This window comes from Streptomyces sp. A18 (assembly GCF_059026065.1).
On the sequence record NZ_JBWLKL010000007.1, the window covers coordinates 285775 to 341699 of the forward strand.

At 71.0% G+C, this 55925-nt stretch carries 52 protein-coding genes (2 of these 52 only partly in view); 25 read left to right on the forward strand and 27 right to left on the reverse strand.

What is annotated here, in order from left to right:
- Positions 1-189, forward strand: the 3' end of a protein-coding gene (locus tag AC5P1C_RS15000; protein WP_493866289.1) for a GMC family oxidoreductase. 1374 nt of this gene lie to the left of the window's left edge; 189 of the gene's 1563 nt are visible here — the last part of the coding sequence; its start codon lies off the left edge, out of view; its stop codon occupies positions 187-189.
- A 26-nt stretch (positions 190-215) separates the two neighbouring features.
- Here AC5P1C_RS15000 and AC5P1C_RS15005 read toward each other — a convergent pair whose 3' ends face one another.
- A complete protein-coding gene (locus tag AC5P1C_RS15005; RefSeq protein ID WP_493866290.1) occupies positions 216-689 on the reverse strand; it encodes an NUDIX hydrolase in 474 nt (157 codons plus the stop codon).
- Between the two features lie 10 nt (positions 690-699).
- The gene (gene lnt / locus AC5P1C_RS15010; protein WP_493866291.1) at positions 700-2316 is read right to left on the reverse strand and encodes an apolipoprotein N-acyltransferase; all 1617 of its coding nucleotides are present in this window, start codon (positions 2314-2316) and stop codon (positions 700-702) included.
- A gap of 221 nt (positions 2317-2537) precedes the next feature.
- On the opposite strand from lnt, the gene AC5P1C_RS15015 reads away from it, so the two are divergent.
- Entirely contained in the window at positions 2538-3605 is a 1068-nt protein-coding gene (locus tag AC5P1C_RS15015; RefSeq protein WP_493866292.1) for an O-antigen ligase family protein, read from the forward strand.
- Here AC5P1C_RS15015 and AC5P1C_RS15020 read toward each other — a convergent pair.
- Together AC5P1C_RS15020 and AC5P1C_RS15025 are read right to left on the reverse strand one after the other, a co-directional pair.
- The gene (locus tag AC5P1C_RS15020) at positions 3562-4116 is read right to left on the reverse strand and encodes a hypothetical protein (RefSeq protein ID WP_493866293.1); all 555 of its coding nucleotides are present in this window, start codon (positions 4114-4116) and stop codon (positions 3562-3564) included. The two genes, AC5P1C_RS15015 and AC5P1C_RS15020, sit on opposite strands and share 44 nt — an antisense overlap.
- A 91-nt stretch (positions 4117-4207) precedes the next feature.
- The gene (locus tag AC5P1C_RS15025; RefSeq protein WP_493866294.1) at positions 4208-4993 is read right to left on the reverse strand and encodes a glutamate racemase; all 786 of its coding nucleotides are present in this window, start codon (positions 4991-4993) and stop codon (positions 4208-4210) included.
- Between the two features lie 58 nt (positions 4994-5051).
- Here AC5P1C_RS15025 and AC5P1C_RS15030 point away from each other — a divergent pair, with 58 nt between their 5' ends.
- Positions 5052-6227, forward strand: a complete 1176-nt coding sequence (locus AC5P1C_RS15030; RefSeq protein WP_493866295.1) for a glycosyltransferase — start codon at positions 5052-5054, stop codon at positions 6225-6227.
- Positions 6228-6245: 18 nt separating this feature from the next.
- Here the strand turns inward: AC5P1C_RS15030 and AC5P1C_RS15035 are convergent, their stop codons facing one another.
- Complete coding sequence (locus tag AC5P1C_RS15035; protein ID WP_493866296.1) at positions 6246-7544, reverse strand: TerD family protein; 1299 nt, start codon at positions 7542-7544, stop codon at positions 6246-6248.
- A gap of 293 nt (positions 7545-7837) precedes the next feature.
- On the opposite strand from AC5P1C_RS15035, the gene AC5P1C_RS15040 reads away from it, so the two are divergent.
- From AC5P1C_RS15040 to AC5P1C_RS15055, 4 genes are all read left to right on the forward strand, one after another.
- Positions 7838-8263, forward strand: coding sequence for a DUF6643 family protein (locus AC5P1C_RS15040; RefSeq protein ID WP_493866297.1), 426 nt, complete (start codon positions 7838-7840; stop codon positions 8261-8263).
- A 46-nt stretch (positions 8264-8309) separates the two neighbouring features.
- Positions 8310-9134, forward strand: a complete 825-nt coding sequence (locus AC5P1C_RS15045; protein ID WP_493866298.1) for an MOSC domain-containing protein — start codon at positions 8310-8312, stop codon at positions 9132-9134.
- A gap of 151 nt (positions 9135-9285) precedes the next feature.
- On the forward strand, positions 9286-9891 hold the full coding sequence (locus AC5P1C_RS15050) for an Rv1733c family protein (RefSeq protein WP_493866299.1): 606 nt from the start codon (positions 9286-9288) through the stop codon (positions 9889-9891).
- A gap of 176 nt (positions 9892-10067) precedes the next feature.
- A complete protein-coding gene (locus tag AC5P1C_RS15055) occupies positions 10068-12491 on the forward strand; it encodes a right-handed parallel beta-helix repeat-containing protein (RefSeq protein ID WP_493866300.1) in 2424 nt (807 codons plus the stop codon).
- Here the strand turns inward: AC5P1C_RS15055 and AC5P1C_RS15060 are convergent.
- On the reverse strand, positions 12451-14826 hold the full coding sequence (locus AC5P1C_RS15060; RefSeq protein ID WP_493866301.1) for a hypothetical protein: 2376 nt from the start codon (positions 14824-14826) through the stop codon (positions 12451-12453). The two genes, AC5P1C_RS15055 and AC5P1C_RS15060, sit on opposite strands and share 41 nt — an antisense overlap.
- Positions 14827-15044: 218 nt before the next feature.
- On the opposite strand from AC5P1C_RS15060, the gene AC5P1C_RS15065 reads away from it, so the two are divergent.
- Entirely contained in the window at positions 15045-15938 is an 894-nt protein-coding gene (locus AC5P1C_RS15065) for a DeoR/GlpR family DNA-binding transcription regulator (protein WP_493866302.1), read from the forward strand.
- A 64-nt stretch (positions 15939-16002) separates the two neighbouring features.
- Positions 16003-16491, forward strand: a complete 489-nt coding sequence (locus AC5P1C_RS15070) for an SRPBCC family protein (protein ID WP_493866303.1) — start codon at positions 16003-16005, stop codon at positions 16489-16491.
- Positions 16492-16515: 24 nt separating this feature from the next.
- On the opposite strand, the gene cds1 is transcribed toward AC5P1C_RS15070, so the two are convergent.
- Positions 16516-17610 (reverse strand): L-cysteine desulfhydrase Cds1, encoded by a 1095-nt coding sequence (gene cds1 / locus AC5P1C_RS15075; RefSeq protein WP_493866352.1) that lies wholly within the window; start codon positions 17608-17610, stop codon positions 16516-16518.
- Between the two features lie 331 nt (positions 17611-17941).
- On the opposite strand from cds1, the gene AC5P1C_RS15080 reads away from it, so the two are divergent.
- Entirely contained in the window at positions 17942-18271 is a 330-nt protein-coding gene (locus AC5P1C_RS15080; protein WP_361048401.1) for a hypothetical protein, read from the forward strand.
- Between the two features lie 203 nt (positions 18272-18474).
- On the forward strand, positions 18475-19014 hold the full coding sequence (locus AC5P1C_RS15085; protein WP_493866304.1) for an ATP-binding protein: 540 nt from the start codon (positions 18475-18477) through the stop codon (positions 19012-19014).
- Between the two features lie 38 nt (positions 19015-19052).
- On the opposite strand, the gene AC5P1C_RS15090 is transcribed toward AC5P1C_RS15085, so the two are convergent.
- The 3 genes from AC5P1C_RS15090 to AC5P1C_RS15100 are packed head-to-tail and all read right to left on the reverse strand — an operon-like array spanning position 19053 to position 22701.
- Complete coding sequence (locus AC5P1C_RS15090) at positions 19053-21623, reverse strand: ABC transporter permease (RefSeq protein ID WP_493866305.1); 2571 nt, start codon at positions 21621-21623, stop codon at positions 19053-19055.
- Positions 21620-22405 (reverse strand): ABC transporter ATP-binding protein, encoded by a 786-nt coding sequence (locus tag AC5P1C_RS15095; RefSeq protein WP_493866306.1) that lies wholly within the window; start codon positions 22403-22405, stop codon positions 21620-21622. The genes AC5P1C_RS15090 and AC5P1C_RS15095 overlap by 4 nt, the downstream gene beginning before the upstream one ends.
- The gene (locus AC5P1C_RS15100) at positions 22402-22701 is read right to left on the reverse strand and encodes an SHOCT domain-containing protein (RefSeq protein ID WP_344523883.1); all 300 of its coding nucleotides are present in this window, start codon (positions 22699-22701) and stop codon (positions 22402-22404) included. The genes AC5P1C_RS15095 and AC5P1C_RS15100 overlap by 4 nt, the downstream gene beginning before the upstream one ends.
- Before the next feature lie 201 nt (positions 22702-22902).
- On the opposite strand from AC5P1C_RS15100, the gene AC5P1C_RS15105 reads away from it, so the two are divergent.
- The 3 genes from AC5P1C_RS15105 (at position 22903) to AC5P1C_RS15115 (ending at position 25208) form a co-directional block, all read left to right on the forward strand.
- A complete protein-coding gene (locus AC5P1C_RS15105; RefSeq protein WP_493866307.1) occupies positions 22903-23478 on the forward strand; it encodes a TetR/AcrR family transcriptional regulator in 576 nt (191 codons plus the stop codon).
- A gap of 108 nt (positions 23479-23586) precedes the next feature.
- Positions 23587-24171 (forward strand): DUF4865 family protein, encoded by a 585-nt coding sequence (locus tag AC5P1C_RS15110; protein ID WP_493866308.1) that lies wholly within the window; start codon positions 23587-23589, stop codon positions 24169-24171.
- A complete protein-coding gene (locus AC5P1C_RS15115; RefSeq protein WP_493866309.1) occupies positions 24168-25208 on the forward strand; it encodes a phosphotriesterase family protein in 1041 nt (346 codons plus the stop codon). The genes AC5P1C_RS15110 and AC5P1C_RS15115 overlap by 4 nt, the downstream gene beginning before the upstream one ends.
- Here AC5P1C_RS15115 and AC5P1C_RS15120 read toward each other — a convergent pair.
- Entirely contained in the window at positions 25170-26027 is an 858-nt protein-coding gene (locus tag AC5P1C_RS15120; protein ID WP_493866353.1) for an alpha/beta fold hydrolase, read from the reverse strand. The two genes, AC5P1C_RS15115 and AC5P1C_RS15120, sit on opposite strands and share 39 nt — an antisense overlap.
- Positions 26028-26188: 161 nt before the next feature.
- On the opposite strand from AC5P1C_RS15120, the gene AC5P1C_RS15125 reads away from it, so the two are divergent.
- Together AC5P1C_RS15125 and AC5P1C_RS15130 are read left to right on the forward strand one after the other, a co-directional pair.
- Positions 26189-26785 carry a TetR/AcrR family transcriptional regulator gene (locus AC5P1C_RS15125; protein WP_493866310.1) on the forward strand — a complete coding sequence of 199 codons (597 nt, stop codon included), beginning with the start codon at positions 26189-26191 and terminating at the stop codon, positions 26783-26785.
- Between the two features lie 212 nt (positions 26786-26997).
- On the forward strand, positions 26998-28212 hold the full coding sequence (locus AC5P1C_RS15130; RefSeq protein ID WP_493866311.1) for an MFS transporter: 1215 nt from the start codon (positions 26998-27000) through the stop codon (positions 28210-28212).
- Here the strand turns inward: AC5P1C_RS15130 and AC5P1C_RS15135 are convergent.
- The gene (locus tag AC5P1C_RS15135) at positions 28209-29441 is read right to left on the reverse strand and encodes an ROK family protein (protein ID WP_493866312.1); all 1233 of its coding nucleotides are present in this window, start codon (positions 29439-29441) and stop codon (positions 28209-28211) included. The two genes, AC5P1C_RS15130 and AC5P1C_RS15135, sit on opposite strands and share 4 nt — an antisense overlap.
- A gap of 174 nt (positions 29442-29615) precedes the next feature.
- Between AC5P1C_RS15135 and AC5P1C_RS15140 the strand changes: the two genes are divergently transcribed.
- Positions 29616-30806, forward strand: coding sequence for an MFS transporter (locus AC5P1C_RS15140; RefSeq protein ID WP_493866313.1), 1191 nt, complete (start codon positions 29616-29618; stop codon positions 30804-30806).
- A gap of 149 nt (positions 30807-30955) precedes the next feature.
- Here the strand turns inward: AC5P1C_RS15140 and AC5P1C_RS15145 are convergent, their stop codons facing one another.
- Positions 30956-33745, reverse strand: coding sequence for a glycosyl hydrolase (locus AC5P1C_RS15145; protein WP_493866314.1), 2790 nt, complete (start codon positions 33743-33745; stop codon positions 30956-30958).
- A 380-nt stretch (positions 33746-34125) separates the two neighbouring features.
- Here AC5P1C_RS15145 and AC5P1C_RS15150 point away from each other — a divergent pair, with 380 nt between their 5' ends.
- Positions 34126-34860, forward strand: a complete 735-nt coding sequence (locus tag AC5P1C_RS15150; RefSeq protein WP_493866315.1) for a maleylpyruvate isomerase family mycothiol-dependent enzyme — start codon at positions 34126-34128, stop codon at positions 34858-34860.
- A 19-nt stretch (positions 34861-34879) separates the two neighbouring features.
- Here the strand turns inward: AC5P1C_RS15150 and AC5P1C_RS15155 are convergent, their stop codons facing one another.
- Complete coding sequence (locus AC5P1C_RS15155; RefSeq protein ID WP_493866316.1) at positions 34880-35284, reverse strand: MarR family winged helix-turn-helix transcriptional regulator; 405 nt, start codon at positions 35282-35284, stop codon at positions 34880-34882.
- An 89-nt stretch (positions 35285-35373) separates the two neighbouring features.
- Here AC5P1C_RS15155 and AC5P1C_RS15160 point away from each other — a divergent pair, with 89 nt between their 5' ends.
- Both AC5P1C_RS15160 and AC5P1C_RS15165 read left to right on the forward strand, forming a co-directional pair.
- Complete coding sequence (locus AC5P1C_RS15160; protein ID WP_493866317.1) at positions 35374-36861, forward strand: MFS transporter; 1488 nt, start codon at positions 35374-35376, stop codon at positions 36859-36861.
- 75 nt (positions 36862-36936) lie between these two features.
- Positions 36937-37209, forward strand: coding sequence for a DUF6332 family protein (locus AC5P1C_RS15165; RefSeq protein ID WP_493866318.1), 273 nt, complete (start codon positions 36937-36939; stop codon positions 37207-37209).
- On the opposite strand, the gene AC5P1C_RS15170 is transcribed toward AC5P1C_RS15165, so the two are convergent.
- The 4 genes from AC5P1C_RS15170 to AC5P1C_RS15185 form a co-directional block, all read right to left on the reverse strand.
- Positions 37170-37835, reverse strand: a complete 666-nt coding sequence (locus AC5P1C_RS15170) for a response regulator (protein ID WP_493866319.1) — start codon at positions 37833-37835, stop codon at positions 37170-37172. The genes AC5P1C_RS15165 and AC5P1C_RS15170 overlap by 40 nt on opposite strands.
- The gene (locus AC5P1C_RS15175) at positions 37832-39088 is read right to left on the reverse strand and encodes a sensor histidine kinase (RefSeq protein ID WP_493866320.1); all 1257 of its coding nucleotides are present in this window, start codon (positions 39086-39088) and stop codon (positions 37832-37834) included. Before AC5P1C_RS15175 ends, AC5P1C_RS15170 begins: the two co-directional genes overlap by 4 nt.
- Before the next feature lie 136 nt (positions 39089-39224).
- Positions 39225-39431: a hypothetical protein gene (locus AC5P1C_RS15180; protein WP_493866321.1), complete on the reverse strand. Its 207-nt coding sequence runs from the start codon at positions 39429-39431 to the stop codon at positions 39225-39227.
- A 257-nt stretch (positions 39432-39688) separates the two neighbouring features.
- Positions 39689-40387, reverse strand: a complete 699-nt coding sequence (locus AC5P1C_RS15185) for a TetR/AcrR family transcriptional regulator (RefSeq protein WP_493866322.1) — start codon at positions 40385-40387, stop codon at positions 39689-39691.
- Positions 40388-40561: 174 nt separating this feature from the next.
- On the opposite strand from AC5P1C_RS15185, the gene AC5P1C_RS15190 reads away from it, so the two are divergent.
- A complete protein-coding gene (locus AC5P1C_RS15190; RefSeq protein ID WP_493866323.1) occupies positions 40562-41038 on the forward strand; it encodes a nitroreductase/quinone reductase family protein in 477 nt (158 codons plus the stop codon).
- A gap of 49 nt (positions 41039-41087) precedes the next feature.
- On the opposite strand, the gene AC5P1C_RS15195 is transcribed toward AC5P1C_RS15190, so the two are convergent.
- Positions 41088-42314 (reverse strand): geranylgeranyl reductase family protein, encoded by a 1227-nt coding sequence (locus tag AC5P1C_RS15195; protein WP_493866324.1) that lies wholly within the window; start codon positions 42312-42314, stop codon positions 41088-41090.
- A gap of 135 nt (positions 42315-42449) precedes the next feature.
- Here AC5P1C_RS15195 and AC5P1C_RS15200 point away from each other — a divergent pair, with 135 nt between their 5' ends.
- Positions 42450-43805 carry a dipeptidase gene (locus tag AC5P1C_RS15200; RefSeq protein WP_493866325.1) on the forward strand — a complete coding sequence of 452 codons (1356 nt, stop codon included), beginning with the start codon at positions 42450-42452 and terminating at the stop codon, positions 43803-43805.
- Between the two features lie 49 nt (positions 43806-43854).
- On the opposite strand, the gene AC5P1C_RS15205 is transcribed toward AC5P1C_RS15200, so the two are convergent.
- Positions 43855-44898, reverse strand: coding sequence for an NUDIX hydrolase (locus AC5P1C_RS15205; protein ID WP_493866326.1), 1044 nt, complete (start codon positions 44896-44898; stop codon positions 43855-43857).
- Between the two features lie 297 nt (positions 44899-45195).
- On the opposite strand from AC5P1C_RS15205, the gene AC5P1C_RS15210 reads away from it, so the two are divergent.
- Positions 45196-45573 (forward strand): STAS domain-containing protein, encoded by a 378-nt coding sequence (locus AC5P1C_RS15210; protein WP_493866327.1) that lies wholly within the window; start codon positions 45196-45198, stop codon positions 45571-45573.
- A gap of 30 nt (positions 45574-45603) precedes the next feature.
- Here AC5P1C_RS15210 and AC5P1C_RS15215 read toward each other — a convergent pair whose 3' ends face one another.
- From AC5P1C_RS15215 to AC5P1C_RS15230, 4 genes are all read right to left on the reverse strand, one after another.
- On the reverse strand, positions 45604-45780 hold the full coding sequence (locus tag AC5P1C_RS15215; protein WP_493866328.1) for a hypothetical protein: 177 nt from the start codon (positions 45778-45780) through the stop codon (positions 45604-45606).
- 177 nt (positions 45781-45957) lie between these two features.
- Positions 45958-46884 carry a carbohydrate ABC transporter permease gene (locus AC5P1C_RS15220; RefSeq protein WP_493866329.1) on the reverse strand — a complete coding sequence of 309 codons (927 nt, stop codon included), beginning with the start codon at positions 46882-46884 and terminating at the stop codon, positions 45958-45960.
- The gene (locus tag AC5P1C_RS15225) at positions 46881-47795 is read right to left on the reverse strand and encodes a carbohydrate ABC transporter permease (protein WP_493866330.1); all 915 of its coding nucleotides are present in this window, start codon (positions 47793-47795) and stop codon (positions 46881-46883) included. The genes AC5P1C_RS15220 and AC5P1C_RS15225 overlap by 4 nt, the downstream gene beginning before the upstream one ends.
- A gap of 20 nt (positions 47796-47815) precedes the next feature.
- Complete coding sequence (locus AC5P1C_RS15230; protein ID WP_493866331.1) at positions 47816-49084, reverse strand: ABC transporter substrate-binding protein; 1269 nt, start codon at positions 49082-49084, stop codon at positions 47816-47818.
- Between the two features lie 264 nt (positions 49085-49348).
- Between AC5P1C_RS15230 and AC5P1C_RS15235 the strand changes: the two genes are divergently transcribed.
- Positions 49349-51457, forward strand: coding sequence for an NPCBM/NEW2 domain-containing protein (locus tag AC5P1C_RS15235; RefSeq protein WP_493866332.1), 2109 nt, complete (start codon positions 49349-49351; stop codon positions 51455-51457).
- A gap of 153 nt (positions 51458-51610) precedes the next feature.
- Here the strand turns inward: AC5P1C_RS15235 and AC5P1C_RS15240 are convergent, their stop codons facing one another.
- Entirely contained in the window at positions 51611-52576 is a 966-nt protein-coding gene (locus AC5P1C_RS15240; protein WP_493866333.1) for an ROK family protein, read from the reverse strand.
- Between the two features lie 235 nt (positions 52577-52811).
- On the opposite strand from AC5P1C_RS15240, the gene AC5P1C_RS15245 reads away from it, so the two are divergent.
- Positions 52812-53798: a LacI family DNA-binding transcriptional regulator gene (locus AC5P1C_RS15245; protein ID WP_493866354.1), complete on the forward strand. Its 987-nt coding sequence runs from the start codon at positions 52812-52814 to the stop codon at positions 53796-53798.
- A 65-nt stretch (positions 53799-53863) separates the two neighbouring features.
- Here the strand turns inward: AC5P1C_RS15245 and AC5P1C_RS15250 are convergent, their stop codons facing one another.
- Together AC5P1C_RS15250 and AC5P1C_RS15255 are read right to left on the reverse strand one after the other, a co-directional pair.
- Positions 53864-55579 (reverse strand): serine/threonine-protein kinase, encoded by a 1716-nt coding sequence (locus AC5P1C_RS15250; RefSeq protein ID WP_493866334.1) that lies wholly within the window; start codon positions 55577-55579, stop codon positions 53864-53866.
- A 75-nt stretch (positions 55580-55654) separates the two neighbouring features.
- Positions 55655-55925, reverse strand: partial view of a DUF6986 family protein gene (locus tag AC5P1C_RS15255; RefSeq protein ID WP_493866335.1) — the 3' portion only. Its footprint extends 1022 nt past the window's final position; only the last 271 of its 1293 coding nucleotides appear in the window; the start codon falls outside the window, past its right edge — the gene reads right to left on this strand; it ends in the stop codon at positions 55655-55657.

Genomic DNA, 55925 nt, shown 5'->3' on the forward strand with positions numbered 1-55925 from the left:
GCGGGCACCGTGCGGATGGGCGCGAGCGACGACGCGGACTCGCCGCTCGACGCCGAGCTGCGGGTCAAGGGCGTCACCGGCCTGCGCGTCGCCGACGCGTCGGTCATGCCGTTCCTGCCCGCGGTCAACCCGTGCATCACCACGATGATGATCGGCGAGAAGTGCGCGGACATGATCAAGGCGAGCTGAGTACCGGCCGAGGGCCGGCGGAGGGTTCAGGAGCGGTCGAACCAGGTGGGCTGTTCCTCCGCCATGGCCTGCTTGATCCGGAAGACCCCGAACTCGTGCAGGTCGGGCAGCTGGTCCACGGCGAACCAGCCCACTTCGAGCGACTCGTCGTCGTTGACGCGGGCCTCTCCGCCGACGGCGCGGCAGCGCAGGGTGATGTCCATGAACTGGCAGGTGTCGCCGTTCGGGTACGTCACCGGCTCCAGGGCCTCGACCAGCACCACGCGCTCGGGCACGCAGTGCACCGCGGTCTCCTCGAACACCTCGCGCACGGCGCACGCTGCGGGCTGCTCCCCCGGATCCGGGATGCCGCCGATGACCGACCACTTGCCGTTGTCGGAGCGCCGCCCGAGGAGCACTCTGCCCTCGTCGTCGAAGACGATGGCGGTGACTCCGGGGAGCCACAACAGCTGGTGGCCCGCGTCGGCCCGGATCGTGCGGATGAAGTCAGGAGTTGCCATGCCGTCGACCCTAACGGGACTGGCGGGCGCGCCTGGCCCGTACGGCGCCCGTCACCGCCCAGCCGAGACCACCGGCGGCGATCAGCACGAGGATGACCTCGGGCAGGACGCCGGACCGGGTGGCCGGGGTCTGTGAGGAGCGCAGCGGCACCTCCTCGACGAGCGAGTCGGCGGTGAACCACGTCGTCTTCTGGGAGACCCGGCCGTCCGGCATGATGATCGCGCTGACACCGCTGGTCACCGGGACGGTGACGGTGCGGCTGTGCTCGACGGCGCGGATCCGCGACATCGCCAGCTGCTGGTAGGTCATCTCGCTGCGGTCGAACGTCGCGTTGTTGCTGGGCACCGAGATCAGCTGCGCCCCGTTGGTGACGGTGTCGCGCACCGCCCAGTCGAAGGCCGCTTCGTAGCAGGTGGCCAGGCCCACCTTCGTGCCCGCCATGGTGAAGACGCCGGGCTCCGTGCCGCGGCTGAAGTCCTGGCGCACCATGCCGACGTCGCTGCTGAAGAAGCCGACGAGATCGCGCAGCGGGATGTACTCGCCGAAGGGCTGGATCTGCCGCTTGTCGTAGGTGTCCGTGGGGCCCTTCTTCGGGTCCCACAGGATCTGCTCGTTGAAGAGCTTGCCGTCCTTGGTCCCGACGACCCCGCCGACCGAGATGGGGGCGCCGATCGCCTTGACCGCGCGCTCGATCGCCTCGCGGGCGTCCGGGTTGGTGAACGGGTCGATGTCGGAGGAATTCTCCGGCCACAGGACGAAGTCCGGCTGCTTCGCCTCGCCCGCCTTCACCCGGTCCGCGAGCCGCTCGGTCTCGCGCACATGGTGGTCGAGCACGGCGCGGCGCTGGGCGTTGAACTCCAGGCCCGCCTGCGGGACGTTGCCCTGGATGGCCGCGACGGTCGCGGTGCCGTCCTCGGCGTCGTCGCTGACGAGCGGACGCGCGGCGAAGGCACCGGCGACCGGGACGAGCACGCTGAGCAGGGCCGCTGCCGCCGCACCACGGCGTACGACACGGGTGCCGCGCAAGGCGATGGCCTGACGGACGATCTCGTACAGGCCGAACCCGCACAGGACGACCGCGAACCCGAGCACCGGGGTGCCGCCCAGCGCGGCCAACGGCAGGAAGACGCCGTCCGCCTGCCCGAAGGCGATCTTCCCCCAGGGAAATCCGCTGAAGGGCACGCGCGCGCGTGCCGCCTCACCGGCGATCCAGAGGGCCGCCGCCCAGAGCGGATAGCCGGGCAGCCGGGAGACGGCAGCGATGCCGGCGCCGACGAGAGCGACGAACATCGCCTCGATGGCGGCCAGCGCCAGCCAGGGTCCCGGACCGACCTCGACGCCGGTCCACACCAGGAGCGGCAGCAAGAAGCCGAGGCCGAAGAGGTAGCCGAGCCCGAGGCCCGCCTTCCAGCTGCGGCCGTGCAGACACCAGGCGAAGACCGCGAAGGCCGGCAGCGCCAGCCACCACAGGGTGCGTGGCGGGAAACTGACGTACAGCAGCACTCCGGAGAGTGCCGCCGCGGCGGCCGGGACGAGCGCTCTCAGGAAGCGGGCCTTGCGCGACGCGGGCGCGGGCTGCGGTCCGAGCTGCTCCGACTCGTCTACGGAGGTGGTGGTGGCGGTCACTCCGGGAGTGTACGGCGCGTCACCTGGCCACGGACAGGACGGTCGAGCCCCGGCCGGCGCGGGCACGTACGCGCGATCGCCGTATCGTTCCTGCGCAAGACGTCCACATCCAACGGTCCCAGCGGCTACGGTGTGCCCGAGTCCCTGACCTGCGGCCGGATCAAGCCACAGCGTTCGGGGCCCGTCACACGGCGGGGGGCGACGGGGTGGGGACAACGGGGATGGCCGCGACGGCCGGGCCACCAGGGGCGTACGAACGGCGCAGCGCGTCCGACGCGACGGGCTGCGCCCTGCTCGGCGTGTGCGCGGCCTGGACCTTGATCAGCGCCGGGGTGCACGGCGGTCAGCCCGAGGGCGTGCTCCTCGCGGTGCTCGCGGTGGCCGCGGGGTACGCGGGCGGGCGGATCTGCGGCGCGCTGCTGCCGGTCGCCGCGCCCTGCGCCGGTGCGCTGGCCGGGATCGGCCTCGCGGCGGCGGCACCGCACCTCACTCCGGGACCCGTCAGCACGGCGCCGCTCGGCCACACCGGCGCAGCCGCCGCTCTCCTGATCCTGGCGTCGGGGGCGGCGTGCAGTGCGGCGTGGGCGGCTCGGCGGCCCTCGACCCGGCTCGCGATGCGGCTGCTCGCCGTGGGCGTCGTGGTGGCCGCCGCCGTGCTCGGCTCGATGGCCGGTCTCGTCGCGTGCATCGGGATCCTGCTCTGTTCGCTGGCGACCGCCCTGATGCGGCGCAGGGTGCTCGGCCTGGCAGGTCTCGCCCTGGCGACGGCGGTGGTGACCGGTCTGACCTGGGCGATCGCCGATGACGCACTCCCGGAGGGGCTGAGCGCGTCCCTGGAGGGACAGCTCGACGGGCACCGGGTCGAGTTGTGGCACGACGCGCTCGCGCTGGCCGGTCAGGAACCGGCGATCGGTGTGGGTCCCGGCAAGTTCGCCGACTCCAGTCCCACGGTGGCCGAGCATCTCCTCACGGACGGCAGGCCCCATTCGGCGCCGTTGCAGCAGGCGGCCGAGCAGGGTCTTGCGGGCGTGGTCCTGCTCGCTGCGGTGTTCTGCTGGCTTCTGTACGCCCTGTACCGCTCACCGCGCTCGACCCAGGTCGTCCTGTCGGCGGGCGCGGCCCTGACGGCGCTCGCCGCCGTGGCCTCGGTCGGCAACGCGCTGAGCGTCACGGCGGTGACGACGGGTGCGGGCTACCTCGCGGGTATCGCCACGGCGCGGCCGCTGGGCGACGAGCCGGGGCCGGTCAGGCCGCCGGGCTCCTCGCCAGGCCGAGCCGGTCGCGGATGATACGTACGGCCGCTTCGGCGTCGTCGACGGTGACCGTGAACTTGTGGCCGTCGCCCAGGCTGAGCACCAGGCCCTCGCCGCGTCTGACGACGACGGCGGTGCCGATGTCGGGCCGCGAGCGGTAGCCCCAGCCGCCCCACTGCCGAGGGCTGACGGCCTGCGCGAAGTCGGCGTCCACCACGTGGGCGAGCAGGATGCGGCGGCGCGGCAGGCCCATGTGCCCGCAGCGCACTTCAAGGGAGTCCTTGTCGACCTTCACGGCGACATGGACGAAGGCGAGGGTGCCGAACAGGATCAGAAGCCCGGCGGCGATGCACCCCACGACGGACATGGCCAGGGCCGCGATCCCGGACGTCCACATGTTGTCGACGGCCAGCTCGATCCCCAGTGCCAGGCAGAGAGCACCGGCCGACGCCAGCAGCCACTGCGCGCGGTTGGTCGCGCTTCCGGTCCAGACTTCCGGCGGGGCGTCGGCTGTGCTGCCCCGCTCGCCGTGGGTGTGGTCCCTCATGCGAACGAGACTACCCAGGTTCCGGAGGGAAGGCACCGCATCGCGGAGCGTTACTGCTCCGGCTGGACGGGACGCGCGGTTCTGTACGGGCTCAGCGCGCGGGGCTGACCGCCGCGAGCAGCCTGCCTTCCGCGTACGTGTGCGCCGCGACGGGCAGCTCGGCGGCGCGGCCGCTGAGGATCACCGTCAGGCCGCCTTCCGCGCCGGTGCCGGCGCCGGGCAGCTCGCCGGTCCTGCGCAGCGCCTGTGCGGCGACCGCTCCGGCGGAGCCGTGCAGGACCAGGGGCGGCAGCTCGGGCTGCTGGAGGGCGGCGCGGATGCGCTCTCCGACCAGCTCGTAATGAGTGCAGCCCAGGACGACGGCCCTTACGTCACGCGGGGTGAGGGCCGCCGCGGCGGCGACCGCCTTGTCGATGGCCGCCTCGTCCGCGTACTGCACGGCGTCCGCGAGGCCGGGGCAGGGCACCTCGGTGACGCCGACGCCGCCGGCGAACTCCTCGATGAGGCCTCGCTGGTAGGGGCTTCCGGTGGTGGCGGGAGTGGCCCAGATGGCGATGGGGCCGCCGCCGGCCGCGGCCGGCTTGATCGCCGGCACGGTGCCGATGATGGGCAGGTGGGGCTCGAACCGGGCGCGCAGTGCGGGCAGGGCGTGCACCGACGAGGTGTTGCAGGCGACGATCAGCGCCTGGGGGTCGTGCGCGGCGGCTGCCTCCGCGATGGCGAGCGAGCGCTCCGTGACGTCCTCGGCCGAGCGCGGTCCCCAGGGCAGTCCGTCGGGGTCCGAGGAGAGGACGAGATCGGCGTCCGGCCGCAGACGGCGGACCGCCGCCGCGGCGGGGAGCAGGCCGATACCGGAGTCGATGAGCGCGATCTTCACCCGGTCACCATAGTCGATCGGCCTCGCGCGTCCGGTGCCGTGGGGCAGACTGCGGCGGATGAGCGTCGTTGTGTGGACCGCCGCCGCATCGCTTGCCGCCTGGCTGTGGCTGCTGTTGGGGCAGGGCTTCTTCTGGCGCACGGACCTGCGTCTGCCGCCCCGCCGCGAACCGGACACCTGGCCCTCGGTCTGCGTCGTCGTTCCCGCGCGTGACGAGGCCGCCGTGCTGCCCGAGAGCCTGCCCTCACTCCTCGCCCAGGACTATCCGGGGCAGGCGGAGATCTTCCTTGTCGACGACGGGAGTTCGGACGGCACCGGTGCGCTGGCCCGCGCGCTGGCCGACCGGCAGGGCGGTCTGCCGCTGACCGTCGGTTCACCGGGTGAGCCGCCGCCGGGCTGGACCGGCAAGCTCTGGGCCGTACGGCACGGAATCGGCCTGGCACGCGCGCGTGAGCCCCGGTACTTCCTGCTGACCGACGCGGACATCGCCCATGAGCCGGACAGTCTGCGGGAGTTGGTCGCGGCCGCGGAAACGGCCGGATTCGACCTTGTCTCGCTGATGGCGCGGCTGCGTGTGGCGAGCAGGTGGGAGCGGCTCGTCGTCCCGGCCTTCGTGTATTTCTTCGCGCAGCTGTATCCGTTCCGCTGGATCGCCCAGAAGGGCTCGCGCACGGCCGCCGCCGCGGGCGGTTGCGTCCTGCTGAGCGCGGACGCCGCGGAACGCGCGGGGATCCCCGACTCCATCCGGCACGCGGTGATCGACGACGTGACGCTCGCCGGAGCAGTGAAGCGCTCGGGCGGCCGGATCTGGCTGGGGCTCGCGGAGCGCGTCGACAGCGTGCGCCCCTATCCCGGGCTCGGCGACCTCTGGCGGATGGTCTCGCGCAGCGCCTACGCCCAACTGCGGCACAACCCCCTGATCCTGCTCGGTACGGTCCTGGGGCTCGCCCTCATCTATCTGGCGCCCCCGGCCGCGCTGTTCGCCGGCCTGGCCACCGGCGGTGCGCTGACCGCTTTGCTCGGCGGGCTCGCGTGGCTCGTGATGACGGCGACGTACATCCCGATGCTGCGCTACTACCGGCAGACGCTCTGGCTCGCTCCCCTGCTGCCGTTCACCGCTTTCCTCTACCTGCTCATGACGGTGGACTCGGCGGTGCAGCACTACAGGGGGCGCGGAGCGGCGTGGAAGGGGCGGACGTATGCCCGCCCCGATCCCGCCGCCGATCGGCGCTGAGCCAGCCCCGGTGGGCGCTCACTTCCTGCCGGGCGTCCAGTTCATGCCCCAGCCGTACGCGTAGTCGATGGTGCGCTGCGGGCTCACGCCGCGCTCGGGCACCAGGTAGCGGGCCTCGCGCTGGACGAAGAGGTCGCCGTTGTTGTTCGTGAGCAGCGCGAGCGCGCACACCGTGGAGGGCACCGTGCACTCGTCGAGGGAGAAGTCGATGGAGGCGCCGTGCTGGGGCTGGAGGGTCACGGTGGCGTTCAGGTCGGCGAAGCTGCGCGCGCCTTCGTAGATCGTCACGAAGATGACGATGCGCTTGAAGTCCTTGATGTGGTCCAGGTTGACCGTGAGGTTCTCGCCGCTGGCCACGGCACCGGTGCGGTCGTCGCCGTCGAGCAGGAGGTACGGGGGCTGGTCGAGGGATCCGAAGGCGTTGCCGAGCGCCTGGACGACACCCTTGCGGCCGTCGGCCAGTTCGTACAGGGCGCACAGGTCGAGGTCGAGGTCCGCGTGCATCGCCACGGCCCGGCCGAGCTTGCTGGCCCAGCCCTTGAACTGCTTGCGCACCTCCCAGTTGAGGTTCACGCGCATCGCGCCGGATGTGCCGCCCTGCTTCTTCAGCGAGATGGACGGCGCGTCCTTGGTGAGCGTGACCTTGGAGAGCCGCACGGGCTGGCCGGCGGGAGCGGCGGCGGGCACCTGGGCGGGCGGGGGCGGTGCCTGCACGGGGGCCGCCGGAGCGGCGGGGGGCTGCACTGCGGCCGGAGCGGGCGCCGACGGTGTCTGCTGCGGCTCGTCCACAGAGATCCCGTAATCCGTGGCCAGGCCCTCGAGCCCGCTGCTGTAGCCCTGACCGACGGCGCGGAACTTCCACGCGCCCTGGCGTCGGTAGAGCTCCCCGAGGACGAACGCCGTCTCGACGGTCGCGTCCTCGCTGTCGTAGCGCGCGATCTCGGCGCCGTTCGCCGCGTCGACGACCCGGATGAAGAGTCCGGGGATCTGCCCGAAGGTGCCGCCGTCCGTCGAGGCGGCGAGCACCACGGTCTCGATGGCGGGCTCCACGCGCGCGAAATCCACCACGAGCGCGTCGGTCACCCGGCCGCCGTCGTTCTTCTTGCCCTCGTGGCGCACGGCGCCGGAGGAGTGGACCGGCTGGTTGTAGAAGACGAAGTCGTCGTCCGAGCGGACCTTCCCGGAAGCGGCGAGCAACAGAGCCGACGCGTCGGCGTCCGGTACTCCTGCTCCTGAAGACCATCCCAATTCCACGCGCACGGCAGGTGCCGGCACGGGAACATTCGATCCTTTAGCCATTGTCATGTCCGCCCCCATCGCAAGTCGCCACGTCCGGCCAGGCCGCCGTCCCGTTCATGACCAACCTATTACCCGGACCCCTGAGAGGCCCATGTCGACCGCCGACACCCCGCCGCACGGCCGTCCCGTCAACCGTGCGTCAACCGCAGGTAACCCGTACGGAGCTTGGCTTTTACAGGATCCATGCACGTCCACGCGACCGATTTTTCCTAAGTTCGCTCGCATTGGGGATGTCCAGTCACTACCGACACGTAAAACAACCCTCTTATCGGTCTCCCCAACCAGCACATCAAGGGCTTAACTTATGTGTCATGACCTCCCCCCGCTCCACCTATGGCGGCGGTTACTACTCCGCGCCGTCCTTCCCGGACACTCCGATCTACGACTCCCTTGTCGCCGAGCGGGGTACTCCTCAGATCGCCCCGATCCGGGTCCCCTCCGCGTACGACACGGGCAGTCACCTGCCCGCGCTCCCGGCAGCGGCTCTGCCCGCTCTGCCGGCGGCCCCGTCCCACCACAACCCCGCGTACGGCTACGCGCAGCAGCCCGCTCCGATGCAGCAGGCGCCCGCTCCGTACATCCCGCAGCAGCCATCGGCGCCGCGCGGCTACCCGGGGCCCCAGCAACAACAGCGCCCCCCGGCCGGAACGGGCTACGAGGCCATGCGCCCCGCGGCACCCCGCCCCGCCCCGGCGACGTACGAGGATCCGTACAACCGCCCCTACCGCGGCTACTGATTCGCCCGCATGCGCCCCTGTCAGCACCTGCTGGCAGGATGGCCGCATGCCGAATCCAGCGCTGCACTCGATCCACTACTACCCGCTCAAGGCGGTCGGGGGACACGCTCCGCGTGAGGCCGTCGTCGAGCCCTGGGGACTCGCGGGTGACCGACGGTGGGTGCTGGTGGACAGCGATGGACGGATCATCACGCAACGGCCGCATCCGAGGCTGGCGTTGGCCGCCGCCGAGCTCCTGCCCGGCGGCGGCATACGCATGTCCGCGCCCGGCCAGGAGCCGCTGACGGTCGCCGTGCCGCCCTCCGGCGAGACCGTCACGGTGGAGATCTGGAAGGACAAGGTCGAGGCGGTGCCCGCCGACGCGGCGGCGCACGCGTGGTTCAGCGCCTATCTGGACACCGGCGCCCGGCTCGTCCACCTCGACGACCCCGCCACCCGGCGGCCCATCGATCCCGCGTACGCCAAGGAAGGCGAGACCGTCTCCTTCGCCGACGGGTATCCGCTGCTGCTGACCACGCTCTCCTCCCTCGACGCCCTGAACTCGCTCATCGCGCAGGGCGATCACGCCGACGAGGGGCCGCTCCCCATGAACCGTTTCCGGCCGAATGTGGTCGTGGACGGCACCGCGCCCTGGGCCGAGGACGACTGGTCGCGCGTCGCGATCGGCGACGTCACCTTCCGGGTGGCCAAGAAGTGCGGCCGCTGTGTGGTGACCACCACCGACCAGCGCAGCGCGGAGCGCGGCAAGGAGCCCTTGCGGACGCTCTCCGAGCACCGCCGCTTCGGTGACCAGCTGGTCTTCGGGCAGAATCTCGTGCCGGAAACGACTGGATCGGTCCGCATCGGCGACCCGTTCACCGTTCTCGACTGAAGCTCCCCGGGGTGGGAACTCGAAGGCCGGGCACGGTCGTTGAGCGTGAATGAGAGTGGACGAGAAGGGTGATATGCCTCTCTCTTCTCGGCACCGGCGCGTGGGAGACGCCGTACGCGGTTATGACGGACGCGGAAGGGGGTGCAGGACTGTGCGAGCTCTCGTCGGACTCTGGCGCTGGCGCCACAATCCGCTGCGCCGGAAGACCGACCTCGTCGAAGCCTGGGTGGCCTGCGCGGCCGTGCTGCTCATCGTCGTCGCCGCGCCGCTGGCCGGCCTCGCGATCGGCGGTCTCTCGCAGGACGCCCTGCTCCAGTCGGTGCGGGAACAGCGCGAGGTCCGTCACGAAGTCACCGGCACCGTGGTCAAGAAGGTCTCGGGCCCCCCGGTCGACCCCGATCCCGAGACGGCGTCCGCGCGGGACAGGCACAGCCGTGTGATCGCCGAATGGACCGCCCCGGACGGCACGGCGCACTCCGGCACGGTGCTGGCCGACCTCCGGTCCCCCGACCCGGGCGACCGCTTCCGGCTCTGGACGGACGAGCGCGGCCAGGTGGTCGGCCGCCCGCTGGACGGCGCGACCGCGAGCACGCATGCGGCGATCGCCGGATTCGGTGCCGCGGTGGCGGTGGCCGGACTCGTCGAAGGGACCAGGCGACTGGTGGTCTGGCGCATCGTCCTGCGGCGCTACGACCGCTGGGACCAGGCCTGGGACAAGGCGGGGCCGGACTGGGGACGGACCGGCACCGGCTCCTGAGCCGCCGACGGCTGCTTACCGGGGCCGGTGAGAGACCGGCGATGACCAGGTGAGAGCCTGGCGATCGGGTCAACTCGCCCTCGCCGCGCGCGCTACGGTGGACCGGCCGAACTCTTCGGCTCCTTGCGCGAGGTCGTGAGGTCCCGCGTACGACAAGGTGGGGGCAGAGCAACTCCATGGCACAGGGCACGGTCCAGGTGACGCACACCGGCACCTCGCGGTGGCGGCGCCGCACGGGTGAGTACGCATCGCTCGCTGCCGCCTTGGAGGCCGCGAGCGACGGGGACGTCCTCACCATCGCCCCCGGCACGTACCGCGAGAACCTCGTCGTCCAGCGGGCGGTGACGCTGCGCGGACCCGAGGGCTCCCCCGGCTCCGTGCGCATCGCGCCGTCGGACGGAGTGCCGCTCACCGTCCGGTCGTCCGCCCTGGTGCAGGATCTGCACGTCGAGGGGCAGGACTCGGCGGCGCCCGCGCTCCTGGTCGAGGACGGAGCGCCCGAACTCGTCGACGTACGCGTGGTGACGCGTTCCGCGAGCGGCATCGAGGTGCGCGGCGGAGCACGCCCGACCGTGCGGCGCTGCACGGTCGACAACCCCGGCGGCATCGGCATCGCCGTGCTCGACGGCGGCGGCGGTGTCTACGAAGAGTGCGAGGTCGTCTCGGCCGGGCAGTCGGGCATCGCCGTACGCGGCGGCGCGCACCCCCGCCTCGAGCGCTGCCGCGTGCATCACGCGTCCGGCGCGGGGCTCTCGGTGACCGGTGAGCACTCCGGTCTCGAGGCCATCGGCTGCGAGGTCTACGAGGTCAAGGGCTCGGGCGTGCAGATCACCGGGCGTGCGGTGGCGCACCTGACGGACTGCGACGTGCACCGCACCACGTCGGACGGCGTCACGCTCGACACGGACGCGGTGCTCACGCTCGCCGACTGCCGGATCCACGACATCCCGGAGAACGCGATCGACCTGCGTTCCCGCTCGGTCCTGACCCTGACGCGTTCCACCGTGCGCCAGTTCGGGCGCAACGGCCTCTCGGTGTGGGACCCGGGCACACGCGTGGACGCCAACCAGTGCGAGATCCACGACAGCACGGGCGACTACCCCGCGGTGTGGGTCAGCGACGGCGCGACGGTCGTCCTGGAGTCCTGCCGGGTGCACGACGTGCCGGACGCGCTGTTCGTCCTGGACCGCGGCTCGCGCGCCGACGTCGTCGACAGTGATCTCTCCCAGGTGCGCAACACGGCGGTGTCCGTGAGCGACGGCGCGACGGCGCAGCTGGACGACTGCCGCATCCGCGATGCCGCCACCGGCGCGTGGTTCCGCGACCACGGCAGCGGCGGCACCCTGGCCAACTGCACGGTCGACGGCGTGCAGACGGGCGTGATCGTCACCAAGGGCGCGGACCCCACCATCGAGCGCTGCACGGTCGCCTCACCCGCGGAGGCGGGCTTCTATGTGTCGGCGGGCGGTCGCGGCAGCCTGCACGGCTGCCGCGTGACCGACAGCGGGGGCTACGGCTTCCACGTCATCGACGGATGTCGTACGACGCTGAAGAAGTGCCGTACGGAGCGGTGCGCGCGCGGCGGCTTCGAGTTCGCCGAGGACGGCCCGCTCGTCGAGGACTGCACCAGCGACGAGAGCGGCGGGGTGCGGACCGGGGCGACGGCGGCTTCGGCGGCGCAGGAGGCCGCCCCGCAGACGGCCACGCAGTCCGTGGGTCTGCTCGGCGCGATCCCCGGGCAGCGCACGGACCCGGCGCCCGCCAAGAGCACGGCACCCGAGCCGCCGTCGCGCTCCTCGAAGGACGTGCTCGGTGAACTCGACGCGCTGGTCGGCCTGGACAGCGTCAAGCGCGAGGTGCGCGCACTCACGGACATGATCGAGGTCGGTCGGCGCAGGCGGCTCGCGGGGCTCAAGGCCGCGTCCGTGCGCCGCCATCTGGTGTTCACCGGCTCCCCCGGCACCGGCAAGACGACCGTGGCGCGGCTCTACGGCGAGATCCTGGCCTCGCTCGGCGTCCTGCAGAGCGGGCATCTCGTCGAGGTGTCGCGGGTCGACCTGGTGGGCGAGCACATCGGGTCGACGGCCATCCGCACCCAGGAGGCCTTCGACCGGGCGCGCGGCGGTGTGCTGTTCATCGACGAGGCGTACGCGCTCTCGCCCGAGGACTCCGGGCGTGACTTCGGTCGCGAGGCCATCGACACGCTGGTGAAGCTGATGGAGGACCACCGCGAGGCGGTGGTGGTGATCGTCGCGGGCTATACGGCGGAGATGAAGCGTTTCCTTTCGGTCAATCCCGGTGTGGCGTCCCGCTTCTCACGGACCATCACCTTCGGCGACTACGCGCCCGAGGAACTGCTGCGGATCGTCGAGCAGCAGGCCGACGAGCACGAGTACCGCCTCGACACGGGGACGGGCGAGGCCCTCCTGAAGTACTTCACGGCGCTCCCGAAGGGTCCCGGCTTCGGCAACGGCCGCACCGCCCGCCAGACGTTCGAGGCGATGGTGGAGCGGCACGCGGGCCGGGTCGCCCACTTCGAGGAGCCGAGCACGGACGACCTCACCCTGCTGTATCCGGAGGATCTGCCGGAACTGCCGTGACCGTCCCGGTGGTTCCGGCGGCCTCTTCGGCCTGCGGGCGCGGGGCGGGCACGGCCGGCTTGAGCCGGGCCAGCAGCCGGGCGCGTTCCTCGGCGAAGGCGGGGTCGGCCTGGTAGTCGCCGTGGCCCAGGATCGGTGCGGGCAGGGGGTGTTCCTCCGTGCGTCCGTAGACCAGGGGGTCCTTGAGGGCGTCGCGGTCGACCTTGGGTCCGTCGCCGTCGGGGATCACTCGGACGGGGCCGCCGATCGGGTCGGTGGTGCGGTGGAGGTTGCGCCAGCAGTCGACCTCGCGGTGCAGCGAGCCGAGGGCGGCCGGGCCGAAGTGGGCCGGGAACCAGCGGCCGTAGAGGCGCTCCAGAGGTGAGCCGTATGTGAGGAGGGCGACCCGCTTGCGGACGGATGGCCACAGCTGCCAGGCGGCAGCGGCGGCAAGGACGCTGCCCTGCGAGTGGCCGGAGATGACGAGCCTGCCGCCCGTGGCGCGCGTCGCGCGGGTCCAGGTGTGCATGCGCCAGGTGAGGTCGGGGACGGCGCGCTCGGCGTAGCAGGGCGGCGCGAAGGGGTGGGCGGCGCGGGGCCAGAACGTGCCGACGTCCCACAGGATGCCGATGGTGCGGCGCGCGGAGGCGTCGCGGTAGGCGCGGCGGCCCCAGGTCACGAAGAGTATGAAGCCGAAGCCGATCAGCCAGGAGCCGAGCGCCTGCGAGGTCTCGGCCGCTCCTTCGAAGAAGAGGGGCAGCCCCTGGGCGGCCTCGCTCGGCACCTCCTCGCTCACCCACGCGCCCACCAGCGCGCCCGCTCCGAGCAGCAGCGTCACCGCGGAGGTGATGCCCACGAGGAGCGGGGCCCGGTCGGTGAGGGCGGCACGCGCGCGCGTGCCCGCGATGCGGCGGCTGCGGGCCTCGTCCTTCGGCTCGCCCGGGTATTCGAGCGGGATCGTCGGCCGGTCGCGGCGCGCCCGCCGCCAGGTGCGCACGCCGAGCCAGCCGCAGAGCGCGGCGACGACCACCAGGAGGGGCGGGATCACGGACGCCTGCCAGGTCAGCAGGACGGGCGGGCCGTCGATGGTGCCGCCGGAGCCGGGCCCGCCCGCGCCGTCGAGCCAGTCGGCGACGCGCTGGGCGCCGCCTCCGGACATCACTCCGCCGAGCGCGCAGGACAGCATGGCGACGGCGGGTCCCGCGAAGCCCCGCAGGGCGGTGCGGGTGTCGGGGGCCGTGCGGTAGAGCATGCGGGCGACCACCGCGAGGGCGATGACCAGGAGCCCCTGGACCAGGGCGATACCGCCGAAGGTCGCGTTGCCCGGCAGCCTGCCTTCGGAGGTCCAGTCGGGGCGTGACCAGCCTGCGTACAGGAGCGTCGAGGCGAGCAGCGTGAGCGCGCCCAGGGGCAGGCGGCGGATCAGCTTCTCGTCCAGGTGCTGGTCGAGCTTGTTCTCGCTGCGGCCCCTGCGCCAGACCACCAGGACGACGATGACCCCGCCCAGGACGAGCGTCCCGTCGAGGATCCAGCCGAGGACGTCGAGCAGCGCGGGCCCACCGGGCCGCCGGTCGTGGCGCGCGGCTGACGTGCCGACCGCGGCGGCCACCGTGAGGAGCCCCGCGGCGGTGTGCGCGGCGCGCAGGCGGGCCACGAGCCGGCGCCCGTACCAGAAGCCGGGCCTGCCGAGCGCGGTGCGCCCGGCCTCCTCCTCCGGGTCGGATTGGTGGGGCAGCGGTGTCTGGGACTCGTATGCGCTCCAGGTGCGCTGGGACAGGTACCAGAGAAGCCCGGTGAGCGCGGCGGGCACCAGCGCGGCGAGCGCGAGGCGCCGTCCGGGCTGGCTCCACCAGCCGCCGTGCCCGGAGGCGTCGGGGCCGAGGAAGCCGAGCCAGGAGCGCTCGGCGGCGCACGCGGGGGTGCCCGCGCACTGCCAGGCCGTCAGGTCGATGGCGACCTCGCAGGCGGCGGCGACGAGCAGGACGGTAAGGGTGAGCCCGGTCAGGCGCACCAGCAGGCCGTACGTACGGACGGTCTTGCGCATGCGCCGCGACGTGGGGCGCATCCAGTGCGCGAGGTTGACCACCATGAACGGAAGCAGCAGGAGCCACAGGGCCCGTGAGCCGTTCCCGGAGGTCAGATTGCACCAGACGTACGCCTCGGGGACCGGCTTGCCCCGGTAGTCGTCCGGGCGTTTCTCGGCGTCGGCGTCCTCGGCCCGCCGGAAGACGGCCGCCGTCTCGTCACCGGAGACCCGCACGGTCCTGGGATCGCCCAGCATCTCTTCCGGTGTGGTGCCCCCGACTCCGTGCACGAGGAGTTCGAGAGCCGTCTCTTCCCTGTGGTCAGCCGCCACTTTTCCGCTTCCCCCGAATGTGCGCGCGACGTGCGCGTGGTCAGGCAACAAGGATCTCCGCTGACGGCCCCCTCCACACCTCTCGTCACGCAATCTCCCCGTTCGGATCGAGTGCACGGACTCGGGCGGTGGGCCGCCCGTCGGTGGCGCATGCGAGGATGAGGCAGCGCATTTGACGGGCGCGCCGGGTGTGACGAGGCAGAAGGGCCGGGACGGACGTGAGTGAGAATCAGAACCTCCTCGCGGAGCAACGCCGCGCCTTGATCCTCGACGAGGTACGCCGCCGGGGCGGGGTCCGCGTCAATGAACTGACCCGCAAGCTGGGTGTGTCGGACATGACGGTCCGCCGGGATCTCGACGCCCTGGCCCGCCAGGGCGTCCTGGAGAAGGTGCACGGCGGGGCCGTCCCGGTGGTCGAGGCGAGCACGCACGAGCCGGGGTTCGAGGCGAAGTCGGGCCTGGAGCTGAGCGCCAAGGAGGACATCGCGCGCACCGCGGCCTCCCTGGTCGCGCCGGGTACGGCGATCGCGCTCTCCGGCGGCACGACGACGTACGCACTGGCCCACCACCTCCTGGACGTACCGGACCTGACGGTCGTGACGAACTCGGTGCGGGTCGCGGACGTCTTCCACTCCGCGCAGCGCACGTCCGGCCAGCGTCAGGGCGCGGCCACCGTGGTCCTCACGGGCGGTGTGCGCACTCCGTCGGACTCACTGGTCGGCCCGGTCGCCGACCAGGCGATCGGTGCGCTGCACTTCGACGTGCTCTTCCTGGGTGTGCACGGCATATCGGCGGAGGCCGGTCTGTCCACGCCCAACCTCGCGGAGGCGGAGACCAACCGGCGTCTGGTGCAGTCGGCACGGCGGGTCATCGTGGTCGCCGACCACACCAAGTGGGGCACGGTCGGCCTCAGTTCGTTCGCCACCCTGGAGCAGGTCGACACGCTCGTGACGGATGCCGGGATGCCCGCTCAGGCACGGGTGGAGATCTCCGAGCATCTGCGGCGCCTGGTGGTCACGGGCGAGCGCGATGAGCATGGGCCCGACGTGCGGGGCGAGCACGGCCGGAGCGCCGGACTGGCGGAGAACGCCGGGAGCACCGCAGACATCTGACGGCCCGCCAGCTATGGTGACGGTGCCCGGTCAACGATCCGATTCCGCTTGGGGGCTGAGTTCAATGGCACGCCGACTGAGGCCCGTAGGGCTGGAGTTCGCCGAATCCGCTCCCGTACGCCTGGTCTTCGCCCGCGAGGTGAGCGCGCCCCCGGAAACGGTGTACCGCGCCCTGGCCGACGACATGACCGGCTGGCCCGAGTGGTTCACGGCGGTCACGCTCTGCCGGCCCACCGACGGCGCGGACGGCAGCAAGGGCCGCGAGGTCCGGCTCAAGGGCGGCACGCGTTTCTGGGAGACCATCATGGCGGCCGACCCGGCCGAGCGGTACGCCTACCGCATCGACGAGTCGAACGCCCCTGGCCTGCGCGCCCTCCTCGAGGAGTGGCGGCTGACCCCGGCCGGGACCGGGACCCGTGTCCAGTGGACCTTTGCCGCGGACGGCCCCGCTCCCTTCCGCTTCGCCCTGAAGCTCGGCAGGGCGGGCATGGGCCGGTCCTTCCGCGACGCCGTCACGGCTCTGGACCGGCGCCTCGCTGCGGCCAACGCCTGAACCCTGTCCGGCGATTGCGGTCGCCTAGGTCCAAGTGCCGTTCGCCAGAAGCGACTTGATGGCCGCCTCGTACGGCGTGATGTCCAGCCCTTGTTCGGCCAGCCACGTGTCCGAGTAGTACTTGTCCAGGTAGCGGTCGCCCGGGTCGCAGATGAGTGTGACGACGCTGCCGGTTCGGCCCGCTGCCACCATCTCGGCGACGATCTTCAAGGAGCTCCACAGGCCGGTTCCGGTCGAGCCGCCCGCCTTGCGGCCGATCGCCTGCTCCAGGGCGCGCACGGCGGCGACGCTCGCGGCGTCCGGCACCTTCATCATGCGGTCGATCGCGCCGGGGACGAAGCTCGGCTCCATCCGGGGCCTTCCGATGCCCTCGATGCGGGAGCCGCAGTCGCTGGTGGCGTCCGGGTCGTGGTGGGTCCAGCCGTCGAAGAAGCACGAGTTCTCGGGATCGGCGACGCAGAGCCGGGTGTCGTGCTGCATGTAGTGGACGTAGCGGGCGATGGTCGCCGACGTACCGCCCGTGCCCGCCGTGGCGACGATCCACGCGGGCTCCGGATAGCGCTCCAACTTCATCTGCTGGTAGATCGATTCGGCGATGTTGTTGTTGCCGCGCCAGTCCGTGGCCCGTTCCGCGTAGGTGAACTGGTCCATGTAGTGACCGCCGGTCTCGACGGCGAGCGCGGCCGATTCGGCGTACATCGTGCGCGAGTCGTCCACGAAGTGGCACTGGCCGCCGTGGAATTCGATCAGTCGGCACTTCTCGGCGCTGGTCGTGCGGGGCATCACCGCGATGAACGGCACCCCGATCAGCTTCGCGAAGTACGCCTCCGAAACGGCCGTCGAGCCGCTGGAGGCCTCGATGACCGGCCGGCCCGGACGGATCCAGCCGTTGCACAAGCCGTAGAGGAAGAGCGAGCGGGCGAGGCGGTGCTTGAGGCTGCCGGTAGGGTGCGTCGACTCGTCCTTGAGATACAGGTCGATGCCCCACTGCTCCGGCAGCGGGAAGCGCAGCAGGTGCGTGTCGGCGGAACGGTTGGCGTCGGCCTGGACCTTGCGGACGGCTTCTTTGAGCCAGGCGCGGTACTCGGCGTCGCTGCGGTCCACGTCGAGCGTGGTCATCGGCTCATCGGCTTGATCCTGCTGTGTGCTGCTCACCGCGCGGCTCCTTGGCGTCAACCTGGCCACGCTCCGAGCGGGCCGGACACCTCGATCATATGCACCTTCCGCACGCTTCTCACCTGCATAAACACACCTTTGAGCACCTCAAAGGCACACCTGGCGCAGTCGACTGACACAACGGCACGGCACACTGGGGAGAGGGGCGGCGTCCACTTGTGACCACGTCTTCATACGTACTGGTGCTCGACGCCAGGTGCGTGCAGACTGCACCGCACGGGACGGCGGTCCCGTACGGAACGACCTACCGAAACGCACAAGGGGGCGGAACGTCATGGCGGAGCCGGATTTCACGGCCACAGGCGTGCGGATCGGACGGCGACTGCGCTCCCTCACCCGGGCGGGTCAAATCCGTATCACCGACGGCAGGTTCGAGCTACTGACCAGTTATGGCAGGGAGATCGACAGCGCGCCGGTGCAGACGGTGCGCGCCGGTAAGCCATGGTTCGCCGCCGACGACCGGGCCCTTGCCGAACTGAACGGAACGCGCTACCGCCTCACCCTCGCCGATCATGATCCTGCGCCCGGCAAGGCAGGTCCGCCCACGGTACGCAAGTTCATCGACGCGGTACGCAGGGCCGGGGGCAGCAGGGCGCGCGCCTGAGAAGCCCGTGGGCTCCTGGCGGCGGCCGTGCGAGTTGCACGCCCGCACCCCCTGAGTCACTCTGGTCTCGCATCACTCTGGGTTCATCGGCGATGACGCTGCGAACCAGCCCGTCGGCCACGAATCACGGCCGGCAGACCCCGCGGCCGCTGCTGGATCCGATCGTCGTCTTCTTCCGGACCGCAATTCGGGGAGTCGCAGCCGTGATCAGCCAGCCAAGCAGGTATTGCACGGTAGAGCTTCAGGCCCTGCCGTCGCGGATCGGCCAGGTACGCAGAATCGTATCGGCGCAGTTGCGCTACTGGCATCTCGATCCGTTGATAGACCAGGCCGCGCTCGGTGTGACCGAGCTCCTGACCAACGTGCACCGGCATGCACAGCCGGACAAGGTGTGCACCGTGGAGATCGAGCTGCTGCTCGACCGTCTCACGGTCTCCGTGCACGACCACGACCCCCGCCTTCCCGAGGTGCGCGACGCGGAACCGTTCGCCACCTGCGGCCGCGGGCTCGCCATGATCGCCGCCGTCAGCGAGAGCTGGGGGGTACGCCCCCACGGCGACACCGGCAAGGTCGTCTGGTTCACCCTTCCGGCCCCTACGTCGCCGGCCGCCGCACTGCCGTCCGGGTACCCGGTGTACGGCGCGACCACGGCCGGCCCCTTCGCGGACCTGGACGCCGGGCCGCAGCCCGCCGACGGGCACGCGCCCGGCCATGCTCCCGCCCGGTCGGCCGTTGTCGGCTGACCGGGCGGTGACACGCTCCGCAGCGCGGGCGTCCTACGTCACTCGGTGGCGATGGCACGCAGCACGTCCAGGCGTGCGGCCCGCCGTGCCGGACGCAGACCCGCGAGGGCTCCCGCCGCCAGGCCCACCAGGACGACCACCGCCAATTGCACCGGTGGCACCGCGAACGCGAAGGCACTGCTCGTCGCGCCGTCCGAGGCCTTGACGAGCACCCAGCCGAGGAAGCCGCCGAGCGCAAGGCCGCCGGCTGTGCCGAACGCGGCGACAAGCACCGACTCCCAGCGGACCATGGCGCGAAGCTGCGACCTGGTCTGCCCGACGGCACGCAACAGGCCGAGCTCGCGGGTCCGTTCGTGGATGGCAAGGGTCAGTGTGTTGGCGATGCCGAGCAGGGCGATCAGTACGGCGAGGGCGAGCAGGGCGTAGACCAGCGTGAGCATCATGTCGATGCCGCCCGCCGCCGACTGGGCGTACTCGCCGCGGGTCTGGACGTCCGGATTGCCGTACTCCTGCGCGGTCTTGGAGACCGCGTCCTTGCCGTCCGCCGCGCTCACGCCGTCCTTGAACGTGACGGAGACCAGGCTGTCGGCGTCCTGCATCCGGTGCGGCGCCCAGGCCTCACGGGTGATGACGTAGTCCCCCGCGAGCTCAGACCGGCCGAACAGCGCACGAACGGTGAAGGTGGCCTTCTCGCCGTCGGCGAAGGCGAGTTCCGCCTTGGACCCGACCTTCAGGTCCTGCTTCTCGGCCTCCGAGCGATTGATCGCGATGCCGTCGGTGTCGAGGCCGTCCAGGGACCCGTCGACCTTGCCGAGGTCGAAGGACTTGGCGAACGGCCCCGGGTCGGTGACGGTCAGGGCGCGTCCTTCTCCCTCGATCTCCGCAGCGCCCTTGCCGAGTCCGACCGCGGTCGCGACTTCCGGCTGCTCGGCGAGCGCGGGGGCCAGCTTGGGGCTGAGTCCGCTGCCGCCCGCGCCGAAGCCGGGGGTGCTGATGGCCAGGTCACCGGCGAAGGAGCGATTGACCGTCTGGTCCATGGTCGCCTTCAGCGAGGCGCCGAAGACGGTGAAGAGCGAGACCACGGCGACACCGATCATCAGCGCACTCGCGGTGGCGGCGGTCCGCTTGGGGCTGCGCAGGGCGTTGCGCCGGGCGAGCCCGCCCGTGACGCCGCGCAGCCGGTCGAGGGGCCCGCCGAGAATGCGTACCGCCCGCGAGGACGCGACGGGCCCGAGCACGACGAACGCGGCGAGCGCGAGCACCGCGCCTGCCCCGGCCAGCCACACGGACGGGCTGACCAGGACGCCGGTCAGCGACAGGCCGACGGCGGCGAGCGCGAGGACTCCGCCCGTGACGGCGCGTCCCCGCGATGCCCCGGAGTGGTCGACCGCTGTCTCACGCAGCGCGGCCAGGGGTGCGGTGCGCCCGGCGCGTACGGCGGGCAGCAGGGCGGAGCCCAGGCAGACCACGATGCCGACGACCAGCGGCAGCAGCATCGACAGGCCGCTGATCACCAAGTCGCCCTCGGGGAAGGGGAATCCGATGGCCGGGAAGAGCGCCTGGAGCCCGGCGGCGATGCCGATGCCGCCCGCGAGGCCCGCGGCGGACGCCACCACGGCGACCACGCTCGCCTCGATCAGGGTGGAGGCGGTGACCTGTCGGCGCGAGGCGCCGAGCGCGCGCAGGAGCGCGTTCTCGCGGGTGCGCTGGGCGACGACGATCGCGAACGTGTTGTGGATGCTGAAGGTGGCGACGAGGAGCGCGACCCCGGAGAAGACGAGCAGGAAGGTGGTGAAGAGCGACAGGAACTGGCCGGAGATGTTGTCGGTGTTCTCCGCCGCCGACGCCTTGCCGGTGATCGCCTCAACTCCCTTGGGGAGTACGGGACTCAGCGCGTCGACGAGTTCCTGCTCGCTCACGCCGGGCCCTGCCCGCACCTGGATGGACGCGGCCTCGCCGGGCTTCGGCGTCAGGTACTTCTCGGCGTCGGCCTGCGTCATGCCGGTGAAGGTGGTCTGCGCCATGCCGTCCTCGCCGCCGAAGGTCGCGAGGCCCACGATCGTCACCTGGACGGGGTCGGGGGTGCGCAGCGTGGTCGTGTCGCCCACCTTCAGGTCGCCGGATTCGGCTGCCCCTCGGTTGATGGCGACCTCGCCGGACTTGGCGGGGGCGCGGCCCTCGGCCAGCTGATAGGCGTTCAGCTCCTTGTCGTCGATCCAGTTGCCGGCGAGGGTGGGCGGGCCTTCGCCGCCGATGGGTTCCCGGTCCTTGCCGAGGAGTTGGCCCGCGCCCTGGATGCTGGGCGCGGCGGCGGCTACGTCGTCGGTCTGCTCGATCTTCTCGACGAGCGAGGTCTTGACGGGCTGCCGGGTGCCCTGGCTGTCGTCGGGGGTGGTGATGGTGTCGGCGCTGCGGACGACGGCGTCGGTGCCGCGCGTCGCGTTGCCGAACATCGTGTCGAAGCTGCCGCGCAGGGTGTCGCCCATGACGAGCGTGCCCGCCAGGAAGGCGACACCGAGCATGACCGCGAGGAACGTACCCGCGAAGCGCCGCTTGTGGCCGCGCAGCGAGGACAGGCTGATGCGGGCGGACGCACTGAGGGAATTCATGACGATGGTGCCCCCTTGGCATCGAAGGCCTTGAGGCGGTCGAGGACCTTGTCGGCGGTCGGATCCGCCATGCGGTCGACGAGACGGCCGTCGGCCAGGAAGACGACCTCGTCGGCGTGGGCGGCGGCTACCGGGTCATGGGTGACCATGACGACGGTGCGGTCCATCTGCCGCACCGCGCGGCCAAGGAGGCGCAGGACCTCCTCGCCGGAGCGGGAGTCGAGGTTGCCGGTCGGCTCGTCGGCGAAGACGACGTCGGGCCGGCCCGCGAACGCCCTTGCCACGGCGACGCGTTGCTGCTGTCCGCCGGAGAGCTCGGCGGGCCGGTGGTGGAGCCGGTCGCGCAACCCGACGACGTCGATGAGGGCGTCGGTCCACTCCGCGGCTTCCACGTCGCCGCGCTTCCCCGCGAGGTCCATCGGGAGCGTGATGTTCTCGGCCACGGTCAGCGTCGGCACCAGGTTGAAGGCCTGGAAGACGAAGCCGATGCGGTCGCGGCGCAGCAGCGTGAGGCGGCGGTCGTCGAGCGCGCCCAACTCGGTGTCGCCGATGTGGGCGGTCCCCGAGGTGAGGGTGTCCAGGCCCGCGGCGCAGTGCATCAGGGTGGACTTGCCCGAGCCCGACGGGCCCATGATCGCGGTGAAGCGTCCGGCCGGAAAGCCGACGCTCACCCCGTCCAGGGCCCGCACGGCGGTGTCTCCGCTGCCGTAGACCTTGACGGCCTCGGTGACGCGGGCGGCGTCGAGGGTGCTGGTGCTGCGGTGTCCGGTCGCGGTGGTCATGCCGCACCGCCCTTGGACGTACGTCCGAACTCCTCGTTCAGGACGGACAGCCTCCGCCAGTACTCGTCCTCGTCGATCTCACCGGAGGCGAAGCGACGGCCGAGCACGGCGATGGGCGAGTTCTCGTCGATGCGTACGTTCCGCTCGGCACCGTCCCGCTGCCACGGCGCCCGGCGGCCCCGCCACACGGTGCGGCGCAGGAGGGTGATGCCGCCGATCACGACGGCCGCCCAGATGAGCGGGAAGAACAGGATCCACGGGCCGGGCCCGCCATCGAAGTGAGCCAGGGTGTTCATGGTGTCCATCTCCTCGGGAGCGATGTCTGCGATGCCTGGTGCGGCGTCGTGTGCGATGTATCGAGACTCGCGCTCCGAGGGGGTCCGAGTCGTCGTACGGCCAGCGGCAGTGCGCGTACCACTGCGGGAGTAGATGGGGGGTACGGAACTGCTTCCGGAAGGCCTTGGACTTCTGTACCTACTAGTATGTACAGTACGTTCATGAGCACTCCGGAGCGCCTGATCGAGTCCACCCGTGAACTGCTGTGGGAGCGCGGCTACGTAGGCACGAGCCCCAAGGCGATCCAGCAGCACTCGGGCGCCGGGCAGGGGAGCATGTACCACCACTTCTCCGGCGGTAAGCCCGACCTCGCGCTCGCCGCGATCAGGCGCACGGCGGACGAGATGCGCGCCACGGCCGAGCGCGTCCTGGGCGGCACCGGATCGGCGTACGAGCGCATCGAGGCGTATCTGCTGCGCGAGCGCGACGTCCTGCGCGGCTGCCCGGTCGGGCGGCTGACGATGGACCCGGACGTCATCGCGAACGACGCACTGCGCGCGCCCGTCGCCGAGACGCTCGACTGGTTGCGGGACCGGATCGCCGGGATCGTCGAAGAGGGCCGCGAGCGGGGCGAGTTCGCGTCCACGCTCGACGCCCAGGCCGTCGCGGCGACGGTCGTCGCGACGGTCCAGGGCGGATATGTGCTGGCCCGCGCGTCGGGTTCACCAGCGGCCTTCGACACCGGCGTACGCGGCTTGCTCGCCCTGCTGTTCGCTGCCACCGCTCCCGCTCCGTAGCGCACCCCACCAACCGCACCACGCACTGGGACGCGCATGTACGCGCCAACGAGTATCCAGCGGCTGCGGGCAAGGACCCGGCAGCTTGAGCCCGAGGGGCGAACCATCATGCACGCGATGCAGTACGAGATCACGCTTCCGGCCGACTACGACATGGGGATCATCCGCAACCGGGTGGCGGCCAAAGGCCACTTGCTGGACGGCTACCCGGGCCTCGGCGCCAAGGCGTACCTCATCCGGGAGCGCGGCGTCGACGACTCCCCCGTGAACCAGTACGCGCCGTTCTACCTCTGGAACACCCCAGAGGGCATGAACTCCTTCCTCTGGGGCCCCGGGTTCCAGGGCATCGTCGACGACTTCGGGCGACCGGAGGTGCAGCACTGGCCGGGGCTCGCGTACGCAGAGGGGACGGCGTCGGGAGCGCCGGCGAAGTCCGCCATACGGCGGCGGACACGGATCCCGGCCCGCACCCACCTCGGCGGTCTCGCTGCCGAACTCGCCTACGAGGCAGAGCGGTTGGCCCGCCGGGAGGGGGCTATCTATGCCGCGACGGCCATCGACCCCCGCACGTGGGAGGCGCTGTACTTCTCCGTCTGGGACCACGATTCACCCAAGGGGCCGGGCGACGTGTTCCAGGTCCTGCACCTGTCCGCACCGGAGCGGAGCCTCCTCCCGCAGGGGCAGCAGTGGTGAGCCCGGTCGACCCCACGGAAGACACGGTCCGCACGGCCCGCACAACCCCCACGGTCGGCACGGTCCGCACGGTCGGCACGGTCCGCACGGTCCTAGGAGACATCGCGCCTGAGCACATCGGCGTCTGCGACGCCCACGACCACCTCTTCCTGACGAGCCCTCAACTCCCGGGCCAGGAAATGGACTCAGCCATCTCGGCGGCACAGGAGCTGACGGCCTTCCGGGAGGCGGGCGGCGAGAGCCTGATCCAGTGGACGCCGCACGGCATGGGACGCCACGCGGGTGCCCTTCCGGGGCTGTCCCGGACGACGGGCGTACGCATCGTCGCGGCCACGGGCCTGCACCAATCGGTCCACTACACAACGGAGTTGCTGGACCGCCTCCGCACCGAGGGCCTCGCGGAGCTCTTCGTACGGGAGGTGAACGAGGGCATCGCGGACACCGGCGTACGGGCCGGGCTGATCAAAGTCGCCGGCGGCTTCCACGGCCTGGACACGCACGCCCGCTGGACGATGAACGCGGCGGCCGAGGCCCACCACGCGACCGGCGCACCCATTGCCGTACACCTGGAGCTGGGCACGGGCGCACTGGACGTACTCGACCTGCTGTGCGGCGAGTTGGACGTGCCGCCGGATCGCCTGATCCTCGGCCACCTGAACCGCTCCCCCGACCTCACGGTCCACCACCAGGTCGCCGAAGCCGGCGCGTACCTCGCCTTCGACGGGCCCTCCCGCGCCCACCACGCCACCGACTGGCGCATGCCGGAAGCCGTACAGACCCTGGCCGAGGCAGGATTCGCCGACCAGCTCCTCCTCGGCGGCGACACGACAACCGCCGGGGCACGCGCGGTGAGCGGCGGCCCCGGCCTCCCGCATCTGCTGCGCAGGGTGCGGCCGCGACTCGAACTCGCCGTGGGGAGAGGCGTGGTGGAACGCATACTGACCAGGAACCCAGGACGGGCGTTCGCCGTGGAGTGGGCACCGGATTCGAGGGCTCGCTCAGGTCACCGCCTCACGGAAGTCCGCGGCCAAGTGTGAGAGCAGGCGCGCCGGTGCGTCGTCCTGGATGGTGTGGCCCGCACCGTCCACCCAGGTCAGTTCGGCGTGCGGGATCCGCGCGTGCAGGAACTCGGCGAACTCCGGTGGCAGCAAGCGGTCTTCGCGTCCCCAGATGATGCGGGTCGGTATCGGTACTTCGCCGAGGACGGGTTCGAGCTCGTCCGTCTGGGACTGCTCGAACTGGCGGTACTGGCGATAGAACGCCGCCTGCCCTTCCGTGCCGCGCCACGGGTCGACGTACGCGTCCAGGATTCCCGGCCCGTAGCCGGTGTGCGTGGCGTGGCGGACGTGGCCGGCCACCAGCGCTTCGTGGGCGTAGTCGGGGAGTTGCTCGAAGACGTGCGCGTTCTCGCGGATGAGCTTGAAGTAGCCCGTCCCCCACGCCCCTCCGCCGACCGCGTCGACCAGCGTGAGGTCCGCGTACTCCGCGCCCTCCAGGAGCAGCGCCCGAAGCGCCACCGCTCCGCCCACGTCGTGCGCGACGACGCTCGGCCGGGTCAGGCCCCAGTGCGCGAGGAGGCGGGCGAAGATCCTCCCTTGCGCCACCAGGCCGACGTCCTGCCCCTCCCCCCGCTCCGACTGCCCGAAGCCGAGCAGGTCCCAGACGTAGACCTTGCGCGAACGGGCCAGGGCCGGGGCGATCTCGCGCCAGATGTACGACGAGAACGGCGACCCGTGCAAGAGGACCACCGGACCGCCCTCACCCTCCGGTCCCCTCCCCCCTTGCCCGTCGCCGAACGAGGCCCACCTCACGTATCCGTCCGGCGTCTCGAACTTCTCCGCCAAGTGCCATGTCAGCGACGTCATCGACGTCATGGGGTGCCTCCCAGTGGATGGAATCCGCTCCGTCGTCGTCTTGCCTCAGAGATCGACGTTACCGGTAGAACGATGCAAGTGGTAACCCACTTGCTCGAATCCACGTATTGCACTGGCCGTTCCAAAACAGGTACCGTACCGACATGGCCCGACCGAGAACCTTCGACGAGGAACGGGCCCTGGACGCGGCGATGCGCGCCTTCTGGGCGAACGGCTACGAGGCCACCTCGACCCAGGATCTGTGCGAAGCCACCGGCCTGGGCCGCAGCAGCATCTACAACACCTTCAGCAGCAAGCACGAACTGTTCCAACGGGCCCTGGCCCGCTACATGGACTCCATGACAGCCGGCCAGGTCGAGATCCTGGAGGATGCCGGGCGCCCCCCGATGGAACGGCTGCGCGCCCTCTTCGTCCGGATCGTCGACTCCGAGTTCGCGTGCCGCGAGGACGACCACAGCATCGGCTGCCTGACCGTCAACACGACCGTGGAACTCGCCGGGCGCGACCCCGAGGCCGCCGAGATGCTCGCGCGCGATCTCGCGGTGCGCCTGGACGCCATCAGCGCCGTCATCCGCTCAGGACAGAGCGGCGGCGACATCGCCTCCACACGGGACGCGGGAGACCTGGCCCGATTCCTGAACGCCGTCATCGGCGGGATGCGGATCTCGGCACAGGGCGGGGCCGATCGCGCCGCCCTGACCTCCATCGCCGATACGGCTCTGGACACGCTGACCCGCTGAGTCACTGACTCGCTGACCTGCTGAGTCACTGACCCGCCGAGTCACCGAGTCGCCGAGTCACCGGCCTCACCCCACTCCCCCGCTACCCCACTCCCGCACGCCTTGCTCCCGACTCCCGCACGCCTTGCTCCCGCATGCCCTTGTTTTGCACTGATCAGTATATAACCCATCCCGACACTCAACACTCCGCCCCACCCCTGACAGGAGCCCCCATGCCCCGCGCCGTCTACCTCCTGGCCCTCGGCATCTTCGCCATGGTGACCAGCGAGTTCGTGGTCGCCGGTCTGATGCCGCAGATGGCCGAAGGACTCGACGCCACCATCCCGGAGATCGGCTACCTGATCACCGCCTTCGCCGCGGCGATGGCCTTCGGCGGCCCCTTCCTCACCGTCGCCCTCCTGAGGTTGCGTCAGAAGACGTCCCTGCTCGTCCTGTTCGGCATATTTCTGGCAGGCAACGTCCTCGCCGCCCTGGCCCCGGACTACCGCACCATGCTGGTGGCCCGCGTCATCACCGGCATCGCCTCGCAGGCCTTCTTCGGCATCTCCATCTCGCTCTGCGCCCAGCTCACCCGCCCCGAAGTACGAGGCAGGGCCATCGCATTGGCCCTCAACGGGCTGATGCTGGGCACGCTCCTCGGCCTTCCGCTCTCCACCGTCATCGGTGAACACCTGGGCTGGCGCGCCGCGTTCTGGGCCATCACCGCGCTGACCGTCATCGCCGCGCTCGCCACCCTCGTCGGGGTTCCGCGCATCGAGCGCGCGGCCGAAGGCAGCGGCCTCCGGCAGGAACTGGGCGCCTTTCGCGGCCCCCGGCTCTGGCTGACCCTCACCACCAGCACGTTCGTCATCGGCGCCACGTTCTCCGCCTTCAGCTACCTCAACCCGATCCTCACCGAGGTGACCGGCTTCGCCACGGGCTCCGTACCGCTGCTGCTCATCGCGTACGGAGCGGCCACCGTCATCGGCAACACCATCGTCGGCCGGTTCGCCGACAAGCACACCGTCCCGGTCCTGCTCATCGGCCTGCTGCTCAATCTGGCGTTCCTCGTCGGCTTCGCCGTGCTCGCCCAACTGGGCGTGGCCGCCGTGGTGTTGATGATGGGCATCGGCCTGGTCGGCGTCACCATGAACCCGGCCCTGGTGACCCGCGTCCAGCGCGCGGGACATGCCGGGCCGCTGGTCAACACCGTCCACTCCTCGTTCATCACCCTCGGCATCATCATCGCGACGTCCGTCGGCGGACCGGCCATCGATACGTTCGGCCTGCGGGCGCCGCTCTGGATCGGCGCCGCCCTCGCCGCGCTCGGCCTCGTCACACTCCTGCCCGACCTGAAGCGGCTGCGCAACGGCCGAACCACGCCGACGGCCGGCGAAGTCGAGGCGGACCAGAGCCGCCCGGCCCCGAAGGAGTCCGCCCCCGTCTAGCCCAGTGCCCCGAGGGGGTCGTCGAGCACCGGCTGCCAGGCCAGCTCGGCGGCCCCCACCAGGCTGTTGTGGTCCAGCGTGCAGGCCAGGATCGGTACGCCTCCGCTGCGCCCCCACAGGCTCCGGTCGGCGACGACGGCGCGCAGCCGCTCGGGGTCGGCCTCAAGGAGCGCGCGGTGCAGGCCGCCCAGGATGATGCGGTCCGGGTTGAGGATGTTCACCAGGCCCGCGAGGCCCAGGCCGAGGCGGTCGATCAGCTCCTCGGCCGCCGCACGGACCGCCGTGTCCCCGCCCGCGTCCCGGAGCAGTTCGCGGGCCTGCAGCAACAGCCCCTCCGGGCCGGGCGCGCGGCCCGCCGCGGTGAGGAAGGCCAGCGGGTCCGTCTCGACGTCCAGACAGCCCCGGCTGCCGCAGTGACAGGGTCGGCCCTCGGGGTTGACGGTGAGGTGACCGACCTCGAGCGCGAGGCCCGAACTGCCCGTGTGCAGCCGCCCGTCGAGGACAAGCGCACCGCCGACACCCCGGTGTCCGGTCGCCACGCACAGCAGATCGCGGGAGCCGCGCCCGGCTCCGTGCCGGTGTTCGGCGAGCGCGGCGAGGTTGACGTCGTTGGCGGCGAACGCCGGCCCCATGATGCCCGCGTCCCGTACGCAATCGGCGAAGATCTGCCGGACCTGCGAGCCCGCGGGCCACGCCAGGTGCAGCGGATTGAGAGCGGTGCCCTCAGGTTCGGCGACGGCCGACGGCACCGCGAGGCCCGCACCCACGCACCGCCTGCCGGTCTCCCTCAGCAGTTGCGCGCCCGCCTCGATGACCGAGCCGAGCACCTGCGCCGGGTCGGCGTCGATCGTCTCGCAGCCGGGCGCGGTGGCGACGATCCGGCCGCCGAGCCCGACGAGGGCGGCCCGGAAACCGTCCGAGTGCACCTGCGCGGCAAGCGCCACCGGCCCCTCTTCCGCGATGGAGAGTCCGTGCGAGGGGCGGCCCTGGGAACCGGCGGGCGCACTCGGCCTCGCGTCGATCCGGATCAGGCCGAGCGCCTCCAACTCGGCGGCGACGGCACCGGCCGTGGCGCGGGTGACGCCGAGTTCGGCGGTGAGCACGGCACGGGTCGGGGCGCGTCCGGTGTGGACGAGTTCAAGCGCGGGGCCGAGCGCGCCTCGCCCGCGCTCCAGGCGCGTACGCGTGGACAGATCCCCCTCGGTTCGGGAGGCAGCCTTGCCGTTCATGAGGGCGAGTCTCCCATGATCCGTACGCCGCCTCGCCGTTCACCCGTCATCCGCTCGTGCACCGCTCGTCCCCTGCCCTTGCCCTGCCGTCCCACGAGAACCTTCCCCACCGGTGACCACCGCCTCACAGGAACCGTCTTGTACGCCACGGGGGCGCACCTCTACTCTGACTTTGTGCCGCTACTAAACAAAACCACGTCCGCAGCGTCGCGGGCCACTCCCCCGGGCCTTGCCCGGCTCCGTGTCGCACTCACCGTCTTCTTCGCGCTCGACGGCTTCATCTTCGCCGGGTGGGTCGTCCGCATCCCCGCCATCAAGGAACAGACCGGCGCATCGGCGAGCGATCTCGGCCTCGCGCTGCTCGGGGTCTCCGCCGGCGCCGTGATCACGATGACGCTCACCGGACGGCTCTGCCGCCGCTTCGGCAGCCATCCGGTGACCGTGGCCTGCGCGGTCCTGCTGCCGCTGAGTGTCGCGCTGCCTCCGCTGACGCATTCGGCACTGTCGCTCGGGCTCGTGCTCCTGGTGTTCGGGGCCGCCTACGGCGGGATCAACGTGGCGATGAACAGCGCCGCCGTCGACCTGGTGGCCGCCCTGCGGCGCCCGATCATGCCCAGTTTCCACGCGGCGTTCAGCCTGGGCGGCATGGTCGGCGCCGGGCTCGGCGGACTGATCGCGGGCTCCCTCTCCCCCACCCGCCACCTGCTCGGCCTCACCGTGATCGGCCTGATCGTCACCGCCGTCGCGGGACGCACCCTCCTGCGCCTCAAGCCCCCGGCGCCTTCCGCCGACCGGCAGGACACGGACGGCACCCCGCGCCGCCTCGACAGCCGCACCCGCGGCCTCGTCCTCGTCTTCGGGCTCATCGCCCTCTGCACGGCCTTCGGCGAAGGAGCACTCGCCGACTGGGGCGCCCTACACCTCGAACAGGACCTGAACGCCCACCCGGGCATCGCCGCCGTCGGCTACTCCTGCTTCGCGCTCGCCATGACCATCGGCCGACTCAGCGGAACGACCCTGCTCGAACGCCTCGGCCAGACCCCGATACTCGTCGCCGGCGGCACCACGGCCGCCGCCGGCATGCTCCTCGGCGCGCTGGCCCCCAATGTCTGGCTGGCCCTCCTCGGCTTCGCCGTCACCGGCCTCGGGCTCGCCAATATCTTCCCCGTCGCCGTCGAACGCGCCGGCGCCCACGCAGGCCCGAGCGGCGTCGCCACCGCCTCCACCCTCGGCTACGGCGGCATGCTCCTGGGCCCACCCGCCATCGGCTTCATGGCCGACTGGTTCAGCCTGCCCATCGCCCTCACCAGCGTCGCCGTACTCGCGGCCCTCGCCGCCCTGATCGGCTACACCACGCGCCACTGAGGACCCGACCCGGAAGCCGTCTCCTCGCCGCGACAAGGGCGGTCGACGAGGCGGCTGCGGCCGCGGCTCCGGTTCCGGCTCCGGCATGAGCGCCGGCGGGCCTTGATCGCCCCGCCGACGCCTCTCACCACGCCGCCTGACCGAGGCGGCTAACCGAACGGGATCGTCAGTGTCGAATCGGCCGCCCCTGTCCGGAGCTTTGCCGGGGCGTTGCCGATCGCCGACCACACCTCCAGGCGTACCGTCCCTCCCGTCAGGTTCCCCAGCGCGCCCGTCGCCGTCTTGAGGCCGCGGCCCTCGCTGTAGGCCTCCCAGCCGGTCACCGGATCAGTGGCGAAGTACTGATAGGTCTCCGTCCGGTCGAAGGTGCCGTCGCCCGTGAGGTCGTAGCTGATCCTGGCCTGCTGGCCCAGGCCGACCGCGGTGCCCGCGTCCACCTGAAGGCGGAAGGTCGTCGACTTGCCCGCCGTGAGGGTGCCGTTGACCTTCTTCGCCTCGTAGACCAGCGGCTGGTGCGGCGTGCCGTCGTGGTTCGCGCCGCCCGCCGACGCGACGGTGTCGCTGCCGGCCGTGGCCCCGGTCGCCGTGGTGAGCGTGCCGCCGGTACGGAGCTGGAAGACGTTCCCCGTGGGCGGATCGGGGTCCGGGTCGCCGCCGCCCGTTCCGGTGCCCGTGGCCGTGGAGCGGGCCGGGACCGTGAGGGTCGCGCCGTCGGAGAAGGTGACCGTGCGGGGCGAAGCACCGAAGTTGTGCGCCGCGTAGGTCCGTACCGTCCCCTTGGTGAAGACCGCCGACGTGGGGATGTCGCCCGTCACCGTCGCGTCGGGGGCGCCGAGCGCGTCCAGGGTTCCGATCCAGTGGTAGGTGTGCGCCTTGGATTCTCCCTGCTCGGGCGTGTAACCGGCGTTGCCCGCGTCCCACTTGGACTTGGCCGCGGCCGGGTCGGCGAGAGACTCGAACTCCCAGAGGATGTCGCGCCACTCGACGGCCGGCCCGCCGTTCTCCCGCACCAGCTCGGCGAGGTTGCGCCGGATCGCGGACTTGTGTCCGCCCAGGTGGAGTGAGCCCCCGGTGACCGGCAGGACGTTGATGCCGTGGATCTCCTCGGGATTCGCCGTCCACCACGTCGCGTACGCCGCTCCGCTCCCCCACACCATCCCGGCCGTGTCGTGGCCGAAGCCGGAGGGGAACACCTGCTCGTCGGCGTCGAACCAGTACTGGGCGATCGCCTCCGACTCGGTAGTCAGCAAGTAGGCCCCCAGGTCGCGGAGTTCGGCGTTGTCGGTGGCCGATCCCCAAAGCACCAGGGCCGCGCTGAGGTTCGTCGACTCGGACGACGACTCCTGGTTGTTGCCCGCGGCGAAGCCCTGGTGTCCCGAGGCCCAGCTGTGGCCCGCGTAGACGTCGAAGCCGCGGAGGAAGGGGAAGGCCGACTCGCCGCGGGCGGGGTTGGCCGCGTCCTTGATGAGGGTCTTCACCATGCCGCCCCATGCCGAGTCGGCGGCCCAGGCCTGGTCGTACTGGGCGACGATCGCCGCCGCGTAGACGTAGTAGCTGTAGTGGAAGTGGTGGTCGTTGAGTTCCGTGTCGCTGCCGTACGACGCCGGGTAGCCGGTCAGGGTCTTCCAGTCCTTGTCGTAGGAGAACTCACTGACGCCACCGGCGGTGAACCATTCCTGGAGCCGGCCTTTGAGCAGTCCCAGGAGTTTGTCGCGTGTCGCCGTCTCGCCGATCTGGTCGGCGACCGGGACCAGCTGTGCGAGCCTGCCGAGCGCCTTGCCCGTCCAGTACGTGTCGGTGGCGCCCGAGAACGGGTCGGCCGCGTTCGCCGCTTCGTCGAGATACGTCTTCAGACGCGCCCGGTCGACGCCCGAGGACTTCGGTAGGGCGGGCAGGACGGCCGACGACTTCTGGGTGGTGGTGAAGGACGTGCCCTCGCGGACCTTCATCGTGCCGCGAGGCGACACATAGGTGTAGGAGGTCAGAGGGTCGGTGGTGTGCAGCCACTGGTGGCGGTAGAGGGCCTGGAGCGTGCCGGTCTCGCTGCCTTCCTGCGCCTGGGTGGTGAGGGTGTAGCCCGCCTTCACCGAGCCCGCCGTGGAGGACCAGGTCGCCTTCGAGCCGGTGACGAAGCTGTAGGCGTACTTCTTGTACGTGGCGAGCGCGTCGGCCGACGGGAGGACGGCCAGCGAGAAGTAGTCCTTGGCCCCCAGACCCGCGGTGACGGTGGAGCCCGAGACGGTCCAGTCGCTGCCGCTCGGCGCGAAGAGGGCGTAGTGGTGGCCCCCCACCGTGATGCCGAGGACGTTGCCCTGGTCCGCGAAGACGGTCGGCGCGGCGGCGGTGGTGATCTGGGCGTTGCCGCCCGAGCCCTTGGCGTACACGAAGGGCAGGCCGTGGCCGATGGTGGTGCGCAGGGTGCGGGTGCCGTCCGACCAGTAGGGGGTGACGGTCCAGTCGGACCAGGCGTCGGCCTTGGTGTCCGGGGAGTTGAGGCCGGTCAGGCCGAGGGTGAGGTCGCGCTTGTGCGCGTACTCGTACTGGCGGCCCTCGCCGACGACCGCGGGGGTGGTGGGGTAGCCGACCTCCAGGCCGCCAGCGGTGGCCTGGTAGGTGAGCGGGTGTCCGTACATCGGGGTGGAGTACGGGTTGTCGCCGTACCGCTGGAAGGCCAGGGACGACCACCAGTCGTTGGTCGGGACCGGCTTGCCCTTCGCGGCGGGGGTGACCTTGGGCGTCACCGGGGTGCCGGTGTTGGTGGTGGGCCCCGAGGTTCCCGCGGGGCGGGTATCGGAGTAACTGCCGGATCCTACGGGGACGTCGGCTGCCGCTGCCGGAGTGGCGGCGGGGCCGAGACCGACGGCGGCCAGCGCGGCAACCAGCACCAGGGCGGCGGCCGGTCTGCCATGGGGGGCGGGTCGTGAGGGGGCATCTGGCATGGACGGCACCTCGAAGTCATGACGGCAAGAGCACCGTGAGAGCGCTCTCAGGTGTCGAGGAACGTAGGACTGCCGACACACAGGCGTCAATAGCTGCCGCACAGGCGCGAGTTGGGCCCTGCGCCGGCTGTCGCGACTTCGAGCCTTGACGACGCTCCGCCTCACGGGGCGCCCCGGACGCACCTTTGAGACCTGCCTCAAGGGCGCGCTCCGGACGCACCTCTGAGGTACCCCTCTGGGCGACAGACCCTCGCGGCCGACTCAGGACATGCGCACTCAGCCGGCTCAGGACACACGCACTCAGCCGACTCGGGCCGTACGCACTCAAAGCGACCCCACCCAGCCGCACTCGAGCGCACTCCATCCGACACAATCCCCACATGGAGATCTCCGAGCACCTTGAAGTTCTCGACGTCGAAGGCCAGTTGCTTGCCCGCGCCGCCGAAGAGGCCGGGACGGACGCCAAAGTGGTCACCTGCCCCGACTGGGCCGTGCGCGATCTGCTGCGGCACACAGGGGCGGTGCACCGCTGGGCCGCCGCGTACGTCGCCGAGGGGCACTCCGCGCGGTTGCCTCTGGGCGACCCGCCGGACCTGGACGGCGCGGCCCTGGTCGACTGGTACCGGCAGGCGCACACCGACCTGGTCGGCACGCTCCGTGCCGCCGCACCCGACGTGCAGTGCTGGGCGTTCCTGCCCGCGCCGTCCCCGCTCGCCTTCTGGGCGCGGCGACAGGCCAACGAGACGACGATCCACCGCGTGGACGCCGAGTCCGCTCGCGGGGGCGTGCCGTCCCCGATCGGCACGGAGTTCGCGGCGGACGGGATCGACGAGCTGCTGCGCGGGTTCCACGCCCGCTCCCGCAGCAGGGTGCGCACGCCGGAACCGCGGGTCCTGCGTGTACGGGCGACGGACGCGGGCGCGGACGCCGTGTGGACCGTCCGACTGTCCCAGGAGCCGCCCGTCACCGAGCGGGGCGACGAGGCCTTGGCCGAGTGCGAGATCTCGGGGCCCGCGGAGCGGCTCTACCTCGCGCTGTGGAACCGCGGGCCGCTCCCGCACGTCACCGGCGACACCGCGCTGAGCACTCTGTGGACCGAGACTTCGGGGGTGTGAGCCCCCCCCCGCGCCGGGGTTACTTGGCGCCGGGTCCTGCCAGCATCCGCTCGAGCACCGCGCGCTGAGCCGGCCGCACCTCGGCGTGCAGTCGGCTTCCCTTGGCGGTGAGTACGACCCGCACGCCGCGCCGGTCCTCGCTGCACATGGCGCGCTCCACGAGACCGTCCTTCTCCAGCCTGCCGATGAGGCGGGACAGCGCGCTCTGGCTCAGATGCACCCGGCACGCGATCTCCTGCACGCGGTAGGCGCAGTCGCCGTCCGCCGCGGCGCCCTCGGACAGCACGTCGAGGACCTCGAAGTCACTGGCCCCCAGGCCGTGCTCACGCAGGGCGCCGTCGATTTCGCACAGGGTGCGCGCGTGCACCGCGAGGATGTCGCGCCATTGGTCCACGAGCCCTTGCTCGGCCTTCTTCGCCGCCATGACATCGCACGGTAGCAGAAAACGCCCCCTTTGTTGCATCGGCATTAAATGCGCTTGCACTCAATGCATGTGCATGTACCGTCCTGCGCATGACTTCTCCGCTCACAGCTGCCTCCGCGTCCCCGGAGCGCTGGTCCCCGCGCCTGTGGGGCACTCTCCTCGTGCTCTGCGCCGCGATGTTCCTCGACGCACTCGACGTATCGATGGTCGGCGTCGCCCTGCCCTCCATCGGTTCCGAACTGAACCTCTCCACCTCGACCCTGCAGTGGGTCGTCAGCGGCTACATCCTCGGCTACGGCGGCCTCCTGCTCCTGGGCGGACGCGCCGCCGACCTGCTCGGACGGCGCCGGGTCTTCCTGATCGCGCTCGCCGTCTTCGCCCTCGCCTCGCTGCTCGGCGGGTTCGTCGACTCGGGTCCCCTCCTGATCGCGAGCCGCTTCATCAAGGGCCTGAGCGCCGCGTTCACCGCGCCCGCGGGTCTGTCCATCATCACGACGACGTTCGCCGAGGGCCCGATCCGCAACCGCGCGCTCACCATCTACACCACCTGCGCCGCCACCGGCTTCTCCATGGGCCTGGTCCTCTCCGGGCTGCTCACCGAGGCCAGCTGGCGCCTGACGATGCTGCTGCCCGCGCCCATCGCCGTCATCGCGCTGATCGCCGGACTCAAGCTGATCCCGCGCAGCGCCCGCGAGAAGAACGTCGGCGGATACGACGTTCCGGGCGCCGTCACCGGCACGGCCGCGATGCTGCTGCTCGTCTTCACCGTCGTCGAGGCGCCGGAAGTCGGCTGGGCATCGGCCCGCACCCTCCTGTCGTTCCTCGCCGCCGCCGTGCTGCTCGCCGTCTTCGTACGCATCGAACTGCGCACCGCGAGCCCGCTGATCCGCCTCGGCGTCCTGCGCTCGGGACCCCAACTCCGGGCGCAGATCGGCGCGATGACGTTCTTCGGCGGCTATGTCTCCTTCCAGTTCCTCGCCACGCAGTACTTCCAGACACTGCTCGGCTGGTCCGCCCTGGAGACCGCGCTCGCCTTCCTGCCCGCGGGCGCGCTGGTCGCGCTGTCGTCCACGAAGGTCGGTTCGGTGATCGACCGGTTCGGCACGCCGCGGGTCATCGTGGCGGGCTTCGTCCTGCTCGTCGCCTCGTATGTCCTCTTCCTGCGCGTCACCCTCACCCCGTCGTACGCCTCCATGGTGCTGCCGTCCATGATCCTGCTCGGCTTCGCGTGCGCCCTGGTCTTTCCCTCGCTCAACATCCAGGCCACCAACGGCGTACGCGACGACGAGCAGGGCATGGTCTCGGGCCTCCTGAACACCTCGATCCAGGTGGGCGGCGCGATCTTCCTCGCCGTCGTCACGGCCGTCATCACCGCGGCCTCCCACGGCGCGGACGCCTCGCCGCAGGCCGTGCTCGACAGCTACCGGCCCGGCCTGATCGTGGTCACGGCGATCGCGGCCGCCGGGCTCCTGATCACCCTCACCGGGCTGCGGACCCGTCGTACGCAGGAGACGATCCTGGTCGTGAAGTCCGTGCAGCAAGAGGCCGACGAGGAGCGCATGGCCGTGCGCGACTGACCGGGCCGCACATCACGCCCGGCCTCCGGTGGGCGGTTGCTTGCCCGCCGGAGGTGCACGCCTGACACTCGGGACATGGGGCAACGGACGCAGGCCCAGCGGGACGCGGCCACCGTGGAGATCGGTTTCGCGCTGTTCGTCGCGACGACCCTCGCGGGTGCCGCCTTCTTCGCCGTGCCTGCGGCGGCCCGCTTCTTCGGAGCGTCATCGACCTCGGAACCCACGTTGAACCGGATCGGTGCGATCGTCGCGGCCACGGTCTTCGTCGCGTCCGTGGTGACGGTCCTCGTGCGCCACCGACGGACCCGTCAGCCCAGCCAGCCGGGGCGCACCAGGCCCGACTCGTAGGCCAGGACGACCAGTTGGGCGCGGTCGCGGGCGCCCAGCTTCACCATCGTCCGGCTCACGTGCGTCTTCGCGGTGAGCGGGCTGACCACCAGACGGCGCGCGATCTCCTCGTTCGACAGGCCGATGCCGACCAGCGCCATCACCTCACGCTCCCGCTCGGTGAGTTCACCGAGCGGCTCGGGGCCCGCGGGCTCCTTCGAGCGGGCCGCGAACTCAGCGATGAGACGGCGCGTCACGCCGGGCGAGAGCAGCGCGTCGCCGTCGACCACCGCGCGGACCGCGCGCAGCAGTTCCTCCGGCTCGGTGTCCTTGACGAGGAAGCCCGAGGCCCCGGAACGGATCGCCTCGAAGACGTACTCGTCCAGCTCGAAGGTGGTCAGCATGACCACCTTGACTTCGTTCAGGTCCGGCTCGTCGGTGATCCTGCGGGTCGCGGCGAGACCGTCGAGCAGCGGCATGCGGATGTCCATCAGGACGACATCGGGGCGCAGTTCACGCACCATGCGCACCGCCTCCTCGCCGTCCGCCGCCTCTCCCGCGACCTCGATGTCCCGCTGGGCGCCGAGCAGTGCCTTGAAACCGGCTCTGACCAGCGACTGGTCATCGGCGAGCAGTACGCGGATCACTGGTCCTCCTTGGGTGCCGTGCGGGTGGGCAGTACGGCGGTGACCCGGAAGCCCCCGTCCGGGCGCGAGCCCGCCTCGATCGTGCCATTCAGGGCGGCGGCGCGCTCCCGCATCCCCGCAAGGCCGTTGCCGCTGCCGCCCGCGTCCGCGCCGGTGGCGGGGCCGTCGTCGTCCACGCGGAGGGTGAGGGCATGGGTCTCGTAGCGCAGCATCACGCGCGCGTGCCGCGATCCGGAGTGCCGTACGACGTTCGTCAGGGCCTCCTGGACGATGCGGAAGGCGGCGAGGTCCACGCCGGGCGCCAGCTTCTTGCCGGTCCCCTGCGTGTCGACCTCCACCGTGAGCCCCGTACTCGCGGCCTGTTCCACGAGCTCGGGCAGCCGGTCGAGCCCGGGAGCCGGGGCGCGCGGCGCGTCACCGGGCGTGCGGAGGGTGTCGAGGACCTGGCGGACCTCCCCCAGGGCCTCCTTGCTCGCGGCCTTGATGGTGGTCAGGGCGGTGCGGGCCTGTTCGGGGTCGGAGTCGAGCAGCGCGAGGCCCACGCCCGCCTGGACGTTGATCACGGAGATGCTGTGCGCGAGGACGTCGTGCAGCTCGCGCGCCATGCGCAGGCGCTCCTCGTCGGCCCGCCGCTTGGCGGCCTGCGCGCGCTCGGCACGCTCCTTCATCCACTGCTCGCGGCGTACGCGGGCCAGCTCGGACACGGCGATGATCGCGACGACCCAGACGGCGACGACGGTTTCCTCGCCCCACGTCCGCGCCCCGTCGCCGTCCGGCGGCAGCCACCGGTAGAGCCAGTGCGCGACGAGCAGATGTCCCGCCCACAGCATCGCGACGGCGCCCCACGCCGCGCGGCGGTGCCCGGAGACGACCGCGGCGAAGCAGCCGACGGCGACGGTGATCAGGACCGGGCCGTACGCGTACCCCGCCCCGAGGTAGATCAGCGCGGTGCCGGCCGTGACGTACGCGACCGGGACGGGGTAGCGGTGACGCAGAAGCAGCGCGAGCGTGCCCGCGAGCAGGAGCAGCCGGGCGTACGGGTCGAGCGGCTCGCGGTCGAGCTGGCCCTCCGCGGCGTACTTCGAGCCGACCTGCACGAACAGGGTGATCGCCAGCGTCGTCAGCCACGGCAGCCTGCTGACGCCCCCCGCGTCGTCCCGCCGATTCCACCAGGCCGGCCCGTGCCGCCACGCCGGCGGTCCGCCCCAGGGCAGGGGCGGACCGCCGCGCCTGTGTTCGCGCTGCTCATCCATGACGGCAACGCTAGACCGCAGGGTGCCCGGCGGGCGTCACCCGAGCGTGGCGATCACGCGTACTCCCGCTGGAGTACCTCGGGAGCCTTTCCACTCTCCCCGCCTTCGTGCAGGCCCAGGCTCCGATGCAGTCGCCTCAGCGGACCGGGCGCCAGTTGGCGCGGCCCGCGAGCCGCATGACGACGGGCAGCAGGACGACGCGGATGAGGGTGGCCTCCACGAACTCATCCGGCTTGTGGCCGCCCACCCCCTGCGCGAGCGCCCGGTCGAGCTCCTGATGAACGCCCTGTAGCGAACCGGCCGTTCCTCGGACGCGCTGCTCGCTTTCGAGGAGGCGCGGCACCGGATCGCGGACGCCATGGGCGCGGACCCGGCGCCGGCGCTGCGGTCCCTGCACGAGCGGGTGCCGCGCCAGGACCCGGAACTGCTCGGCACGCGGACGTCAGCCGCTCCCGTACCGACGGCCTGAGCGGGGCGCGTGCTCTGGGCGAGGAGCGTGTTCTGGGCGAGGAGCGTGTTCTGGGCGAGGCGCGTGCCCTGGGCGGGGCGCGTGGCTAAGCGAGGAGCGTGGCTAAGCTGGGAGCGTGGGTGCGGACCCGTCTATTTCTGCTCCAACAGCCCTACACCATGGGCGAGTTGAGTGGCCGCGTGCGAGAAGAACGCAGGACGGTCCTCGACCACGCGGTTGAACTGCCCAAACACCTCGAAGCCCACGAGCCCGAACAGCTGGGCCCACGCCGCGACCAACGCCGCGACCACCGCGGGCGGCAGATCGGGGGCGAGATCCGCCGCGATCCGCTCACCCTCGGGCCGCAGCCCGGCCGGCAGCGGCCGCACGGCGACACCACGCCCCTGATGGGCGTCGCGCACGATCCCGATGAGCAGCAGCCCGACGCGGGCGGCGGCTTCGATCGTGGAGGAGGGCGCGCTGTAGCCCGGGACGGGCGAACCGTAGATGAGGGCGTACTCGTGGGGGTGCTCGACGGCCCAGGCCCGCACGGCCTCGCACGCGACCGTCCAGCGCCGCACGGGTTCGGCCGACGCGACCTCGGCGTGCGCCTCCTCGGCGGCGGCGCCGAGGGAGTCGTAGGCGTCGATGATCAGCGCGGTCAGGAGGTCGTCGCGGCTGGGGAAGTAGCGGTAGAGGGCGGAGGACACCATGCCGAGCTCGCGGGCCACGGCGCGAAGGGAGAGCTTGGCGGCGCCCTCGGCGGCCAGCTGTCTGCGCGCCTCGTCCTTGATGGCGGCGGTGACTTCGACTCGGGCGCGGGCCCTGGCCCCGCTGGTAGCACTGCTCATGCAGGCAGTGTGTCACGAGTTCGGAGCAGTGCACTGGAACGGGATCGGCGCACTGAAATGTGAGCGCCGGACACTTTCGAGAGCACTGCTCTTGCAATGGCGCACCGCTCTCGTGCACACTGCTCTCAAGCGAGAGCAGTGCTCTCGGAAGCCCACCAGACTCTGGCGGTCACCATGTCTACGTCGTCCTCCTCCGCGGCCTCCCCCTCCCCCTACTACCTCAAGGGCAGCCCCTTGGCCGTACGGCTCAACAGCGTGGTCGGCTGGCTGGCACGGCGCGGCATCAGCCTGATGGGCTCGGCCGAGCTCTCCGTACGCGGACGCAAGAGCGGTCAGATGCAACGCATTCCGGTCAACCCGTTCACGTACCACGGCGCCCAGTACCTGGTCTCGGCCCGAGGGCACTCTCAGTGGGTGCGCAACATGCGCGTGGCGGGCGGCGGCGAGCTGCGCGTGGGGCGCAAGGTCCGCTCGTTCACGGTCGAGGAGGTCGCGGACGCCGAGAAGCTGCCGGTGCTGCGCGGCTACCTGGAGAAGTGGGGTTGGGAGGTCAACCAGTACTTCAAGGGTGTCACCGCCAAGTCCACGGACGCGGAGATCGAGGCGGCCGCGAGCGACCACCCCGTCTTCCGCGTCACCATCACGAAGTGAGGCGACCGGCTGTCCGCCGGACCTCGCTGCGCTCCCTGCCCTACCGGCCCTACCGGTCGAGCGCGCTCAGTGCCCGTCCCGCCAGCGGGTGGTTCCGCACCAGCTCGCCGAGCGTCGTGGAGCCCCGGGTGATCCTCGCGAACGCGTTCCACGCGGGCCGGAACCCGGTGATCGCCGCGTGCAGCGCGCCCGGACGGCGCTCGAAGACCGTGAGCATGCGCCGCCCGACGCTCATCTCGACGCCGAGTCCCGCCTTGATGGCGAACGCGTAGTTCAGGGCCTGACGGCGGGCGTCCACCGCGTCGTGTGCCTCGCCGATCCGCACCGCCCACTCCCCCGCGAGCCGCCCCGAGCGCAGCGCGAAGGAGATGCCCTCGCGGGTCCACGGCTCGAGCAGCCCCGCCGCGTCACCGCACACCACGACCCGGCCGCGCGAGAGCGGCGAGTCGTCGCTGCGGCAGCGCGTGAGATGGCCGGAGGAGATGCTGGGCTCGAAGCCCGCGAGCCCGAGGCGGGCGATGAAGTCCTCCAAGTACCGCTTGGTGGCCGAGCCTTCGCCGCGCGCGGAGATGACTCCGACGGTGAGGGTGTCACCCTTGGGGAACACCCATCCGTAACTGCCCGGCATCGGGCCCCAGTCGATGAGCACCCGGCCCGCCCAGTCCTCGGCGACGCTCTGCGGCACCGGGATCTCGGCCTCCAGACCGAGATCCACCTGGTCGAGCTTCACGCCGACATGCGCTCCTATGCGGCTCGCGCTGCCGTCGGCCCCGACGACCGCACGAGCGAGCACCGTCTCGCCGCCCTGCAGCACCACGGCGACCGTCCGCCGGTCGGGCACCGCCGAGCCGTGCTGCTCCACGCGCGCCACGGTGACGCCGGTACGCAACTCGGCGCCCGCCTTCTGCGCATGCTCGACCAGCTGCTGGTCGAACTCGGGGCGGTTGATGAGCCCGAAGAGCATCTGCTTCGAGCGGCGGGTGCGGGAGAACTTGCCGTCCAGGGAGAACGTCACCGCGTGCACCCGGTCCCTGAAGGGCAGTTCGAAGCCGGGCGGCAGCGCGTCACGCGAGGGGCCGATGATGCCGCCGCCACACGTCTTGTACCGGGGCAGTTCGGCTTTCTCCAGGATGAGGACACTGCGTCCCGCGACGGCTGCCGCATAGGCCGCCGAAGCTCCCGCGGGCCCTGCTCCCACCACCACGACGTCCCATACGTACTGTGCGTCTTCCGCTGGTACGTACTGCGCGTCGTCCGCTGAGTTCTCGCTGCTCACGTTGGTCTACCGCTCCCGATCCAGCTGTTGGCCGCGCTTTCCAAGGCATCCTACGGCGGGCACCTGGGGCACCCTCCTGTGGGAGGATCACCACACCCACTTACGTACAACGTCGCACCTACGAGGAGCGTGCCCATGTCGCCGAATCCGATCGCCGAGACCGTCGCCTCACTCATGCCGAGGGCGAAGGCGGAGCTCACCGAACTGGTGGCCTTCAAGTCGGTGGCGGACTTCGATCAGTTCCCCAGGAGCGAGAGCGAGGCCGCCGCGAACTGGGTGGCGGACGCGCTGCGCGCCGAGGGGTTCCAGGACGTGGCGCTGCTCGAAACGCCGGACGGCACCCAGTCCGTGTACGGCCTGCTGCCGGGCCCCGAGGGCGCTCCCACCGTGCTGCTCTACGCGCACTACGACGTCCAGCCCCCGCTCGACGAGGCGGCCTGGACCACCCCGCCGTTCGAGCTGACGGAGCGCGACGGCCGCTGGTACGGACGCGGCAGCGCCGACTGCAAGGGCGGCGTCCTGATGCACCTGCTCGCGCTGCGCGCCCTGAAGGCGAACGGCGGTGTCCCGGTCAGCGTCAAGGTGATCGCCGAGGGTTCCGAGGAGCAGGGCACAGGCGGCCTCGAGCGGTACGCCGAGCAGCACCCCGACCTCCTCACGGCCGACACGATCGTCATCGGCGACGCGGGCAACTTCCGGGTGGGCCTGCCGACGGTCACCACGACACTGCGCGGCATGACCCTCGTACGTGTCCGTGTCGACACTCTTGAGGGCAATCTGCACTCGGGCCAGTTCGGCGGCGCGGCCCCCGACGCGCTCGCGGCGCTGGTGCGGGTGCTCGACTCGCTGCGCGCGGAGGACGGCTCGACGACGGTCGACGGCCTCACGGGCGACGAGGTGTGGGACGGGCTTCAGTACGACGAAGCCACCTTCCGCAAGGACGCCAAGGTCCTCGACGGCGTCGGTCTCGTCGGTACGGGCACGGTCGCCGACCGCATCTGGGCGCGTCCCGCGGTCACGGTGATCGGCATCGACTGCCCGCCGGTGGTCGGCGCGACGCCGTCCGTGCAGGCGGCCGCGCGGGCGCTGATCAGCCTGCGGGTGCCGCCGGGCGTGGACGCGGCCGAGGCCACCAAGCTCCTGCAGGCACACGTGGAGTCGCATGCCCCGTGGGGCGCGCAGGTGACCACCGAGCAGATCGGCCAGGGCCAGGCGTTCCGCGCGGACACCACGAGCCCTGCGTACGCGGCGATGGCCGAAGCGATGGGCGAGGCCTACCCGGGCGAGGAGATGCAGTACGCGGGGCAGGGCGGCTCGATCCCGCTGTGCAACACCCTCGCCGCGCTCTACCCCCGGGCTGAGATCCTCTTGATCGGCCTGAGCGAGCCCGAGGCGCAGATCCACGCGGTCAACGAGAGCGTGTCGCCCCAGGAGTTGGAGCGGCTCTCGGTGGCGGAGGCGCTGTTCCTCCAGAAGTACGCGGCGAGCTGAGCCACCCGGCTGCGGGAGAGCTCCGGAGCTCGACTCACTGGGAACCGGCTCACTGGGGGCCGACGGGGACCCCCGCCTCCAGGTACAGGGCCGCTCCGCGCTCCCGCGCGCGCAGGGCCCAGCGCAGCCGTTCGTAGCGCACGGAGGGCAGCAGTCCGGCCGCCTCCTCCTCGGTGACGAAGCGGCAGTCACGGAGTTCGGGGCCCGGCAGGAGCATCTGCCGGGCCTCGCCGCTGTCGAGGGTCCCGCCGTCGAAGAGGAACCGCATCCCTCCGTAGCCGGGCGGTGTGGGCGGCTCCCAGTCGACGACGAGGAGCCGGGGGGCGTCGACGAGTTGGATGCCGGTCTCCTCGGCCACCTCGCGCATGCCCGCGCGCGCGGGGGCCTCGCCCGGCTCGACGACACCGCCGGGGAATTCCCAGCCGGCCTTGTACGTGGGGTCGACGAGCAGCACCCGGTCCCGCTCGTCGAAGAGCAGCACACCGGCCGCGAGCGTCTCCGCGGTGGGTTCCGGGGTCTGCACGATGTCGCAGACGGGCGCGGCCCCGGTGCGCACGGCGTCGGCGATGCGCTCGGCGGTCTCGCAGGGGGTGAGCGCACCGGTGTCGATACGGAGGGCGTCCGCACCGAGCCAGCCCGCGAGAGCGGCGCGGTACGGCTCGATGTGGTCGAAGGACCACTGCCGCACGCGCGTGTCGCCCTCCGGGAGGTCCGGGATGGGGCGTTCGGATATTCGTTCGCGCAGGATCGTTTCATCCTGGGCCAGGACCACATGTCGTACGGCGATTCTGCGCGAGGCGAGGCCGCCGAAGATCTCGTCGCGGTAGTCCTGCCGCAGCAGGGTCATGGGCACCACGAGGACGCCACCGACCTCGGCGAGCAGGGCCGCCGCTGTGTCCACGACGAGCCGCCGCCAGATCGCCAGATCCTGGAAGTCGCTCACCTCGGCGAGGTGCTTGGACGGCAGCAGGAAGGGCAGTCCGCCGCCGATGACCTCGGGGTCGAAGAGTGTGCTGTTCGGGATCAGCTCGATCAGTTCCCGTGCGGCGCTGGTCTTGCCCGCACCGAACGCGCCGTTGATCCAGACGATCACGGTTCCCCCTCTTCTGTTGGCCCCCTGTGGCTTGCCCGCAACACCCTGCCACGGAAACCAGGCCCTGTTGAGGTGTCCCTTTCCGGGCTCGAAAGACGCCACGGCATGTCAAGCGATTCGCGTCTACTTCACCCCATCGGGTGGCAGTCACGCTGCATGAATCGTTCCCTCACTCCAGGGCGCACTCTCCCCCGCTAGCGTGATCCGCCAGGCGCCCCAGCCCCTGGTGACCTCCTGAACCGGCTCTTCCCACGCACCGCTCCCGCGAGGACGGCCGACGTTGAAACTGGGGGACAAGTGCAACTCGATGCACTGAACGAATTCGCCTTCGAGGACTCCGACCAGCAACCGCGCGTGTACGGTCAGGGCGGCGCCGCCGTCGTCGAACTGCGCGGTGAGATCGACCTGTTGGCCTACCAGCGCATGGCCCCGCTCCTCGACCCCATCACTGGCGGAAGCGCCACGACAGTGGTCATCGACCTGACCCGGACCACGTTCTTCGACTGCTCCGGCCTCGCCCTGCTGGTCCGCGCGCGCCGCCGCACGACAGCGAGAGGCGCCCGCCTCTCCGTGGTCTGCACCCACCGCCTGACCCTGCGCGTCCTGCGCCTCACCGGCCTCACGCCCACGCTGTCACCCGTGTCCACCCTGGAGGAGGCGCTGCAGGCGAAGTGAGCGCGCGGCCAGGGGCGGGGGGGCTCGTCCTCACCGCGGCTTGATCGTGGTCCGGGCCGCGCGCTCACGGTTGGGCCACCTGGTCCTGGTGTAGGCGTGGAAGTGGTCACCGGCGTGGTCCTGCCCAAGGGTGCAGTGAAGGACATCACCGGGCCTCTCGTCCCAGCACAGGCCGGGAATGTCACGTGCGTACTTCGGGGCTTTCATGCGGAGCGCTCCGTCTGCTGGAGATGGTCGGTGTGTGGTGTGCGATGTGCACGCACCGACGATCTCAATCCCGCTGTTCAGTGCGGGAAATGACAGCCCGTGACACGGGAGGGGTCATGCGGACGGCCCCTACGCGTCCTGAGAGCGGGCGTGGCGCAAACGCTCGGCCCCCACCCCTCACCCCTTGCTCGACCCCAACGTAAGCCCCGCGATGAAGTGCCGCTGCAGAAGAAGGAACACCAGCACCGTGGGCAGCGCGACCAGGACCGAGCCTGCCGCCAAGAGGTTGTAGTCCGTGAAGAACTGGCCCCGCAGGTTGTTCAGGGATGACGTGATCGGGAGTTTGTCCGGGTTCGAGATGAAGATGAGGGCCCAGAGGAAGTCGTTGTAGATCCAGGTGAATTCGAGGGTGCCGAGCGCCGCCAGCGCGGGGCGGCACAGCGGCAGCGTGATGCGCCAGAACTGGGTCCAGACGCCCGCGCCGTCCACGATCGCCGCCTCCAGGATTTCCTGTGGCAGTGTCCGCATGAAATTGGAGAGCACGAAGACGCAGAAGCCGACCTGGAATCCTATGTTGACGATGATGATCGCCCAGTACGAGTCGTACAGGGTCAGCGAGTCGGACATCCACCAGGGGAGGGGGATCTTGAGGAAGAGGACGTACAGGGGGGTGACGAGCACCTGTGGCGGCAGCAGATTTCCTGCCGTGAAGAACATCAGCAGGATCATTCCGCCGCGAATCCGGAGGCGGGAGACGGCGAACGCCACGAATGCCGCAAGGAAGAGCGTGATCACGACCGCGGGCACCGCGATGAGCAGTGTGTTGGTGAAGTACTTGCCCATGCCGGAATCGCTGTAGGCCTGGCTGTAGTAGTCGAACGACAGGTTATCGGGGAGCGAGAAATAGCCGTTCCGCGCCGTCTCCTCGTACGGGCGCAGGGAGGCGTAGACGGCCAGGAGGAGCGGCGCGAGGAAGCCAAGGGCCACCGCCATCAGGAAGATGTGCACCCCGAAACGGCCTCGGCGGTGCCCACGGCCGACGGGCCTTTCGGCAGGCGGTGCGGACGTGTCGGAGCGCGGCGTGGTGTGGATGTCGGCGGTCATCGGTCGCGCGCACCTCGCAGCTCTTGGACCAGGAACGTCACGATGAATCCGAGCGAGACGGTCAGGAGTACGACCGCGATGGCGGAGCCGAATCCGATACGGCTCGCCTCGCCGATGATGTTGTCGGTGATGAGTACGGAGAGCAGTTCCAGGCCGTTGCGGCCCTTGTTGACCGCGTAGACGATGTCGAAGGCGCGCAGTGCCTCGATGACCGTGATGACCCCGACGATGACATTCACGGGGCGCAGCGTCGGAAAGACGACCCGGAAGAATGTCTGGCGGGCATTGGCGCCGTCTATCTGGGCTGCTTCCTTCAGGGCCGGGTCGACGGATTTCAGGCCGGCCAGGTAGAGGATCATGACGTAGCCCGTGTGCCGCCAGCTCGCGGCCAGCATCATCATCCAGAGGTTGATGTCGGAATTTCCGAGCCAGTCGATCGGGTCGTTCTGGTTGTTGAGGATGGTGTTGACCACGCCCTGGTCGGTGCCGAGGATCAGCTGGGCCATGAATCCGACCACGGCGAGCGAGAGCACCACCGGCATGTAGAGCACGGACTGATAGAAGCGGCTGAAGCGGACTCCGCGGTCGATGACGACCGCGAGGAGCAGGCCGAACGGTGTGGCGACCAGGCCGAGGAACGCGATCCACAACAGGTTGTGGCGGACAGCTGGCCAGAACGCCGGATAGTTGTCGACCAGGCTCTCGTAGTTCTTTCCGCCGACCCACTGGATGTCGCCAATGCCGTCCCAGGACGTGAAGGACAGGCCGATGGAGGCCAGGGTGGGACCCCAGATGATGAAGATGTCCAGCAGAACGGGAATTCCCAGAAGCACGCCGAGCACAGCTGTGTCACGGCGTGTGAAGCGCCGCGGTCCCCGCCGTCCGGCGCGCCGCGCGGTTTTCTGCGGCACGGGGCGTTGTCCCTCGCTTCTCAGCTGACGTCCGACGAGAAGATGTCCTTCTTCTGCCGCTCGATGCTGTTGACCAGGCCGTCGACGTCCTTGGGGTTGTCGATGAAGTCCTGCAGCGCCTTGATCATGACGGTCTGTGCGAAATCGGGCCGGGTGTCCCGGTCGAGGAACTGCGAGATCTGCTTGGCCCCGGAGACCAGTTCGGCCGATTTCTTCTGCAGCGGGCTGTACTTGCTGGTGTCGGCGCCTTCGTTGACCGCGACGTTGTTGGGGTCACCGGCCAGATAGATGTCCTCGGCCCGTGGCGTCCCGAGCCACTTCAGGAGTTCCTTGGCGCCGTCCAGGTTCTTCGACTTCTTCGCCACCAGGAATCCGTCGATCGGCGCCTCCACCGCGTCCTGCCCGTGCGCCGGGTCGATCTCGGGGAACGCGAAGAAGTCGATGTCGTCGCGTTCGTTCGCCGGGAACTGCTGGCCGGGGTGCGGCATTCCGAAGACGGCCATCGCCGTCTTGCGCTGCTGCAGCCCCTGGCCCGCCTCTTCCCAGGTACGGCCGAGCGCGCCCTTCTGGTAGTACGGCATGAGTTCGCGCCACAGGTCGAAGACCTTCTTGACCTTCGTGTCGGTCCAGGCTTCCTCGCCGGCCATCAGGCTCTTGTGGAACTCGTATCCGTTCAAGCGCATGTTGATGTAGTCGAAGGTGCCCATGGCGGGCCAGCCGTCCTTGTCGCAGAACGCGACCGGTATGCCGTCCTTGCTCATCTTCTTGGCGAGCGCGATGAACTGGTCCCAGGTCTTGGCCTGTTCATAGCCTTGCTTCTCGAAGAGGCTCTTGCGGTGGAAGACCGCCCATGGGTAGTAGTAATACGGCACGAAGTACTGCTTGCCCTCGTGCGTGGACTGCTCCCGCAGCGCGTTGGAGAAGCCCTTGAAGCCCTTCCATACGTCGCTGATGTCGATCAGCAGGCCCTTCTCCGCGAAGTACTGCATGCGGTAGCCGGCGAACCACATGAAGACGTCGTCGGGCGTGCCCTGCAGATAGCGCGTGATGTTCTGCTGGAACTCGTTGTGCTCTGTCGTGTTGACCTTGACGGTCTTCCCCGACTTCTTCTCATAGGCGTCGAAGGCGGCGGCGAACGCTTTCTTGGGCACGGCGTCCGAGGAATTGGACCCCATCGTGACTTCGTCCTTGTTGCCACCCGGACCGTCACCACAGGCCGTGAGCAGGGCCGGAAGGGTGACCGCTCCGGCTCCGGCGGCCGCACCACGCAGGACATTCCGCCGGGACATCCGATGTCCTGACATGCTTCGAGGCGTGGCAGGACCCATGAACGATGACTGTGCCATGTCCCCCTCCTCGGGGTGCAACCGAACACAACCGAACGCAAGGGTTGGATCCCACTCCCAAGCGCCCCCGCAGTCAAGGGTTTTGGCGCCGGGTGCTCGAACCGTTACGGCTCCTCTTCCAACAGAGTCCAACACGGCCTACCGTAAGCGCGCACCTCTGACACGTACATGCAGCCCCAACTTCTGCGAGTACGGAGGAATGTAACGATGCGTCATATCTCACCCCTCGCAACACGTCGAAGAGTCGTCGGGTCACTGGCCGCCGCACTGCTGTGCGCCGCAGGGCTCGCGGCACCAGCGTCGGCCTCGGCCTCGGCGTCCTCGCGCGACACGATCGGCACCGTGAGTGACACGAGCGGACGGAGCGCGGCCGAGCGGCCCTCCACCGCCGACACCGCCGAGCCACGCACCGCTAAGTCGAAGCTCCCCGGCGACCTCGCCCTCACCCCGCCCATGGGCTTCAACAACTGGAACTCCACCCACTGCAGGGCCGAGTTCGACGAGGCGATGGTCAAGGGGATCGCGGACATCTTCGTCGAGAAGGGCCTCAAAGAGGCCGGCTACCAGTACGTCAACCTCGACGACTGCTGGGCCCTGCCCGAGCGGGACGCCAACGGCAAGCTGGTGCCCGACCCCAAGCGATTCCCCGACGGGATCAAGGCAGTTGCCGACTACGTGCACTCCAAGGGCCTGAAGCTCGGCATCTACACCAGCGCCGGCACGAAGACCTGCAGCGACATCGGCTTCCCGGGGGCACTGGGCCACGAGGTCAGTGACGCACGACAGTTCGCCGACTGGGGCGTCGACTACCTCAAGTACGACAACTGCAACAACCAAGGCGTCGACGCCAAGAAGCGGTACATCGCGATGCGAGACGCACTGAAGGCCACCGGCCGCCCCATTGTCTACAGCATCTGCGAATGGGGCGAGAACAAGCCCTGGGAGTGGGCCGCCGACGTCGGCCACCTGTGGCGCACCACCGGCGACATCAGCGACAACTGGAGCTCGATGCTGTCGATCATGAAACAGAACCTGCCGCTCGCCGAGCACGCCGGTCCCGGCCGCTGGAACGACCCGGACATGCTCGAGGTCGGCAACGGCGGCATGACGGACACCGAGTACCGCACCCACTTCTCGATGTGGTCCATCATGGCCGCGCCGCTGCTCATCGGCTCCGACCTGCGCAAGGCGTCGCCCGAGACCTTCGAGATCATCGGCAACAAGGAAGTCATCGCCGTCGACCAGGACCCGCTGGGCAAGCAGGGCGAGGTGCTGTCCTCGCAGGACGGCCGCTGGGTCGTCGCCAAGGAGATGAAGGACGGCAGCCGGACGGTCGCGCTCTTCAACGAGACAGGAACCGCCCAGTCGATCGCCACATCGGCGAAGGCCGTCGGGCTCCCGGACGCCGACGGATACACACTGCGGGACCTGTGGCAGCACAAGAGCTACAACACCGCGGGCAAGATCGCGGCGACCGTCCCCGCGCACGGCACCGCACTGCTGCGCGTCACGGCCGACGGCAAGTGGGCCAAGAACCCGCCGGCCGTCGAACTCGGCCTGGGAGGCGCCCCGTTGGTCGAGGCGGGCGAGCCGGAGAAGCTGACGTCGAAGGTCACCAACCTCGGCCGCACCCCCGCGCAGAAGGTGTCCGCCACCTTCACCGGCCCTTCGGGCTGGCGCGTCGAGGCGACCTCACCCTCGACCGCGAGCTCCTTGCGTACGGGCAAGTCGCTGAGCACGTCGTGGACGGTGACCGCACCACAGGGCGCGGCGCCGGGCGCGTACGACCTGACGCTCAGGACCGACTACCACTCCCCCGGCGGCACCCGCGCCCAGAGCGTGCTGCCGCTGACGGCCCATGTCGTCGTGGCGCCGCCCGCGGGCGGATCGGCGATCAGTGACCTGCCGTGGATGTCGACGGTCAACGGCTGGGGTCCGGTCGAGAAGGACACCAGCAACGGCGAGGAGGCGGCGGGCGACGGCAATCCGCTCACCATCGGCGGGGTCGTCCACGCCAAGGGGCTCGGCGTGCACTCCGACAGCGCCGTCGAGTACTACACCGGCGGTGCCTGCGAGAAGGTCTCGGCGCAGGTGGGTGTCGACGACGAGAAGGACCCCAAGGGAACGGTCACCTTCGAGATCTGGGCGGACGGCAAGAAGGCCGCGTCGACCGGCGTCCTCACCAACGCCGATGCCGCGAAAGGCCTTTCGGCCGACGTGACCGAAGCCCAGGTCGTACGCCTCGTCGTCACCGACGGCGGCGACGGCAGGGACTCCGACCACGCGGACTGGGCGGAGCCAGTGCTCAGCTGCTGAGCGGCTGAGCGCTGAGCAGCTGAACCCGAGGGTGCGTCAACTGCGGGCCGGGTGGCTGCACTTCGGCCCGGCCCGCAGCAGCGTGAGGGCGAACCTCTCCTGCAGCAGCGTGAGAGGCTCCCCTCACTGGTCGCCTCTCACGCTCAGAATCCCTCAACTTCCCACAGCGGGACGCAAGTCCACAGCACGGTCCTCCTGGCTGAGAGCGGCCGCCGCCGCCCCCACCAATCCAGCGTCCGTCCCCATCAAGGCCGGACCCACGGTCAGATGACGTACGAACGAGAGCGTGGCGTAGTCGCGGAGCGAGCGCCGCAGCGGGTCGAAGAGCACATGGCCCGCCTTCGCCACCCCGCCCCCGATCACGGCGATGTCGATCTCGACGAGCGTCGCCGTGGCCGCGATCCCCGCGGCGAGCGCCTGCGCCGCCCGCTCGAAGGAGGCGACGGCGACCGGGTCCCCGGCCCGCGCGGCGACGGCCACCGCGGCGGCGGACGTGTCGCCGTCGGGTCCCGGACTCCAGCCGCCCTCCAGCGCACGCCGCGCGATGTTCGGTCCGCTAGCTATGCGCTCCACGCACCCGCGTGCCCCGCAGGGGCAGGGGTCACCGTCCAGATCGACGCTGATGTGACCGATGTGCCCCGCGTTCCCGGTGGGGCCGGGGTGCAGTTTGCCGCCGAGGATCAGTCCGCCGCCGACGCCCGTGGACACCACCATGCACAGCGCGTTGTCGTGCCTGCGGGCCGCGCCCTGCCAGTGTTCGGCCGCCGTCATCGCGACGCCGTCGCCGACCAACTCGACCCGCAGCCCGCCGGTGGCCGCGCGCACCCGCTCGACCAGCGGGTAGCCGCGCCACCCGGGCACGTTGACCGGGCTGACCGTCCCCGCCGACGCGTCCACGGGGCCCGCGCTGCCGATGCCGACCGCGCGCGCCCTGCCCCACAGCGGGGAACGCGTGAGCTCGCCGATGACCTCTTCGACCGCCAGCATCACCGTGTCGCCGTCCTCGCGCGCGGGCGTGGGCCGCTGGGCGCGCAGCAGGATCCGGCCGCGGCCGTCCACCAGGGCGCCGGCGATCTTGGTGCCGCCGATGTCGAGTGCGGCGACGAGGTCCGTGTGCATCAGTGTCAGATCTCCTGGTGAAAGGGCAGGCCGCTCTCCTGGTGAAAGGGCAGGCCGGAGAATGCGATGGACAGTCTCTCTTGCATCTGACAACGTTGTCCAGGTTCTATGCTCGACGCCACATCGCTTACGCACCACTTTCAGCTCATCTTCGTCGACGACAGGACAGCGCACCGTGGCCGAGACCGCCAGCCGACCCGAGCGACCCGAACCCCGCTACGGCAACCGTCCGACCATGAAGGACGTCGCCGCCCGCGCCGGAGTCGGCCTCAAGACGGTCTCCCGCGTCGTGAACGGGGAGGCGGGTGTCACCCCGGACACCGAACGCCGCGTCCAGGAGGCCATCGACGCCCTGGGCTTCCGCCGCAACGACAGCGCGCGCGTCCTGCGCAAGGGGCGCACGGCCAGTATCGGCCTCGTCCTCGAAGACCTCGCCGACCCTTTCTACGGCCCGCTCAGCCGCGCCGTGGAGGAAGTGGCCCGCGCCCACGGCGCGCTCCTCATCAACGGTTCCAGCGCCGAGGACCCGGACCGCGAGCAGGAGTTGGTGCTCGCGCTCTGCGCGCGCCGGGTCGACGGCCTGGTCGTCATCCCGGCCGGTGACGACCACCGCTACCTGGAGCCGGAGATCGCCGCCGGTGTCGCCACCGTCTTCGTCGACCGCCCCGCCGGGAAGATCGACGCCGATGTCGTGCTCTCCGACAGCTTCGGCGGCGCGCGTGACGGCGTCGCCCACCTCATCGCCCACGGCCACCGGCGCATCGGCTTCATCGGTGACCAGCCGCGCATCCACACCGCCATAGAGCGCCTGCGGGGCTACCGAGCGGCCATGGAGGACGCGGGCATCCCCGTCGAGGACGCGTGGATGTCCCTCGGGCCCACCGACCCGGACCGCGTCGGGCGGGCCACCGAGACGATGCTGGGCGGGTCCGACCCCGTCACGGCGATCTTCGCGGGCAACAACCGTGTGACGGTGACCGTCGTCCGCGTCCTCGCCGGGCTCCCCCGCCCCGTGGCCCTCGTCGGCTTCGACGACATCGAGCTCGCTGACCTGCTGCAGCCGGGCGTGACCGTGGTCGCGCAGGACGCCGCGCAGCTGGGCAGGACCGCTGCCGAGCGCCTGTTCCGGCAGCTCGACGGTGCGTCCGACGCCCCTGAGCGGATCGAGCTCCCGACGCGGCTCATCACGCGCGGGTCGGGCGAACTGCCGCCCGCGGACTGACGGTTGGCGGCTGGGGGTTGGCGACCGGGGGTCGAAGGCTGGGGGGGGCGGCGGTGCGAACGCGGTCAGCAGACGGGGAGACCGGGCAGCGGCTGGTCGTTGTCGCCGCCCTTGATGTAGACGTCGCTGATGAAGACGTCTCTGTTGCCGCTGTCGTCGTCCGTCTTGGCCCACCAGACGTTCGTCCACTCGCCGTGCGTCTCGCGACGCCCCAGGTTCTGCTGGCAGTAGAAGTAGTTCGTGCCCGCGTTCAAGACGCCCGCCTCGGCGCCCGACGCCGTGTACGACGTCGCCGTACGCCAGACCGAGCAGTCGTACTTGCCGCCGCCCGCGGCGTGGCAGGCGGGTCCGGGGGCCGGATCGTCACCGCCTCCGCCCGTGGTGCCTCCGGAGCCGTCGGATCCGCCGCCGGTCGTGCCTCCGTCCTCCGTCGGCTTGGAGGAGGGCTTGGGGCGGTCCGTCGGTCCGTCCGTGGACTGGGGGTCGTCGTCCTTGCCGTCCTTGCCGTCCTTGCCGGAGGAGGACTTGTCGTCCGGCTTCCGGGTCTTTCCGTCGCCCTGCTTCGAGGGCTTGGGGCCGTCCGTGCCGTCCAGCGCGCCGCGGCTGTTGTCTGCCCCCGGCTCGGCCGCGTCCCCGGAGGAGGCGGGCCCCTCGGCCTGACTGCCGCTGTCCCCTTGGCCGTTGACGAGGGCCACGGTGACGCCGGTCACCGCGAGGACGACGGCGACGGCCACGGCGGCGAGCAGCGCACGGCCGCGGCGGGGGCGTCGCTCAGGGGGCGGTGTGGCGGCCGGCCCGGACGGGTGCGCCGCCGGGGGCGATGCGGCGAGCGGCGGACCGAAGCCCGGCGGCGGGGTGCTCGGGATGCTCCGCTCCGTGGCCTCCCTCGGCCGGAGCGCGGGCTCGCGCAGGGCGGCCGTGACGGCGCCGCCTGCCGCGTCGGTGAGGATCAGCGCCGACTGCTCGGCGTCCGGCCGGGCCTGCGGGTCCTTGTGCATCAGCTGTTGCAGCACGGGGAAGAGCGGGCCCGCCCGCTGCGGCTCGGGCAGCGGGTCGGTGACGATCGCGGTGAGCGTGGACCACGTCGACGTACGGCGGAAGGGGGATGCCCCCTCGACCGCCGCGTAGAGCGTGGCGCCCAGGGCCCACACGTCGGACGCGGGGCCCGGATCCTGGCCCTGGGCCCGCTCGGGCGCCAAGTAGTCCAGGGAGCCGACGAGTTCGCCGCTGCGTGTGAGGTGGGTGGCGGAGCCGTCGCCCGGGTCGTCCATCGTGGCGATGCCGAAGTCGGTCAGGACGACGCGGCCACCGGTTTCCAGGAGGATGTTGCCCGGCTTCACGTCGCGGTGCAGGACTCCGGCGCGGTGCGCGGCGGCGAGCGCGTCCATGACCTTGGCGCCGATGGCCGCCGCCTCGCGGGGGTCGAGGGTGCCGCGCTCGCGCAGTACGTCGTCCAGGGAGGGGCCTTCGACCAGCTCCATGACGATCAGGGGCCGTCCATCGACCTCCGCCACGTCGTGCACGGCGACGACTCCGGGATGGCGCACCCGCGCCGCGGCGCGCGCCTCGCGCTGCATCCGTACCCGCAGGTCGGCCAGTTCGGGGCCGGCCGCGTCCGTGTACGTCCGCAGTTCCTTGACGGCGACCTCGCGGCCGAGCACCTCGTCCACGGCGCGCCAGACCACGCCCATGCCGCCGCGCCCGAGCTGCGCCAGCACGCGATAGCGCCCGGCAAGAAGGCGGCCGACACCGCCCGTCTGTTCCTGATCCCCCGAAGTCACCGCTGCCCCGTTCCTGTGACACCACTTTTCGTGGCCCACAGACTACGGGGCAGGGGTGACAGCGCGTGCCGGGTGTTACTTGCCGGAGGGCGTGAGGTCCCCGCGGCGCGGGCCCGAGAAGCTCTGCAGGCGGGCCAGCGTCAGGCCGGTGAGCCGGGTGACCTCGCCGACGTCCAGGGCGCCGCAGTCCAGGCCGCGCAGCAGGTACCCCGCGAGCGCCTTGGCCGACGCCGGCTCGTCCGCCACGTCGCCGCCCTCGCGGTGCGCGGCGTAGGCGGACAGGCGCGCGGCGGCCTGCTCGAAGCCCTCGCGGTAGAAGGCGAACACGGCGGCGTAGCGCGTGGGG

What these genes read in the sequence shown, in the direction of transcription:
- AC5P1C_RS15005 (WP_493866290.1), bottom strand. Translation starts at nt 689, where the DNA reads ATGGCAACTCCTGACTTCATCCGCACGATCCGGGCCGACGCGGGCCAC.
- AC5P1C_RS15015 (WP_493866292.1), top strand. Translation starts at nt 2,538, where the DNA reads ATGGCCGCGACGGCCGGGCCACCAGGGGCGTACGAACGGCGCAGCGCG.
- AC5P1C_RS15020 (WP_493866293.1), bottom strand. Translation starts at nt 4,116, where the DNA reads ATGAGGGACCACACCCACGGCGAGCGGGGCAGCACAGCCGACGCCCCG.
- AC5P1C_RS15030 (WP_493866295.1), top strand. Translation starts at nt 5,052, where the DNA reads ATGAGCGTCGTTGTGTGGACCGCCGCCGCATCGCTTGCCGCCTGGCTG.
- AC5P1C_RS15035 (WP_493866296.1), bottom strand. Translation starts at nt 7,544, where the DNA reads ATGGGGGCGGACATGACAATGGCTAAAGGATCGAATGTTCCCGTGCCG.
- AC5P1C_RS15040 (WP_493866297.1), top strand. Translation starts at nt 7,838, where the DNA reads ATGACCTCCCCCCGCTCCACCTATGGCGGCGGTTACTACTCCGCGCCG.
- AC5P1C_RS15045 (WP_493866298.1), top strand. Translation starts at nt 8,310, where the DNA reads ATGCCGAATCCAGCGCTGCACTCGATCCACTACTACCCGCTCAAGGCG.
- AC5P1C_RS15055 (WP_493866300.1), top strand. Translation starts at nt 10,068, where the DNA reads ATGGCACAGGGCACGGTCCAGGTGACGCACACCGGCACCTCGCGGTGG.
- AC5P1C_RS15070 (WP_493866303.1), top strand. Translation starts at nt 16,003, where the DNA reads ATGGCACGCCGACTGAGGCCCGTAGGGCTGGAGTTCGCCGAATCCGCT.
- cds1 (WP_493866352.1), bottom strand. Translation starts at nt 17,610, where the DNA reads ATGACCACGCTCGACGTGGACCGCAGCGACGCCGAGTACCGCGCCTGG.
- AC5P1C_RS15080 (WP_361048401.1), top strand. Translation starts at nt 17,942, where the DNA reads ATGGCGGAGCCGGATTTCACGGCCACAGGCGTGCGGATCGGACGGCGA.
- AC5P1C_RS15090 (WP_493866305.1), bottom strand. Translation starts at nt 21,623, where the DNA reads ATGAATTCCCTCAGTGCGTCCGCCCGCATCAGCCTGTCCTCGCTGCGC.
- AC5P1C_RS15095 (WP_493866306.1), bottom strand. Translation starts at nt 22,405, where the DNA reads ATGACCACCGCGACCGGACACCGCAGCACCAGCACCCTCGACGCCGCC.
- AC5P1C_RS15100 (WP_344523883.1), bottom strand. Translation starts at nt 22,701, where the DNA reads ATGAACACCCTGGCTCACTTCGATGGCGGGCCCGGCCCGTGGATCCTG.
- AC5P1C_RS15105 (WP_493866307.1), top strand. Translation starts at nt 22,903, where the DNA reads ATGAGCACTCCGGAGCGCCTGATCGAGTCCACCCGTGAACTGCTGTGG.
- AC5P1C_RS15110 (WP_493866308.1), top strand. Translation starts at nt 23,587, where the DNA reads ATGCACGCGATGCAGTACGAGATCACGCTTCCGGCCGACTACGACATG.
- AC5P1C_RS15125 (WP_493866310.1), top strand. Translation starts at nt 26,189, where the DNA reads ATGGCCCGACCGAGAACCTTCGACGAGGAACGGGCCCTGGACGCGGCG.
- AC5P1C_RS15130 (WP_493866311.1), top strand. Translation starts at nt 26,998, where the DNA reads ATGCCCCGCGCCGTCTACCTCCTGGCCCTCGGCATCTTCGCCATGGTG.
- AC5P1C_RS15135 (WP_493866312.1), bottom strand. Translation starts at nt 29,441, where the DNA reads ATGAACGGCAAGGCTGCCTCCCGAACCGAGGGGGATCTGTCCACGCGT.
- AC5P1C_RS15145 (WP_493866314.1), bottom strand. Translation starts at nt 33,745, where the DNA reads ATGCCAGATGCCCCCTCACGACCCGCCCCCCATGGCAGACCGGCCGCC.
- AC5P1C_RS15150 (WP_493866315.1), top strand. Translation starts at nt 34,126, where the DNA reads ATGGAGATCTCCGAGCACCTTGAAGTTCTCGACGTCGAAGGCCAGTTG.
- AC5P1C_RS15155 (WP_493866316.1), bottom strand. Translation starts at nt 35,284, where the DNA reads ATGGCGGCGAAGAAGGCCGAGCAAGGGCTCGTGGACCAATGGCGCGAC.
- AC5P1C_RS15160 (WP_493866317.1), top strand. Translation starts at nt 35,374, where the DNA reads ATGACTTCTCCGCTCACAGCTGCCTCCGCGTCCCCGGAGCGCTGGTCC.
- AC5P1C_RS15165 (WP_493866318.1), top strand. Translation starts at nt 36,937, where the DNA reads ATGGGGCAACGGACGCAGGCCCAGCGGGACGCGGCCACCGTGGAGATC.
- AC5P1C_RS15175 (WP_493866320.1), bottom strand. Translation starts at nt 39,088, where the DNA reads ATGGATGAGCAGCGCGAACACAGGCGCGGCGGTCCGCCCCTGCCCTGG.
- AC5P1C_RS15185 (WP_493866322.1), bottom strand. Translation starts at nt 40,387, where the DNA reads ATGAGCAGTGCTACCAGCGGGGCCAGGGCCCGCGCCCGAGTCGAAGTC.
- AC5P1C_RS15190 (WP_493866323.1), top strand. Translation starts at nt 40,562, where the DNA reads ATGTCTACGTCGTCCTCCTCCGCGGCCTCCCCCTCCCCCTACTACCTC.
- AC5P1C_RS15200 (WP_493866325.1), top strand. Translation starts at nt 42,450, where the DNA reads ATGTCGCCGAATCCGATCGCCGAGACCGTCGCCTCACTCATGCCGAGG.
- AC5P1C_RS15215 (WP_493866328.1), bottom strand. Translation starts at nt 45,780, where the DNA reads ATGAAAGCCCCGAAGTACGCACGTGACATTCCCGGCCTGTGCTGGGAC.
- AC5P1C_RS15220 (WP_493866329.1), bottom strand. Translation starts at nt 46,884, where the DNA reads ATGACCGCCGACATCCACACCACGCCGCGCTCCGACACGTCCGCACCG.
- AC5P1C_RS15230 (WP_493866331.1), bottom strand. Translation starts at nt 49,084, where the DNA reads ATGTCCCGGCGGAATGTCCTGCGTGGTGCGGCCGCCGGAGCCGGAGCG.
- AC5P1C_RS15235 (WP_493866332.1), top strand. Translation starts at nt 49,349, where the DNA reads ATGCGTCATATCTCACCCCTCGCAACACGTCGAAGAGTCGTCGGGTCA.
- AC5P1C_RS15240 (WP_493866333.1), bottom strand. Translation starts at nt 52,576, where the DNA reads ATGCACACGGACCTCGTCGCCGCACTCGACATCGGCGGCACCAAGATC.
- AC5P1C_RS15245 (WP_493866354.1), top strand. Translation starts at nt 52,812, where the DNA reads ATGAAGGACGTCGCCGCCCGCGCCGGAGTCGGCCTCAAGACGGTCTCC.